General features: G+C 61.6%; 58 protein-coding genes and 1 riboswitch (2 of these 59 running past the window's edge). Of the genes, 23 read left to right on the forward strand and 35 right to left on the reverse strand.

All coding sequences use genetic code 11. The features are described 5' to 3' along the window. From lpdA to ACZ9W6_RS03765, 9 genes are all read right to left on the reverse strand, one after another. Positions 1-734, reverse strand: partial view of a dihydrolipoyl dehydrogenase gene (gene lpdA / locus ACZ9W6_RS03725; RefSeq protein WP_465189737.1) — the 5' portion only. It extends 1,048 nt beyond the left edge of the window; only the first 734 of its 1,782 coding nucleotides appear in the window; the start codon lies at positions 732-734; its stop codon lies beyond the left edge, outside the window. Then, entirely contained in the window at positions 731-1,225 is a 495-nt protein-coding gene (locus tag ACZ9W6_RS03730) for a GNAT family N-acetyltransferase (RefSeq protein ID WP_465189738.1), read from the reverse strand. The genes lpdA and ACZ9W6_RS03730 overlap by 4 nt, the downstream gene beginning before the upstream one ends. A gap of 4 nt (positions 1,226-1,229) precedes the next feature. Beyond that, entirely contained in the window at positions 1,230-2,876 is a 1,647-nt protein-coding gene (gene aceF, locus ACZ9W6_RS03735) for a dihydrolipoyllysine-residue acetyltransferase (RefSeq protein WP_465189739.1), read from the reverse strand. A gap of 95 nt (positions 2,877-2,971) precedes the next feature. Further along, complete coding sequence (gene aceE / locus ACZ9W6_RS03740; RefSeq protein WP_465189740.1) at positions 2,972-5,635, reverse strand: pyruvate dehydrogenase (acetyl-transferring), homodimeric type; 2,664 nt, start codon at positions 5,633-5,635, stop codon at positions 2,972-2,974. A 312-nt stretch (positions 5,636-5,947) separates the two neighbouring features. Further along, the gene (locus ACZ9W6_RS03745) at positions 5,948-7,384 is read right to left on the reverse strand and encodes a M48 family metallopeptidase (protein WP_465189741.1); all 1,437 of its coding nucleotides are present in this window, start codon (positions 7,382-7,384) and stop codon (positions 5,948-5,950) included. Between the two features lie 92 nt (positions 7,385-7,476). Further along, positions 7,477-9,186: a SulP family inorganic anion transporter gene (locus ACZ9W6_RS03750; RefSeq protein ID WP_465189742.1), complete on the reverse strand. Its 1,710-nt coding sequence runs from the start codon at positions 9,184-9,186 to the stop codon at positions 7,477-7,479. Further along, positions 9,183-9,623 (reverse strand): DUF6691 family protein, encoded by a 441-nt coding sequence (locus ACZ9W6_RS03755; RefSeq protein WP_465189743.1) that lies wholly within the window; start codon positions 9,621-9,623, stop codon positions 9,183-9,185. The genes ACZ9W6_RS03750 and ACZ9W6_RS03755 overlap by 4 nt, the downstream gene beginning before the upstream one ends. A 14-nt stretch (positions 9,624-9,637) precedes the next feature. Next, the gene (locus ACZ9W6_RS03760; RefSeq protein ID WP_465189744.1) at positions 9,638-10,069 is read right to left on the reverse strand and encodes a YeeE/YedE family protein; all 432 of its coding nucleotides are present in this window, start codon (positions 10,067-10,069) and stop codon (positions 9,638-9,640) included. 25 nt (positions 10,070-10,094) lie between these two features. Further along, positions 10,095-10,439, reverse strand: a complete 345-nt coding sequence (locus ACZ9W6_RS03765; protein ID WP_465189745.1) for an ArsR/SmtB family transcription factor — start codon at positions 10,437-10,439, stop codon at positions 10,095-10,097. 112 nt (positions 10,440-10,551) lie between these two features. Here ACZ9W6_RS03765 and ACZ9W6_RS03770 point away from each other — a divergent pair, with 112 nt between their 5' ends. Both ACZ9W6_RS03770 and ACZ9W6_RS03775 read left to right on the forward strand, forming a co-directional pair. After that, positions 10,552-11,415: an MBL fold metallo-hydrolase gene (locus ACZ9W6_RS03770; protein WP_465189746.1), complete on the forward strand. Its 864-nt coding sequence runs from the start codon at positions 10,552-10,554 to the stop codon at positions 11,413-11,415. Between the two features lie 43 nt (positions 11,416-11,458). Next, entirely contained in the window at positions 11,459-12,451 is a 993-nt protein-coding gene (locus ACZ9W6_RS03775; RefSeq protein WP_465189747.1) for a DUF2804 domain-containing protein, read from the forward strand. A 32-nt stretch (positions 12,452-12,483) separates the two neighbouring features. On the opposite strand, the gene ACZ9W6_RS03780 is transcribed toward ACZ9W6_RS03775, so the two are convergent. After that, positions 12,484-12,993 (reverse strand): winged helix DNA-binding protein, encoded by a 510-nt coding sequence (locus tag ACZ9W6_RS03780; protein WP_465189748.1) that lies wholly within the window; start codon positions 12,991-12,993, stop codon positions 12,484-12,486. A gap of 247 nt (positions 12,994-13,240) precedes the next feature. Here ACZ9W6_RS03780 and pxpB point away from each other — a divergent pair, with 247 nt between their 5' ends. The 13 genes from pxpB to ACZ9W6_RS03845 all read left to right on the forward strand — a co-directional run bounded on the left by pxpB (position 13,241) and on the right by ACZ9W6_RS03845 (position 21,816). Further along, the gene (pxpB, locus tag ACZ9W6_RS03785; RefSeq protein WP_465189749.1) at positions 13,241-13,915 is read left to right on the forward strand and encodes a 5-oxoprolinase subunit PxpB; all 675 of its coding nucleotides are present in this window, start codon (positions 13,241-13,243) and stop codon (positions 13,913-13,915) included. Beyond that, positions 13,908-14,837, forward strand: coding sequence for a 5-oxoprolinase subunit C family protein (locus tag ACZ9W6_RS03790; protein WP_465189750.1), 930 nt, complete (start codon positions 13,908-13,910; stop codon positions 14,835-14,837). Before pxpB ends, ACZ9W6_RS03790 begins: the two co-directional genes overlap by 8 nt. Continuing rightward, positions 14,827-15,567, forward strand: a complete 741-nt coding sequence (gene pxpA / locus ACZ9W6_RS03795; RefSeq protein WP_465189751.1) for a 5-oxoprolinase subunit PxpA — start codon at positions 14,827-14,829, stop codon at positions 15,565-15,567. Before ACZ9W6_RS03790 ends, pxpA begins: the two co-directional genes overlap by 11 nt. Before the next feature lie 201 nt (positions 15,568-15,768). After that, on the forward strand, positions 15,769-16,500 hold the full coding sequence (locus ACZ9W6_RS03800; protein ID WP_465189752.1) for a DUF969 domain-containing protein: 732 nt from the start codon (positions 15,769-15,771) through the stop codon (positions 16,498-16,500). Further along, positions 16,497-17,453 carry a DUF979 domain-containing protein gene (locus ACZ9W6_RS03805; protein WP_465189753.1) on the forward strand — a complete coding sequence of 319 codons (957 nt, stop codon included), beginning with the start codon at positions 16,497-16,499 and terminating at the stop codon, positions 17,451-17,453. Before ACZ9W6_RS03800 ends, ACZ9W6_RS03805 begins: the two co-directional genes overlap by 4 nt. Positions 17,454-17,462: 9 nt before the next feature. Beyond that, a complete protein-coding gene (pcp, locus tag ACZ9W6_RS03810; protein ID WP_465189754.1) occupies positions 17,463-18,116 on the forward strand; it encodes a pyroglutamyl-peptidase I in 654 nt (217 codons plus the stop codon). 44 nt (positions 18,117-18,160) lie between these two features. Beyond that, positions 18,161-18,556 (forward strand): acetyl-CoA carboxylase biotin carboxyl carrier protein, encoded by a 396-nt coding sequence (locus ACZ9W6_RS03815; protein WP_465189755.1) that lies wholly within the window; start codon positions 18,161-18,163, stop codon positions 18,554-18,556. Beyond that, complete coding sequence (locus ACZ9W6_RS03820) at positions 18,553-19,005, forward strand: GNAT family N-acetyltransferase (protein WP_465189756.1); 453 nt, start codon at positions 18,553-18,555, stop codon at positions 19,003-19,005. Before ACZ9W6_RS03815 ends, ACZ9W6_RS03820 begins: the two co-directional genes overlap by 4 nt. Positions 19,006-19,131: 126 nt before the next feature. Then, on the forward strand, positions 19,132-19,695 hold the full coding sequence (locus ACZ9W6_RS03825; protein ID WP_465189757.1) for a beta-class carbonic anhydrase: 564 nt from the start codon (positions 19,132-19,134) through the stop codon (positions 19,693-19,695). Continuing rightward, on the forward strand, positions 19,679-20,335 hold the full coding sequence (nadD, locus tag ACZ9W6_RS03830; protein ID WP_465189758.1) for a nicotinate-nucleotide adenylyltransferase: 657 nt from the start codon (positions 19,679-19,681) through the stop codon (positions 20,333-20,335). Before ACZ9W6_RS03825 ends, nadD begins: the two co-directional genes overlap by 17 nt. A 131-nt stretch (positions 20,336-20,466) precedes the next feature. Beyond that, positions 20,467-20,838, forward strand: coding sequence for a ribosome silencing factor (gene rsfS / locus ACZ9W6_RS03835; protein WP_465189759.1), 372 nt, complete (start codon positions 20,467-20,469; stop codon positions 20,836-20,838). A gap of 98 nt (positions 20,839-20,936) precedes the next feature. Continuing rightward, positions 20,937-21,407 (forward strand): 23S rRNA (pseudouridine(1915)-N(3))-methyltransferase RlmH, encoded by a 471-nt coding sequence (rlmH, locus tag ACZ9W6_RS03840; RefSeq protein ID WP_465189760.1) that lies wholly within the window; start codon positions 20,937-20,939, stop codon positions 21,405-21,407. Between the two features lie 112 nt (positions 21,408-21,519). After that, a complete protein-coding gene (locus ACZ9W6_RS03845) occupies positions 21,520-21,816 on the forward strand; it encodes an excalibur calcium-binding domain-containing protein (protein WP_465189761.1) in 297 nt (98 codons plus the stop codon). A 790-nt stretch (positions 21,817-22,606) separates the two neighbouring features. Here ACZ9W6_RS03845 and ACZ9W6_RS03850 read toward each other — a convergent pair. Continuing rightward, positions 22,607-22,933 (reverse strand): YkgJ family cysteine cluster protein, encoded by a 327-nt coding sequence (locus ACZ9W6_RS03850; RefSeq protein ID WP_465189762.1) that lies wholly within the window; start codon positions 22,931-22,933, stop codon positions 22,607-22,609. 91 nt (positions 22,934-23,024) lie between these two features. Continuing rightward, positions 23,025-23,477 carry a GNAT family N-acetyltransferase gene (locus tag ACZ9W6_RS03855; RefSeq protein WP_465189763.1) on the reverse strand — a complete coding sequence of 151 codons (453 nt, stop codon included), beginning with the start codon at positions 23,475-23,477 and terminating at the stop codon, positions 23,025-23,027. Positions 23,478-23,570: 93 nt separating this feature from the next. Here ACZ9W6_RS03855 and ACZ9W6_RS03860 point away from each other — a divergent pair, with 93 nt between their 5' ends. Next, positions 23,571-24,080 (forward strand): YcnI family copper-binding membrane protein, encoded by a 510-nt coding sequence (locus ACZ9W6_RS03860; RefSeq protein WP_465189764.1) that lies wholly within the window; start codon positions 23,571-23,573, stop codon positions 24,078-24,080. Between the two features lie 122 nt (positions 24,081-24,202). Then, positions 24,203-24,826, forward strand: coding sequence for a lytic transglycosylase domain-containing protein (locus ACZ9W6_RS03865; RefSeq protein ID WP_465189765.1), 624 nt, complete (start codon positions 24,203-24,205; stop codon positions 24,824-24,826). Between the two features lie 73 nt (positions 24,827-24,899). Here ACZ9W6_RS03865 and holA read toward each other — a convergent pair whose 3' ends face one another. The 6 genes from holA to ACZ9W6_RS03895 all read right to left on the reverse strand — a co-directional run bounded on the left by holA (position 24,900) and on the right by ACZ9W6_RS03895 (position 31,091). Then, entirely contained in the window at positions 24,900-25,916 is a 1,017-nt protein-coding gene (gene holA, locus ACZ9W6_RS03870; protein WP_465189766.1) for a DNA polymerase III subunit delta, read from the reverse strand. Further along, positions 25,916-26,419: an LPS-assembly lipoprotein LptE gene (locus tag ACZ9W6_RS03875; RefSeq protein WP_465189767.1), complete on the reverse strand. Its 504-nt coding sequence runs from the start codon at positions 26,417-26,419 to the stop codon at positions 25,916-25,918. The genes holA and ACZ9W6_RS03875 overlap by 1 nt, the downstream gene beginning before the upstream one ends. Before the next feature lie 46 nt (positions 26,420-26,465). Next, positions 26,466-29,084 (reverse strand): leucine--tRNA ligase, encoded by a 2,619-nt coding sequence (leuS, locus tag ACZ9W6_RS03880; protein WP_465189768.1) that lies wholly within the window; start codon positions 29,082-29,084, stop codon positions 26,466-26,468. Between the two features lie 113 nt (positions 29,085-29,197). Next, a complete protein-coding gene (locus tag ACZ9W6_RS03885; protein WP_465189769.1) occupies positions 29,198-30,004 on the reverse strand; it encodes a sulfite exporter TauE/SafE family protein in 807 nt (268 codons plus the stop codon). Further along, positions 30,004-30,462, reverse strand: coding sequence for an EVE domain-containing protein (locus tag ACZ9W6_RS03890; RefSeq protein ID WP_465189770.1), 459 nt, complete (start codon positions 30,460-30,462; stop codon positions 30,004-30,006). The genes ACZ9W6_RS03885 and ACZ9W6_RS03890 overlap by 1 nt, the downstream gene beginning before the upstream one ends. 155 nt (positions 30,463-30,617) lie before the next feature. Then, entirely contained in the window at positions 30,618-31,091 is a 474-nt protein-coding gene (locus ACZ9W6_RS03895) for an anti-virulence regulator CigR family protein (RefSeq protein WP_465189771.1), read from the reverse strand. 236 nt (positions 31,092-31,327) lie between these two features. Between ACZ9W6_RS03895 and ACZ9W6_RS03900 the strand changes: the two genes are divergently transcribed. Further along, entirely contained in the window at positions 31,328-31,468 is a 141-nt protein-coding gene (locus tag ACZ9W6_RS03900; protein ID WP_465189772.1) for a hypothetical protein, read from the forward strand. An 11-nt stretch (positions 31,469-31,479) separates the two neighbouring features. On the opposite strand, the gene ACZ9W6_RS03905 is transcribed toward ACZ9W6_RS03900, so the two are convergent. From ACZ9W6_RS03905 to ACZ9W6_RS03925, 5 genes are all read right to left on the reverse strand, one after another. Next, positions 31,480-32,067, reverse strand: a complete 588-nt coding sequence (locus ACZ9W6_RS03905; RefSeq protein ID WP_465189773.1) for a 5-formyltetrahydrofolate cyclo-ligase — start codon at positions 32,065-32,067, stop codon at positions 31,480-31,482. Between the two features lie 200 nt (positions 32,068-32,267). Further along, entirely contained in the window at positions 32,268-32,591 is a 324-nt protein-coding gene (locus tag ACZ9W6_RS03910; protein WP_465189774.1) for a cell division protein ZapA, read from the reverse strand. Next, on the reverse strand, positions 32,584-32,790 hold the full coding sequence (locus ACZ9W6_RS03915) for a hypothetical protein (RefSeq protein WP_465189775.1): 207 nt from the start codon (positions 32,788-32,790) through the stop codon (positions 32,584-32,586). Before ACZ9W6_RS03915 ends, ACZ9W6_RS03910 begins: the two co-directional genes overlap by 8 nt. Positions 32,791-32,913: 123 nt before the next feature. Beyond that, complete coding sequence (gene cobU, locus ACZ9W6_RS03920) at positions 32,914-33,438, reverse strand: bifunctional adenosylcobinamide kinase/adenosylcobinamide-phosphate guanylyltransferase (RefSeq protein ID WP_465189776.1); 525 nt, start codon at positions 33,436-33,438, stop codon at positions 32,914-32,916. 93 nt (positions 33,439-33,531) lie between these two features. Further along, positions 33,532-35,358: a TonB-dependent receptor domain-containing protein gene (locus ACZ9W6_RS03925; RefSeq protein ID WP_465189777.1), complete on the reverse strand. Its 1,827-nt coding sequence runs from the start codon at positions 35,356-35,358 to the stop codon at positions 33,532-33,534. 123 nt (positions 35,359-35,481) lie between these two features. After that, positions 35,482-35,684: riboswitch (cobalamin riboswitch) on the reverse strand. Between the two features lie 124 nt (positions 35,685-35,808). Between ACZ9W6_RS03925 and cobT the strand changes: the two genes are divergently transcribed. From cobT to ACZ9W6_RS03940, 3 genes are read left to right on the forward strand one after another with little or no spacing between them, the layout of a single operon-like run. Further along, positions 35,809-36,846 carry a nicotinate-nucleotide--dimethylbenzimidazole phosphoribosyltransferase gene (gene cobT / locus ACZ9W6_RS03930; RefSeq protein ID WP_465189778.1) on the forward strand — a complete coding sequence of 346 codons (1,038 nt, stop codon included), beginning with the start codon at positions 35,809-35,811 and terminating at the stop codon, positions 36,844-36,846. After that, complete coding sequence (locus tag ACZ9W6_RS03935) at positions 36,843-37,442, forward strand: histidine phosphatase family protein (protein ID WP_465189779.1); 600 nt, start codon at positions 36,843-36,845, stop codon at positions 37,440-37,442. Before cobT ends, ACZ9W6_RS03935 begins: the two co-directional genes overlap by 4 nt. 60 nt (positions 37,443-37,502) lie before the next feature. Beyond that, positions 37,503-38,246, forward strand: a complete 744-nt coding sequence (locus ACZ9W6_RS03940; protein WP_465189780.1) for an adenosylcobinamide-GDP ribazoletransferase — start codon at positions 37,503-37,505, stop codon at positions 38,244-38,246. Between the two features lie 7 nt (positions 38,247-38,253). Here ACZ9W6_RS03940 and ACZ9W6_RS03945 read toward each other — a convergent pair whose 3' ends face one another. The 6 genes from ACZ9W6_RS03945 to ACZ9W6_RS03970 form a co-directional block, all read right to left on the reverse strand. Next, on the reverse strand, positions 38,254-39,846 hold the full coding sequence (locus ACZ9W6_RS03945) for a diguanylate cyclase domain-containing protein (RefSeq protein WP_465189781.1): 1,593 nt from the start codon (positions 39,844-39,846) through the stop codon (positions 38,254-38,256). Positions 39,847-39,849: 3 nt separating this feature from the next. Beyond that, on the reverse strand, positions 39,850-40,272 hold the full coding sequence (locus tag ACZ9W6_RS03950; protein ID WP_465189782.1) for a hypothetical protein: 423 nt from the start codon (positions 40,270-40,272) through the stop codon (positions 39,850-39,852). Then, positions 40,272-41,534, reverse strand: a complete 1,263-nt coding sequence (locus ACZ9W6_RS03955; RefSeq protein ID WP_465189783.1) for a hypothetical protein — start codon at positions 41,532-41,534, stop codon at positions 40,272-40,274. Before ACZ9W6_RS03955 ends, ACZ9W6_RS03950 begins: the two co-directional genes overlap by 1 nt. A 122-nt stretch (positions 41,535-41,656) precedes the next feature. Further along, positions 41,657-42,622: an agmatinase gene (speB, locus tag ACZ9W6_RS03960; protein ID WP_465189784.1), complete on the reverse strand. Its 966-nt coding sequence runs from the start codon at positions 42,620-42,622 to the stop codon at positions 41,657-41,659. Positions 42,623-42,913: 291 nt separating this feature from the next. Next, entirely contained in the window at positions 42,914-43,492 is a 579-nt protein-coding gene (locus ACZ9W6_RS03965; protein WP_465189785.1) for a LysE/ArgO family amino acid transporter, read from the reverse strand. A 50-nt stretch (positions 43,493-43,542) separates the two neighbouring features. Continuing rightward, complete coding sequence (locus ACZ9W6_RS03970; RefSeq protein ID WP_465189786.1) at positions 43,543-43,884, reverse strand: hypothetical protein; 342 nt, start codon at positions 43,882-43,884, stop codon at positions 43,543-43,545. A 103-nt stretch (positions 43,885-43,987) separates the two neighbouring features. On the opposite strand from ACZ9W6_RS03970, the gene ACZ9W6_RS03975 reads away from it, so the two are divergent. Beyond that, positions 43,988-45,163 carry a helix-turn-helix transcriptional regulator gene (locus ACZ9W6_RS03975; RefSeq protein ID WP_465189787.1) on the forward strand — a complete coding sequence of 392 codons (1,176 nt, stop codon included), beginning with the start codon at positions 43,988-43,990 and terminating at the stop codon, positions 45,161-45,163. Between the two features lie 2 nt (positions 45,164-45,165). On the opposite strand, the gene ACZ9W6_RS03980 is transcribed toward ACZ9W6_RS03975, so the two are convergent. The 4 genes from ACZ9W6_RS03980 to ACZ9W6_RS03995 all read right to left on the reverse strand — a co-directional run bounded on the left by ACZ9W6_RS03980 (position 45,166) and on the right by ACZ9W6_RS03995 (position 50,997). Continuing rightward, complete coding sequence (locus tag ACZ9W6_RS03980) at positions 45,166-46,500, reverse strand: MFS transporter (protein ID WP_465189788.1); 1,335 nt, start codon at positions 46,498-46,500, stop codon at positions 45,166-45,168. 154 nt (positions 46,501-46,654) lie between these two features. After that, on the reverse strand, positions 46,655-47,788 hold the full coding sequence (locus ACZ9W6_RS03985) for a hypothetical protein (protein ID WP_465189789.1): 1,134 nt from the start codon (positions 47,786-47,788) through the stop codon (positions 46,655-46,657). Between the two features lie 165 nt (positions 47,789-47,953). Further along, positions 47,954-49,930 (reverse strand): PhoX family protein, encoded by a 1,977-nt coding sequence (locus ACZ9W6_RS03990; protein ID WP_465189790.1) that lies wholly within the window; start codon positions 49,928-49,930, stop codon positions 47,954-47,956. Positions 49,931-50,109: 179 nt separating this feature from the next. Continuing rightward, positions 50,110-50,997: a LysR substrate-binding domain-containing protein gene (locus ACZ9W6_RS03995; RefSeq protein WP_465189791.1), complete on the reverse strand. Its 888-nt coding sequence runs from the start codon at positions 50,995-50,997 to the stop codon at positions 50,110-50,112. Between the two features lie 95 nt (positions 50,998-51,092). On the opposite strand from ACZ9W6_RS03995, the gene ACZ9W6_RS04000 reads away from it, so the two are divergent. After that, on the forward strand, positions 51,093-51,779 hold the full coding sequence (locus ACZ9W6_RS04000; protein WP_465189792.1) for an FMN-dependent NADH-azoreductase: 687 nt from the start codon (positions 51,093-51,095) through the stop codon (positions 51,777-51,779). Between the two features lie 80 nt (positions 51,780-51,859). On the opposite strand, the gene ACZ9W6_RS04005 is transcribed toward ACZ9W6_RS04000, so the two are convergent. Further along, complete coding sequence (locus ACZ9W6_RS04005; RefSeq protein ID WP_465189793.1) at positions 51,860-53,527, reverse strand: pentapeptide repeat-containing protein; 1,668 nt, start codon at positions 53,525-53,527, stop codon at positions 51,860-51,862. A gap of 196 nt (positions 53,528-53,723) precedes the next feature. Further along, positions 53,724-54,342, reverse strand: partial view of an SPOR domain-containing protein gene (locus ACZ9W6_RS04010; protein ID WP_465189794.1) — the 3' portion only. Its footprint extends 287 nt past the window's final position; the window shows 619 of its 906 coding nt (coding positions 288-906); the start codon falls outside the window, past its right edge; its stop codon occupies positions 53,724-53,726.

Here is a 54,342-nt window from a genome sequence, read left to right on the forward strand (position 1 = left end):
CCTTCGGTCAGCTGTACCGAGATGTGGTGCGGGTCAACGAAGGTACCGTTACCGCGCACGATCTCGACCTTGCGTGCCTTGGCCATGCCGGCCAGACCACCGGTCAGCTTGGCGATGACTTTTTCCTTGTAACCGCGCAGCACGTCGATATCGACTTCCGGCTTGCCGAACTTGATGCCGTTGGCCGCCAGATGGGCGACTTCATCGATGACCGCCGCATTGTGCAGCAGAGCCTTGGACGGGATGCAGCCCACGTTCAGGCACACGCCACCCAGGGTGGAGTAACGCTCGACGATCACCACTTTCAGGCCGAGGTCAGCCGCGCGGAAAGCGGCCGAGTAACCAGCCGGGCCACCGCCCAGTACCATCACATCGCATTCGATGTCGGCACCACCCGCGTGAGTCGCGGCCTGTGGCGCGGCAACCGGTGCGGCTGCTGCTGCAACAGGCGCGGCTGCCGCTGCCGGAGCAGGGTTGGCCGCAGCGGCTGCGCCGGCGGCCTCGATCACCACGATCACGTCGCCTTCGGAGATCTTGCCGCCAACGGCGGTACGCAATTCTTTCACCACACCGGCGTGTTCAGCCGGTACTTCCATGGTGGCCTTGTCGGTTTCCAGCGTAATCAGGCTGTCGTCTTTGGCAACGGTGTCGCCCACTTTCACGAACACCTCGATCACGTCCACATTGTTGTGGCCACCGATGTCCGGGACTTTCAGTTCAATCAGATTGCTCATTTCAGGTTTCCTTGAGCTGAATTCTGCAACTGCCACGCCATGCGAGGCAAAACTCGTTCGGGAGCGTCAGGCATCGGCACCGGCACGATCTCCAGCACACTGGCACCCAGACGCCGGTAAAAGGCTTCCGCTGCCGGCTCGGCATACAGGCTCAACAGGCGGCAATCGCTGTCACGGGCGGCAGCCAGTGCCGCTTCCAGCAATTGCTGCCCCAGCCCCAGACGCTGGCTGCCGGGCAGAATGAACAGGTAGTCCAGTTCTGCCACCCCATCATCTGCCAGACTCATGCCGGCAAAGCCGTGACTGCGACCTGCTGCATCCACTGCTTTTCGCACCCAGTGCTGGCGGACATAGTCCGCCGACACCGTCAGTTCTTCGCTCCAGAGTGCCATCCAATCATCGCGGTAACCCACGCCCTGCTTGGCCACCAGACAGATGGCCGTCAGCAGGGGGGCGTCCGCCAGCGTGGCAGGCAGCAGCTGGAACGTCATGCGATTACAGGATCAGGCGACGTACATCGGACAACAGCTTGCCCAGATATACGGTGAAGCGCGCAGCGGCCGCGCCGTCGATCACGCGGTGATCGAAGGACAGCGACAGCGGGCACATCAGGCGCGGCGCGAACTCTTTGCCGTTCCATACCGGCTTGATCTGCGACTTGCACACGCCGAGGATGGCCACTTCCGGCGCATTCACGATAGGCGTGAAGCTGGTGCCGCCAATGCCGCCCAGAGACGAAATGGTGAAAGTCGCGCCCTGCATATCGGTAGGCTTGAGCTTGCCGTCACGCGCCAAGGCGGACAGTTCGGTCAGTTCCTTGGCGATCTGCTTGATGCCTTTCTGGTCGACGTTCTTGATCACCGGTACCACCAGGCCGTTCGGCGTGTCGGCAGCAAAGCCGATGTGGTAGTACTGCTTGAGCACCAGATTGTCGCCATCGAGCGAGCTGTTGAAAGTCGGGAAGGCTTTCAGCGCTTCGGCGGCGGCCTTGATGATGAAGGCCAGCGGGCTGATCTTCAGGCCGGACTTTTCCCACTCTTTGCCGATGGTCTTGCGGAAGTCTTCCAGCTCGGTGATGTCGCACTCGTCGTTGAACGTCACGTGCGGGATCATCACCCAGTTGCGCGACAGGTTCGCGCCGGACAGCTTCTGGATGCGGGTCAGCGGCTTGGTCTCGATCGGGCCGAACTTGGCGAAATCGACTTTCGGCCATGGCAAGAGATCCAGACCGCCACCGTTGCCGGCCGGTGCAGCAGCCGGGGCCAGTGCCGCCGGATTCTGCATGATGGCCTTCACGAAGCCCTTCACGTCGTCTTCGACGATACGGCCTTTGCGGCCGGAACCCTTGACCTTGCCCAGATCCACACCCAGTTCGCGCGCCAGACGGCGTACCGACGGGCCGGCGTGGGCTTTGGAGAAGGAGATTTCGTCGATGGCGGCAGCCACGGCAGCGGCGACCGGAGTTGGTGCCGGCGCGGCAACCGGTGCAGGAGCAGCAGCTGGTGCAGCAGCGACCGGAGCCGGTGCGGCAGCAGGCGCTGGCGCGGCAGCCACGTTGGCCGCAGCACCTTCCACGATAACGATCAAGTCGCCTTCGCTAGCCTTGTCGCCAACTTTCATGCTGACTTCAACCACGCGACCGGCAGCAGTCGCCGGCACTTCCATGGTCGCCTTGTCGGTTTCCAGCGTCACCAGGCTGTCGTCAATGGCGATCACGTCACCGACCTTGACCGACACCTCGATCACGTCAGCGCCCTTGTGGCCGCCGATGTCCGGAATACGGATTTCGCTGCGGCCAACGCTGGCCACAGCAGCCGGCGCGGCAACAGGAGCAGCAGCCACAGGCGCGGCAGCTACCGGAGCAGCCACGGCTGCAGCCGGTGCCGGCGCAGCGGCAGTTGCACCGACTTCGATGATGGCGATCACGTCGCCTTCGGAAATCTTGCCGCCCAGTACCGCGCGGACTTCTTTCACCACACCGGCCACTTCGGCCGGTACTTCCATGGTGGCCTTGTCGGTTTCCAGGGTGATCAGGCTGTCGTCAACGGCGACGGTCTGACCCGGCTGGATGAATACTTCGATGATGTCTACATTGTTGTGCCCACCGATATCGGGCACTTTCAGTTCGATCAGATTGCTCATGTCTCGCTATCCCCGGCGGGTGCCCGCAGGCCCCGCACGCAACAGTTCGTCAGCAAGGCTGCGGCCAACGTCGGACAACGTTGGCCGCAGTCGGCTTATACCTTCCAGCTTGGCAGCTTGTTCACGTTGATGCCGTACTTGGCGATCGCCTCGGCAACCTTGGCCGCATCGATCTTGCCTTCACGGGCCAGCGCGGACAGCGCGGCAACCGCAACGTAGTGACGGTTCACTTCGAAGAACTCGCGCAGCTTGGCGCGGCTGTCGGAACGGCCGAAACCGTCGGTACCCAGCACTACATAGCGGCCAGGCACGTATTCACGGATCTGGTCGGCGTAGTTGCGGATGTAGTCGGTGGCGGCAATCACCGGACCGGTGCGGCCGGACAGTTGCTGCTCGACATAGCTCTGGCGCTGTTCGCCAACCGGGTTCAGCAGGTTGTGACGCTCGGCTTCCATACCGTCGCGGCGCAGCTGGTTGAACGAGGTCACGCTCCAGACGTCGGAGGCGATGCCGAAGTCGTTGCGCAGCAGGTCAGCAGCAGCAATCACTTCGCGCAGGATGGTGCCGGAGCCCATCAGCTGTACCTTCACCGCCGCGTCGCCGCCGTCTTTCAGCAGGTACATACCCTTCAGGATGCCGTCTTCGGCACCTTGCGGCATGGCCGGGTGGTTGTAGTTCTCGTTCATCAGGGTGATGTAGTAGAACACGTCTTCCTGCTCGGCATACATGCGGCGCAGACCGTCCTGCATGATCACCGCCAGCTCGTAGGCGAAGGTCGGGTCGTAGCTGATGCAGTTCGGAATCAGGCCGGCCTGGATGTGGCTGTGGCCGTCTTCGTGCTGCAGGCCTTCACCGTTCAGGGTGGTACGGCCGGCAGTGCCGCCCAGCATGAAGCCGCGGGCGCGCATGTCGCCAGCTGCCCACGCGAGGTCGCCGATACGCTGGAAACCGAACATCGAGTAGTAGATGTAGAACGGAATCATCGGGATGCCGTGGTTGGCGTAGCTGGTCGCTGCCGCAATCCACGAAGACATCGCGCCCGGCTCGTTGATGCCTTCCTGCAGCATCTGGCCATCACGGGATTCCTTGTAGAACATCAGCTGGTCGTGATCCTGCGGTACGTAGTTCTGACCCTGGCTGGACCAGATACCGTACTGGCGGAACATGCCTTCCATACCGAAGGTACGGGACTCGTCCGGCACGATAGGTACGATCTGCTTGCCGATGTTCTTGTCTTTCAGCAGGATGCCCAGCTGACGCACGAAGGCCATGGTGGTCGAGAACTCGCGCTCGCCGGAATCGGCAAACTGGCTGTCGAACACGTGCAGGCCAGGTACGGCCAGCGGAGTTTTCACCGGCTTGCGGGCTGGCAGGTAGCCGCCCAGTTGGCCGCGACGCTCGCGCATATACTGCATTTCCGGGCTGTCTTCAGCCGGCTTGTAGTACGGCACGCTTTCCAGATCGGCATCGGAGATAGGGATGCCGAAGCGGTCACGGAATTTCTTCAGGTTTTCCAGCGCCATTTTCTTGGCCTGGTGGGCAACGTTCTGCGCTTCGCCACTGGAGCCCATGCCGTAACCCTTGATGGTCTTGGCCAGGATCACGGTCGGACGGCCGTTGGCGTTGTGAGTTGCCTCGTGGTAAGCCGCGTACACCTTGTGCGGGTCGTGGCCGCCACGGTTCAGGTTCCAGATTTCGTCGTCGGACATATTGGCAACCATCTCGCGCAGCTCCGGATACTTGCCGAAGAAGTGTTCGCGAACGTAAGCGCCGTCCTTGGACTTGAAGGTCTGGTAGTCGCCGTCAACACACTCGTCCATGCGCTTTTTCAGCAGGCCCTTGGTGTCCATTGCCAAGAGCGGGTCCCAACGGGAACCCCAGATCACTTTCAGTACGTTCCAGCCGGAACCGCGGAAGTCGCCTTCCAGTTCCTGGATGATCTTGCCGTTACCACGTACCGGGCCGTCCAGACGCTGCAGGTTGCAGTTGATCACGAACACCAGGTTATCGAGGCCTTCGCGCGCGGCCAGGGCGATCGCGCCCAGGGATTCCGGCTCGTCCATCTCGCCGTCGCCGCAGAAGCACCACACCTTGCGACCCGGCGTCTTGGCCAGGCCACGGCTTTCCAGGTACTTGAGGAAACGAGCCTGATAGATCGCCATCAACGGGCCCAGGCCCATCGATACGGTCGGGAACTGCCAGAAGTCTTCCATCAGCCACGGGTGCGGGTAGGAAGACAGGCCATTGCCGTCAACTTCCTGACGGAAGCTGTCCATCTGGGCTTCGGAGATACGGCCTTCGAGGAAGGCACGCGAGTACACGCCCGGGGCAATGTGGCCCTGGAAGTAAACCAGATCGCCTTCTTGATCGTCGTTATGAGCGCGCCAGAAATGGTTGAAGCCCACGTCGTACAGGGTAGCGGAAGACTGGAACGATGCGATGTGACCGCCCAGTTCGAGATCTTTCTTGCCGGCGCGCAGCACCATGGCCATCGCGTTCCAGCGGGTGATCGAGCGGATGCGGTGCTCCAGCTCGTGATTGCCGGGCGACTTGGCTTCTTTGCCAACCGGGATGGTGTTCTGATAAGCGGTAGTCGCTTCGAACGGCAGGTGGGCACCGCGACGGCGGGTGCGCTCTACCATTTTCTCCAGCAGGTAATGGGCACGCTCGGCACCATCAGAGTCCAGTACCGACTCCAGCGCCTCGGTCCATTCCTGTGTCTCAATCGGATCGATATCGTCAGGGTAGATTGCTGCCATCTCACATCCTCACTATTTATGGTTCTGTCACCCCACGGGTGACGACTGCTTACATGACAAAGCCGCCGGCTAGCGGCGGTTATGAACTGCGACGATTATAAGCGAACATTTCCGCAAATAAAATTTGCGAAAGTGAAAAGTTTCTTACACGGCACAGAGTGTAAAGCGTGATCTTTTCAGGTAGTAACCGGCAATTAGGGTTATCACTCAAAATGGCCGTTCAGGCCGACATATTGCGCCGCAACATGTTGTTTTTTTGCGATTTAGCCGACATCAGGCTGACAAGCCGGCAGCAGGAAAGTGCCCGCCGGCCTAGCGTTTGGCCTGTTTGAGCACAGTATCGATTTCGCGCAAGCGAGCTTCGATACTCGAACGTGTATAGAAATCGTCACCACGCGCACGACTGGCGAGCTGGTATTGCAGGCGAGCCGCCTCGTATTGCTGCTCGAAATAAAAGGCATGTCCCAGCGCCGCGTGATAGCGCAGACCATCCTTATCACCATAGCTGCGTGCGGCCAGACGCCAAAGCTGCGGATCTTCCTTGTTGCGGCGCAGGGCCTGTTCGATCAGCCCGGCCGCCTCTGCCGACTGCCCGCCCTGCAATAAGGCATCGACCTGCGACAGCCACAGGGAGCGGCTGGACGGGTATTGCTGCAGGCCTAGCCGGTATTCACGCAAAGCCTCGTTGAGACGACTCTCGGCGCGATAGATATCACCCGACAGCTGATAAAGCGCCGGATGAGTACCAGCCTTCTGCGCTTCCTGCAAAGCCTTGCGTGCCTCGGCCGGCTGGTTCAGCGCCAGCAGGCTGCGGGCGAGGCCATACTGGCTGGCCGCCACATCAAGATAACGGCCACTGGACAGCGCCGCACGATAGAACTGCTCGGCCGCCGGCGCACCCAGCGTCTCCAGCCGCAGCTTTTCACGCATATAAAGGAAGTCGCGGCTGTCAGCCACCATGCGCAGCGGATAGCTTTGCGCCAGCTGCTGCGCCTCGGCGATACGTTCGGTATTCAGCGGGTGGGTGCGCAGAAAGCCCCAGGCATTGTTGTCATTGAAGCGGTTCACACCTTGCAGGCGCTGGAAAAACTGCGCCGAGGCACGCGGATCAAAACCGGCAGCGGCCAGATACTGCATGCCCAGACGGTCTGCCTCGCGTTCAAAATCCCGCGAATACGACAGCTGCTGGCTGGCGGCGAGGCCAACCCCGGCATTCACCACGCCGGCGGTCAGGTCGCCATTGTCGCTGCGCGAAGCGAGAATGCCGGCCAGCACCGCGGCCAACACCAGCAGCTGGCGATTGCCCTGCCCTTCCTGCATACGGGCAAGGTGGCGCTGGGTAACGTGGGCAATCTCGTGGCCAAGCACGGCGGCCAACTCGCTCTCGCTCTGGGCCGTCAGCAACAGGCCGCTGTGCACGCCGATCACGCCGCCGGGCAAGGCAAAGGCATTCACCGATTTGTCGCGCACGGCAAAGAAGTAGAAATCAAGATCGCGTACCTGGGCGGCGCTGACCAGCCGCGCACCAATGCTGGCGAGGTAGGCATTCACCTCGGCATCATCAATCACGCTGCCTTCGTCACGCAGCGAGCGCAGGATGTCGCGGCCGATGCGTTTTTCTTCAGCCTGCGGCAAGGCCGATTCGGCCACGGTGCCGAGGCTGGGCAGATTGACATGGGCCTGCAACGGCATGGCGCAAGCGAGGCCGAGGCAGAGCGAGATCACGGTACGGGAGGCGTGCAGTTTCATGCCCTGATAATAATGCCTTTAGTTGCCGGCCGGCCAAGGCTTAAGAGTTGCTAACAAAAGCCGGCCGCCCCCAAGGTTGGCCGCAAGCGGCCTCAGATCTGGAAATCATGCACATCGCACAGCTGGCTGATGGCCAGATGGGTAGACAGATATAGCCGCCCGTCAAAGCGGCGGGCAAGGCCGGCGCGTTTGCAGACATCCAGCACCGGGCCTTTGACTTCGGCCAGATGCAGTGTCAGGCCGCGCTCGCGCAGGGTGTCGTCCAGCCGCCCCAGCATGTCGAGCGCCGTCATGTCGAGGCGGTTGACCGCACTCATCACCAGCAGCAAATGCGCCCTGCCTTGGGCGGCTGCGGCCAGCGCCAGCACCGAGTCGTGCACATGACGGGCGTTGCCGAAAAACAGGCTTTCATCGACACGCAGCAACAGCACGCCGGGCAGCGGTTCGGTGTGATAACGGGTGACATTGCGGTAGTGCTCGGTGCCCGGCACGCGCCCGAGCACGGCGATATGCGGCCGGCTGCTCTTCATCAGCCACACCGACAGCGAAATCACCACGCCGGCGACAATACCCGAGTCCACGCCCAGCGCCAGCACCACCACAAAGGTAACGGCAAAGGCTGCGGCATCGGCGCGTTCGGTCTGCCACGCCGCGCGCAAGGCGGCAAAGTTCACCATTGGCCCGACCGAGGCGATGATGGTGGCCGCCAGCACGGTCAGCGGCAGCGCCGCCAGCACACCGGCCGCCTGCCACAGCAGCAGTGTCATCAGCGCGGCGGTAATCAGCGAGGCGAGCTGAGTGTGAGCGCCGGCATCGGCATTGACGATAGAACGCGTCAGCCCGCCGGTAACCGGAAAGCCGCCGGCCACGCCGGCACCGATATTGCACAGGCCCAGCGCCACCAGCTCGCGGTCAGGGTCTACCTGCTCGCGCCGCGGTGCGGCCAACATCTGCGCCACCGACAGGCTCTGTACATAGTTGATCAGCGCGATGAAGAAGGCAGGCATCACCAGCGGGGCCAGCCCGCTGGACGGCAGGGGCCAGATTGCCAGCGCCGGCAAGCCGCCCGGAATCCGGCCGACCACCGGCAGCGCCTGTTGCCAGCCGGCCAGACTCACCAGCAACAGCGAGCCGATGACCACCAGCATAGGTGCGGTGCGCGCCACGGTACGCACCAGCGCCTCGCCCAGCCCCAGCGCCTGCAAGGCACGCGCCAGATAACGGCGCGCCAGCAACAGCAACAGCAAGGCCGTCACACCCAGCTGCAGGGCAAAAAGGTTGGCCGCAGCCAGATGTGACCACATGCCGTGCAGGATATCGGGCAGGCTGGCACCGCCGGCGCGAAAACCCGCCAGTGGTGCCAGCTGCGACACCACGATCAGCAAGGCCGAGGCCGCGGTAAAACCGGCCAGCACCGGCTGCGACAGCGCGTCCGCCAGAAAGCCCAGTCTCAGCAGACCGAACAGCAGCAACATGCCGCCAGACAGCAAGGCCAGCCAGATGGCGGCCAACAGGTAATCGGGGCTGCCGCTAGCCGCCAGCTTGCCCAGCGTCGCCGCCACCAGCAGCGAAGTCACCGCCATCGGCCCGACCGACTGCGCATGGCTGCGCCCGACCATGGCGTACAGCAGCAAAGGAAAAAGGCTGGCGTACAAGCCGGCTTCCGGCGGCAAGCCGGCAACCAGCGCATACGCCAGCCCTTGCGGTACCAGCAGCAGTGTCACCACCACCCCGGCCGAGAGATCCCCGGCCAGATAGTCGCGGCGATACGTCTGCAACCAGGCCGGCAGCAGCCTGATCATGAAACGAGCTTGTCGAGTGGGCGATAGATGATCATGCCGGCCAGCATCGCCGCCACAAAGATCACCGCATCAATCTGCAAGGCACCCAGCAAGACCAGCGCCGGGCCCGGGCAAATGCCGGCCAGGCCCCAGCCCGCGCCGAACAGCACGCTGCCGATGATCAGCCGCGGCGTCAGCGCCGTCTTGCCCGGCAGGTGGATGGGCGCACCGGACCACGAGTGGACATGGGCGGCGCTGCGCTTTTCGGCCAGCCGGAACACCGGCAGGCCGACGCCGATGGCACCGGCCATCACCAGCGCCAGCGCCGGATCCCAGTTACCGGCCAGATCAAGGAAACCCAGCACTTTCTGCGGGTTACCCATACCGGACAGCAACAGGCCGACACCGAACAGCAGGCCGATCAGAAAGGCCTGAACAGGGGCAGGAATGGCGTTCATGATTTTCTCCCTGTTCAGGCCAGCAAGTGGCGCAAGGCATACACGGTGACAAAACCGGCAGCCATGAAGGACAAGGTTGCTGCCAGCGAGCGCGGCGACAGCCGCGACAAGCCACAGACACCGTGCCCGCTGGTACAGCCGGAGGCAAAGCGGGTGCCGATGCCGACCAGCAGACCCGCCACGATCAAGAGCGGCCCCGAGGCCTGAAACACCATCGCCGGCAGACTGCCCTTGAGCAGCCACCACGCCAGCGGTGCCAGCAGCAGGCCAGCGATAAAGCCCAAACGTATCCCCTTGTCGGCGGCACCATCGAGCAGACCGCCGATGATGCCGCTAATGCCGGCAATACGTCCCAGTCCCAGCACCATCCAGGCTGCGGCCAACCCTATCAGTACCCCGCCGGCCAGTGCAGCCAGTAATGCCTGCGGCTCCCAGATTATCGTCATGCATATTCCTTATGGCCGGCAACCCTCAGGCTGCGGCGCTATCTGCCAGTTCCTCTTCCAGTGCCCGCGCCTTGTGCTCGGGACAATACAGGCTGTGCAGGGTCGCCAGGATGGCCAAGGCTTCCTGACTGGCTACGCTGTAATAGATCCACTTGCCTTCACGGCGGGTTTGCACCAGTTCTTCATTACGCAAAACCCCCAGCTGCTGGGACAAGGTAGGCTGACGAATGCCGGTCAGGCGTTCCAGTTCGGAGACGGCTTTTTCGCCATCTACCATCTGGCACAGCAACAACAGACGGTCTTCATTAGCCAGGCTCTTCAGCAGGCTGGATGCTTTGGCTGCATTGTTATGTAAGACGGTCAAATCCATGTTAATTCCTCCAGTATGACTTTCTTATCATGCAGTCTTGCCATATTATATTAACTAATATAATGTAAGGCAATAGATTAACTGCACTATAGTGCTTTGTTATGAGGATTCAATGATGATCCCCTTTATTCATGCTTCTTTCGATCCTGCTACCTGGACGGTCTCTTATATTGTTTATGACCGGCCCGGCGGTACGGCTGCCATCATCGATCCGGTACTGGATTACGACCCGAAGTCGGGGCGCACCAGCACCATTTCAGCCGACAAGCTGATCCGTTTCGTACAGGAGCAGAAATTGACAGTGGCGTGGATTATAGAAACGCACGCGCATGCTGACCATATCTCTGCAGCAGCTTTTTTAAGGCAACAAATCGGCGGAAAAGTTGCCATCGGTCGCAAGATCAATAAAGTTCAGCAAGTTTTTAAAGGCATCTTCAACCTGGAACAAACGTTTGCCACCGATGGTCGCCAGTTCGACTACCTGTTTGACGACCAGGAAAGCTTCCGTATCGGCGAGCTGACCGCGACCGCCATCGACGTTCCCGGCCACACCCCGGCCGACATGGCCTATCACATCGGCGACGCCGTTTTCGTCGGCGACACCCTGTTCATGCCCGATGTCGGCACGGCCCGTTGCGACTTCCCCGGTGGCGATGCCGCCACCCTGTATCGCTCGGTACGCAAACTGCTAAGCCTGCCGGACGATACCCGTCTGTTCATGTGTCACGACTACCCGCCAGCCGGCCGCGAACCAGCGTGGCAGAGCAGTGTGGCCGAGCAGCGCCAGCACAATATCCACATCCACGACGGCATCAGCGAACAGGACTTTGTCGCCCTGCGCGAGGCACGTGATGCCACGCTGGCGATGCCGGTACTGATCCTGCCGTCGATTCAGCTGAACATTCGTGCCGGCCAGTTTCCCGAAGCGGAAAACAATGGCACCGCCTATTTGAAGATTCCGCTTAACCTGCTGTAAGCTGCATTGATCGTGAAGACAACTGCAGACAAAAAGCCTGAAGATGAAGTCACCCTCGCTACCTTCTGCCCCCGCCCAAGTACTGAATGCCCGGGGGCAGCCAGCTTTTGGCACCTATCGCGGCCAACTTAGAGACCTTGATTGGCGCAGGGTCAAAGCACCTTTTGTCCAGCAATGTGCAAAACAGTTCCATCACAAGCGTTGGCAGTATGCCGGCATAGCTGGCGAGCATTTTTTCATCGGTGTGGCAATTATCGATACCGGCTGGTGCGGCAGTGCTTTTGCCTACTTTTTTGACCGCCGCCTGGGCACCGAAACTGCGGCATTCAGCAAGATCGGCCTGCCCTGCCTGTCTACCCGTATCGCCGACCGCTGCTTCGGTGATGCCACCTTTCGCAGCGCGGGCGACTGCATCGCCTTTCGCCGCGCCGAAAACCGGCTGGAACTCACCGTCAACACGCCACAGCTGAGCCTCGCCTGCCATCTGTCCCTGCCGGCCGAAGACAGCGTGCTGTGCGCGATTGCGCCGGCCAACTGGCTGGCACACAGCACCCACAAAAGCAGCGCCTTGCGCGTCAGCGGTTATGCCGATGCCGGTGATGAACGCGTGTCGCTGGATGGCGCGCACGCCAGCCTTGATGCCTCGAATGGCCTGCTGGCGCGGGAAACCAGCTGGCGCTGGGCGAGCGCCCACAGTCCGCAGATCGGCTTCAATCTGCAGCAGGGCTATATGGGGGATGCGGAAAACGCGATCTGGATTGCCGGCGAGCCCTTGCGCGTGGGTGCGGCCAACATCAGCTTTGATGCGACCAAGCCGATGGCACCGTGGCAGATCAGCACCATCGATGGCCTCGTCGAACTGCAATTCCACCCCGAAGGCATCCGCCGCGACGACAAGGATTTATGGTTGGCCGCCAGCCGCTACCAGCAGCCGGTCGGCGTGTTTGACGGCTTCATCATCGACCCGCGCAGCCGTATCCGCCATGAAGTCACCGCACTGGCCGGTGTGACCGAAGATCACTATTCGCGCTGGTAAGCCCCGGCCGCCGGCGCAGGCGGCCAGATCACTCAGAGAGAAGCGCCCGAACGCGAGGCCTGGTCGTACATGCCGGCCAGCATGCGCATCAGCTTGGCGGTGTGGCCGATTTCCTCATTACTGATGCCACTCTCCTGCAGCATGCTGATCAGGCACTGCTCGCGCACTTCGCGATAGCGCTCGCACAGTGCCTCGCCTTCGGCCGTGGTGCCGAACAGCACTTCCTTGCCCTCTTTGCGGCTCTGCACATAGCCCAGGCGCACCAGCTTTTTCAGCGCATACGACACCACATGGGTGTCTTCGATATTCAGCACGAAGCAGATATCGGCGAGCTTTTTCTCGCGGCCGCGATGATTGACATGGTGTACCAGCGACACCTCCATCGCCGTCAGGCCTTTTTCGCCGGCCGCCGCCATGCAGCGCATCATCCAGCGATTGAAAGCGTGATTGGCCACCATCAGGCCGAATTCGAACTCGGACAACTCGGCGCTGTGCTCGGAAACCAGATGGGAAGACGAAACGATATTCAACTTGTTGTTCATGCCCGCTAAAACCGTCGCTATCGAATGGCCAGCCAGTATAGCAGCATAAATACCACAAGCCTGCGCCACACATCCCGCCACAAAAAACACTGTCAGAACAGACACCTGGCCGCCTGCTCGCCAGACACACAGCAAAAATGCTTCGCCGCAACAATCACAATATAAATACAAATTGTCGATATTTTGTTGACGTAACATCGTCGTCATTTTTAGTCTAGCTCGCAGACTAGCCCGATTATTTGCCACGATGGAGCCCGCCTTGTCCGCTGTCCCGGTTCGCTGTTATCTCTGCGGCGAGAATGCTGCCGTACTGCACGCCCCGCCTCCGGCCGAGCTGGCCACCCAGCGCCGTATCTGGTGGCTGGCCGCCAGCCTGCGCGAGCAAGGCCTCTGGCGCGACATCGTGCCCGGCATGAACAATCTCACCGTGTATTTCGACCCGCTGACGCAAGATGGCGAGGCCGTGCTTGCGCGCCTGCATGATGGCTGGCAAGCCGCCGGCAGCGCCGAGCTCACGCCGCGACTGGTCGAGATTCCCGTGCATTACGGCGGTGAACACGGGCCGGATCTGGCCGAAGTCGCCCGCCACTGCCGGCTCGGCGAACAGGACGTGATCGCGCAACACACCGCGGCCAACTATGTGGTGTTTTTTCTCGGCTTCCAGCCCGGCTTTGCCTATATGGGCGGTCTGCCAGCGTCACTCGCTACGCCACGCCGTGCCGAACCGCGGTTGGCGGTGCCGGCCGGCAGCGTCGGCATCGGCGGCAGCCAGACCGGCATCTATCCGGCCGTCAGCCCCGGCGGCTGGCAGCTGATCGGCCACACCAGCCTGACGCTGTTCGACGCCAAACGCGAGCAGCCATCGTTGCTGTTGCCCGGCGACAGCGTGCGTTTTTGCGTCGCGGAGGGCAGCCATGCTTGAAATCATCAAGGCCGGCGTGCAAAGCACGGTGCAGGACGGCGGCCGCCACGGTTTGCGTCATCTGGGCATCGCCCAGAGCGGCGCGCTCGACCTGCCGGCCATGCAGCGTGCCAATCTGCTGCTGGGCAATGAACTTGACGCGGCGGTGATCGAAATCGTCGCCGGCCCGGTCGAGATCCGCTTTGGTCGCGATGGCCATCTGGCGCTGAGCGGTGCCGACTTCTCTGCCACGCTGGATGGCGAGCCGCTGTGGAGCGGCTGGCGTTATCCCTGTCGTCGCGGCCAACGTTTGCGCCTGACTGGCGCCCGTCACGGCATGCGCGCCTATCTGGCCGTCGATGGCGGCATCGCGGTAGAGGCGGTACTTGGCGCGCGCGCCACCGATCTGAAAGCCGGCTTTGGCGGCCATCAGGGTCGCGCACTGCAGGCCGGCGACAGCCTGCCGCAAGGCGAGGCGCTCAAGGTTGGCCGCAAGCTCGGCGTCAGCCAGCCGGACTGGCATGGCGTCATCCGCGCCTTGCCGGGGCCGGAGTACAGCGAATTTTCGGCCGAAGCCCGCGCCGCCTTCTGGCAGACGCCATGGACGGTGAGCAGCCAGAGCAACCGCATCGGCTACCGCCTGCAAGGCCAGCCCCTGCTGCGCGAGCACGGCAGCGATTTGCTGTCGCACGCGGTACAGCCCGGCATCGTGCAGGTACCGCCCGGCGGCCAACCCATCGTGCTGCTGGCCGACGCGCAGACCACCGGCGGCTATCCGCGCATCGCAAGCGTGATTGCCGCCGACCTGTGGCGGTTGGCACAGGCCCGCCCCGGCAGCCAGCTGAGCTTTGTCGAATGTGACCACGCCAGCGCCCGCCTTGCCCTGCAACAGCAGACGCGCGAACTGCAACAACTGCAATGGACCCTCGCCCATGATGATTGATCTGAATGCCGACCTCGGCGAAGGCTGCGGCGACGATGCCGCGATTCTGGACTGTGTGAGCTCGGCCAATATTGCCTGTGGCTGGCATGCCGGCGATGCGCAGATGATGCTCACGGCGGTACGCGCCGCCATCGCGCGCGGCGTCGCCATCGGCGCGCATCCGAGCTTTCCCGACCGCGCCAATTTCGGCCGCACGGCGATGCAGCGTCATCCCGAGGATGTCTACGGCGACATGCTGTACCAGCTCGGCGCGCTGGCGGCCATCGTCAAGGCCGAAGGCGGCCGGCTGCGCCACGTCAAACCGCACGGCGCGCTGTACAACCAGGCGGCGCGCGACGCACAACTCGCCGACGCGATTGCGCGTGCGGTGTACGACTTCGACCCCGGCTTGCGGCTGATGGGCCTGTTCGGCAGCCAGCTATGCCACAGCGCCCGTGCACTGGGGCTGGCCGTCATCGAAGAAGTGTTTGCCGACCGCGCCTATCTGGCCGACGGCAGCCTCGCGCCGCGTGGCAGCCCTGGCGCGGTGATCGAAGACGCCGGCCAGGCACTGGCACAAACGCTGCAGATGATCAGCCAGCAGTGCGTCAGCGCCGTCGATGGCAGCCTCGTCACCCTCAGGGCCGACAGCGTCTGCCTGCATGGCGACGGCAAGCACGCGCTGGATTTTGCGCGGCTGCTGCGCCAGCAACTCGAACAACAAGGCATCGCCATCCGTCCGGCCGCCTGAGCAGCCACCCCATCTTGCCGTCGGCTCATAACAAAAACCCGGCCTGACGGCTGACTCATCCGCCTGCCGGCGCTGCCGGCGGCGCTACCGCGTTTTACCGGGCACACAACACACAAGGCCGCGCCCACGGCCATTAACGGACAGCTGACTGCCCTGTGATCGCAGGGTTGGCCGCCTGCTGTCCAGATCAAGGAGAGGAAATTGGAAGCTGTCAGCTATTGGCCCCTGCTCGGGGTCGGTGTCGTGGTCGCCGGCTTTGCCCTGCGCTTCAACGCCCTGCTTGTCGTCACCATTGCCGGCATCGTCACCGGCCTGGCCGCCCAGATGAATCTGGAAGCCCTGCTGGCCTCGATCGGCAACGGCTTTCTGAAGAGTCGCAATCTGCCGCTGATCCTGATCCTGCCGCTGCCCATCATCGGCCTGCTGGAACGCCACGGCCTGAAAGAACATGCGCAAAACTGGATCGCCCGCATCAAGTCCGCCACCAGTGGCCGTCTGCTGATTACCTATCTGTTCGTGCGCGAAAGCACCGCCGCCCTGGGGCTGACCAGTCTTGGCGGCCACCCGCAGATGGTACGACCGCTGCTGGCGCCGATGGCCGAAGGTGCAGCACAAAACCGCTACGGCAGCCTGCCTGATCGCGTGCGCCACAAGCTGCGCGCGATGTCGGCCGCCACCGACAACGTCGGCCTGTTCTTTGGCGAAGACATCTTTGTCGCCTTTGGCGCCATCATCCTGATGCACACCTTCCTGCGCGAAAACGGGGTCGAAGTCGAGCCGCTGCATATTGCGCTGTGGGGCATCCCGACCGCGCTGTTCGCCTTCCTGATCCACGCCACCCGCCTGTACCGGCTGGATCGCTGGCTGGACAAAGAGCTGGGCCAGGCCGCTGCGGCCAACCCTGAAACCCGTCTGCAGGAGGCACGTCCATGATTCTCAAGCCTGATTATCTGTATCTGATTGCCGGCCTGATCCTGCTGATCGTGGCCCTGATGACCGGCAGCGACCGCAGCAACCCGCGCCGTTTTGCCAGCGCGCTGTTCTGGGGTACTTACGGCGCGATCTTCCTGATCGGCCACCTGCTGCCGCCGGCGCTGGTCGGCGTGCTGGTGATCCTGATGGCAGTGCTGGCCGGTTTCGGCGGCGTGCTGTCGGGCCGCTATCAGGCCCTGGCCGAAGAGGTGCGCCAGCAAAAGGCGCGACTGCTGGGGAACAAGCTGTTTCTGCCGGCACTAGCGATTCCGCTGCTGACCGTGCTGTTTGCGCTGACGCTGAAAGATGTCCAGTTCGGCGGCACGCCCTTGTTCGACCCGAAAAACGTCACCCTGCTGAGCCTCGGCCTTGCCTGCCTGTTTGCCTTCCCGCTAGGCCTGCGCCTGACCGGTGACACGCCGGTGCAGGGCCTGCGCGAGTCGCGCCGTCTGCTGGAGGCGATGGGCTGGGCGGTATTGCTGCCGCAGATGCTGGCGACGCTGGGTCTGGTGTTTACCGAGGCCGGCGTCGGCAAGGCGATTGCCGCGCTGACCTCCGAATATCTGGCCGTCGACAACCGCTTTATCGCGGTAGCCGCCTACGCCCTCGGCATGGCACTGTTCACCATGATCATGGGTAATGCCTTTGCCGCCTTCCCGGTGATTACCGCCGGCATCGGCCTGCCGATTCTGCTGGGCCAGCATCATGGCGATGCGGCGGTGATGGCGGCGATCGGCATGTTCTGCGGCTACTGCGGCACGCTGATGACGCCGATGGCGGCCAACTTCAATATCGTGCCGGCCGCCCTGCTGGAGTTGCCGGACAAGAACGCCGTGATCAAGGCACAGTGGCAGACCGCGCTGCCGCTGTTGCTGGTCAATATCGGCCTGTTGTACTTCCTGATGTTCCGTTAAGGAGATGCCATGAAAACCGTGTTGCTGACCGGCTTCGAGCCATTTGGTGGCGAAAGCCTTAACCCGTCCTGGGAGGCGGTGCGCCAGCTGGATGGCGAAAGCCTGGCCGCAGAGCTGCAAATCGTCGCCGCACAACTGCCCTGCGTGTTCGGCGCGGCCCTGGCCGCGCTGAATGCGGCGATCGCGCAACACCAGCCAGCCATGGTGTTGTGTGTCGGCCAGGCCGGTGGTCGCAGCGAGTTGAGCTTCGAGCGCGTGGCGATCAATATCGATGATGCGCGCATCCCCGATAATGCCGGCCAGCAACCGGTGGACGTGCCGGTGATTGCCGGCGCGCCGGCCGCCTATTTCACCAGCCTGCCGGTGAAAGCCATCATTGCCGCGCTGCGCGAGGCCGGCCTGCCCGCCGCACTGTCACACACAGCCGGCACCTATGTGTGCAATCATGTATTCTTCGGTCTCATGCACGAGGCCGCCCGCCGCGGCGATATCCGCCAGGCCGGCTTTGTGCATATCCCCTTTCTGCCCGCCCAGGCCGCCCGCCACCCTGCTGGCACGCCAAGCCTTGCGCTGGAGCAGGTGATGGCCGGCCTCAAACTGGCCATCCTCACCGCCAGCCGGACAGAAACTGACCTTCGCGTCAGCGCGGGGACGACCCATTGAGCACTGACCGCCGGCCTCACGCCGGCAGTCGCCGGAGACAAGCAATGGAATTTGCCAAACTGCAACAACTGATCCGCCTGGTGGGCCACAGCCGTGTGGCCGAAGTGGAAATCCACAGTGGCGGCAGCCATGTGCGCATCCTGCAACCTGCCAACCAGCGCGCCGCTGCGCAACAGCCGGCTGCGGCCAACCCTGCTGGCGCTGCCAGCGCCCCGATCGCTGCCGAGCATGTACAAAACTCGCCCGGCGTCGGCTTTTTCAAGTGCAGTACCGATATCGGCCGCCAGATCGCGCGCGGCGAACAGCTGGGCACCATTCGCGCGATGGGGCTGGAAAACGCCGTCCTGGCCGAACAGGACGGCTTTATCGGCGACATCCTCGCCGATGACGGCGATGCAGTCGAATACGGCCAGCCGTTATTCGTGATTGCCCGCGAATGATGCTGCAGCTGCGGCCGCCTCAGACTGCCGACATTCCGGCGCTGGCCGCACTCTGCGCCGCGCTGGGCTATCAGGTCGAGGCAAGTGATCTGGCCCGACGGCTGACGCGGCTGCAGGCGGATACGGCCAACCATTATCTGTGTGTGGCCGAACACGAGGGCCGCGTCTGCGGCTGGATACACGGCTATGTGCTGACCTTGCTCGAAAGCGAGCCGCGCGTCGAAATCGGCGGTCTGGTGGTGGACAGCCAGCTGCGCGGCCTCGGCATCGGCCGCGCCCTGCTGGAAGCCTGCGAACACTGGACGCAACAACAAGGCATCGCCGCGGTCGGCCTGCGCAGCAATATCCTGCGCGAGGATGCCCACCGCTTTTACCGCCATCTCGGTTATCAGCAAACCAAGAGCCAGCATGCCTTCCGCAAGCCTATCCCCTTGTCCGACAAGGGCTGAATCCCCGCCCGCCACGTGATAGCATGGCGACCAAAATAAGCACCCGGTGCCAAAGGCACCCGGACGGCTACCCGCCGTCACGACCATAACAGCACTACCCGTGCAATGAATCAGATGGAGATCCCCATGGGACTACTGAACAACCTGCTCGAGCACAATCGCGCCTTCGTCGATGCCCGTGAGTACGAGCAATTCGAAACCGACAAATTCCCCGGCAAAAATCTGGCGGTACTGGCCTGCATGGACGCCCGCCTGGTCGAGCTGCTGCCCAAGGCCATGGGCCTGAAGAACGGTGACGCCAAGCTGATCAAGAACGCCGGCGCGCTGATTACCCATCAGTGGGGCTCGGTAATGCGCAGCCTGCTGGTGGCGGTATACGAGCTGCGCGCGCAGGAAATCTGCGTGGTGGCCCACCACGATTGCGGCATGCGCGCCATCGACCCGACGCGCATTCTCGCCAATGCCCAGGAACGCGGCGTCTCGGCCGACACCATCGCCACCCTGCGCGGTGCCGGTATCGACCTCGACAGCTGGCTCAAGGGTTTTGACAATGTGCAGGACAGCGTGCGCCACACCGTCAGCACCATCCGCAATCACCCGCTGATGCCGAAAGACGTGCCGGTACACGGCCTCGTCATCAACCCGTCCACCGGCAAGCTCGACCTCGTCATCAGTGGTTACGAAGCCTGACACACCCCGCCGCGTCGGCATGTTCGGTGGCACTTTCGACCCCGTACATGCCGCCCACCTGCGCATGGCGCAGGCGTTTTTCGACGAATGCCAGCTGGACGAGCTGCGGCTCATTCCGGCCGGCATTCCCTACCACCGCACGCAAGGCCCGCAGGCCAGCAACGCCCAGCGCCGTGACATGCTGCAGCTGGCGCTTGCCGACCGGCCTGGCTGGCGAGTGGACGAGCGCGAGCTCCAGCGCGAGCGCCCCGCTTACACCATCGAGACACTGGCAGAAATCCGCGCCGAGATCGGCCCGACTGCCGAGCTGTGGTTTCTGATCGGCGGCGATTCGCTGCAAAACCTGCACACCTGGCACCGCTGGCAAGATCTTTTCAGCCTCGCCAACCTCGCCGTGGCCATCCGCCCCGGCTTTGTCGCGGACCCGCTGGATCCGGCGCTGGCTGCCCGCTGGCAAGCCGCGCAAGTGGCTGATTTTTCAAAACGTACGGCTTGCGGTACAATCCGCCCCCTGGCTTTGCCGCCCATTCCCCTCTCTGCCACCGACATCCGCCAGCAACTGGCGACGGGGCAGGACTGCAGCGCGGTGCTGACACCCGCCGTACTGGCCTACATCCGCCAGCATGGCCTATACCGGTAGTCGGCAGGTTCCCTGTGGCAGCAAACCCTCTGTCTTGGCCGCATGTTGCGGCCAACGTTCTTTTGCGGAACCTCTGGCCACGCCGGGCGCTGACGCGTCGCCACCGTTCCCGAACCGATTCAAGGAATAGCATGGAAATCAAGGATATCGTCGCGTTGTCGATCAACGCGCTGGAAGACGTCAAAGGCAAGAACATCGTGTCGCTGGACACCACCAAGCTGACGTCGCTGTTTGCCCACCTCATCGTCTGCACCGGCGACTCCAACCGTCAGGTGAAGGCACTGGCCAACAATGTCGCGGTCGAGCTGAAAGCTGCCGGCGTCGACATCGTCGGCACCGAAGGCCACGAGAGCGGCGAATGGGTACTGGTCGATGCCGGTGACGTGGTGGTACACGTGATGCTGCCAGCCGTACGCGACTACTACGACATCGAGGCACTGTGGGGCGGCCAGAAGCCATCCTTCACCCCGGTCGGCGGCCGTCCGTGGGACGCCACTGCCTGATCAGGCTGCCAGCCGGCTGACACGGTTCGGCCGGCAAGCTATCAGATTGGCCGCACGCTGCAAGGCGCTGCGGCCAACTTCATTTTTGGGAAGCCGCCATGAAAATCACCCTGCTTGCCGTCGGCAGCAAGATGCCGCGCTGGGTAGACGACGCCTTTGCCGACTACAGCAAACGCTTCGGCCGTGACATCCAGTTCGAACTGAAAGAAATCAAGCCCGAGAAACGCGGCGGCGGCGTCACCGCCGAAAAAGGCATCGCCGCCGAACACGAGCGCATCAGCGCCGCCATCCCGCCGCGCAGCAAGCTGGTGATCCTCGACGAGCGCGGCAAGAACTGGACCTCGGTGCAGCTGGCCGGTGCGATGAAAGACTGGATGGCCAGCGGCGACGATATCTGCATCGTCATCGGCGGCGCCGACGGCCTGTCGCAGGAACTCAAGCAGCGCGCCGACATCATGCTGCAACTCTCCGCCATGACCCTGCCGCACGGCATGGTGCGGGTGCTCCTGGCCGAGCAGCTGTACCGCGCGTATTCAATTCTGAATAACCACCCGTATCATCGGGAGTGAGGGCTTTTGCGGCCAAGACTGGCCGCAATGTCTTTTCGACCGGCTCAGACCTTGCCCCACTCCCAACAAAATCAAATATCATTGCCAATTGCTTTTATTGGCACTGGCAAAAATGAAAAAACTGATTTTTATCGCTTTGATAGCATTTGGGGCATGGAACTGGTACTCACAAAAACAGACGAATGAAGTCGTTGATTTCACAAGTCAGGACACCAGCAGGCCACAACTCGCTACAGACTTCGAATTCAAAACCAGCACTACAGCCAGTAACTTTCGTTGCGATGGCCGCACCCACTGCTCGCAGATGAATTCATGCGCGGAAGCCACCTACTTCTTGCAGCACTGCCCAAACGTCAAGATGGATGGCAACGGCGATGGTGTCCCGTGCGAGAAGCAATGGTGTAACTAGCATGACATCCGGCCAACTATCCAATGGGCTGAATGAGATAAATCCAACGTTTACCGTGATCAATCCAAAGACTGCCCGCATACCACGATGCTTTGCGGCCAACCTTGTTTTGGGTCTGGTATCCGCTAACGCGGATTATGATTTCAATGCCGGTTCCGCCCGGCAGACGGGACAGGGGCGGGTCGCCGCCCCTGACTACCCACCTCGCCCCAAGCGACGTGAAACCCCGTCAAGCCGCCAACCGGCAAGGCGCGGCCAGACTCGTCGGGCGCTAACGTCGCCCGACTCAAACAGGCGGCCGCTTAAAACCTTGCCGGCCGCCTGCTTGCCGGCGCGCCGCTGAAGGGGCATGGCCGCGATCGTCCACGCTGGGTATTCATCGAAGTTTCCAAGCCTGCGGCCAAGGTTGGCCGCAATCAGCAGGGATTGGTAGGCTGGGCTGAGCCTGCGAAGCCCAGCGTTTACCGCGCAAAATAGTAGGGAGAGTTGGCCGCAAGCCTGGCCCTGCGCGACGCCACCCTTGCCCGTCAGCGCGAGCCGGGCAAGCTGCTGTGCCACGGGTTTTAAGCCGCCGCTTGTCCGAGTTGCGAGCCGTTAGCGAGCCATGAGTTTGGCGGCGCCCGTGGTGCAGCAGATTGCACGAGGTTTCGAGCAGCGCTGGGCGAGCCGGGATGCAAGGGGGCGGCGGCAAGCCCCCTGCCCGTCATGCCGGGCGGAACCGGCATGCAAACCAGCATCCGCGCAGCGGATACAGGGCCAGAAACAAGGTTGGCCGCAAGGCTATCACCACCTACACCATCTCCAGCGCCGGCAAGCCACATAGCTCGCGGGCACGGCGGCATTGTGCGTCGCCTTCTTCTACCGCGCGGCAGGTCGAGCTGCGTAGCGGATAGATGTCGCAGCTGACCTCATGGCCGACTTCTCCCTTCAGGGCAATACAGCGTGGCTGGCTGGCCCAGGTACCTTTCATGCAGCGGTGAAAGGCGTCGCGCTGTTCGGTGAGATGAGCGGGGACGGTGCCGCCGCCGTCGTCGGCTTCGGCCCAATAAAAGGAAACGCGGAAACTGGCGCAGCAGGCACCACAGGATTGGCAGGCAGACTGGACGGTAGCAGACATGATGACAGGCGCTGTCACAAAAAATGCAGGGTTGAAGACGCGCTATTTTTTGCAAATGCCGGCCTGTCGTCAAGCAGGATGAAATGCCGTATTACTTTGATTTAAAAGTATATTTCATCTCGATGCGTGCCTGCCCCGGCCCGAAATAGTCGGGGTGCAAAACGCTGTCGACAAAGCCCAGTCGCTGGTACAGGCGGCGTGCGCCGCCATTATCGGGCGCCACCGTCAACAGACAGCTGGCAAAGCAGGCTTGCTGCATCTGTGCCAGCAGCTGGCGGCTCAGCTGCTCACCCAACCCTTGGCCGCGTGCCTGTGCCGATACCCCCAGCGACAGCACCCAGCCCTCACCGGCTTCACTGGCTGGCGCGCCCAGCACGTAGGCGAGCAGTTCTTGCTGTTCGCTCTCGGCCAGCCAGACCAGCTGCGGCCACAGCGCGATGGCCTGGCGAAAGAAAAAGTCCGGATAAGCCGGTGCGCCAAAGACGGCGATGTCCAGCGCGGCAAGATTTTCGATGTCGTCGGCTCGGGCCTGACGGATAGGCATGGCGGGCTCCTTGGGCAAAATGCGACATTTTGCCGCATTCCTGCCAGCTGTCATGCCGCATACACTGTGCTTAACAATTTCACGGAGAAAATCATGTCAGCCAAGTTCATCGCCCTGCTGGGCAGCCTGTTGTTAAGCAGCTTCGCTTCCGCCCATGTGACGCTGGAAACGCGCGAGGCACAGGCCGGCAGCAGCTACAAGGCCGTGTTGCGGGTGCCGCACGGCTGCGATGGCAGCGCGACAACCGGCATTCGCGTGCAGTTGCCCGAGGGCTTTCGCGGGGCCAAGGCAATGCCCAAGGCGGGCTGGACACTGAGCACGCTGAAAAAAGCGGTCACGCCGTATGACAGCCACGGCAAGCAGATCAGCAGCGACGTAGTGGAAATCAGCTGGCAGGGTGGCAAGCTGCCGGATGATCAGTACGAGGAGTTCGTGTTCCGTGGCAACCTGCCGGCACAGGGCGAAATGGCGTGGTTCAAGGTGCTGCAAAGCTGCGAACAAGGCCGGACCGACTGGGTGGAAATCCCTGCCAATGGCAGCAAACCGACCAAACCGGCAACCGGGGTAAAGCTGCTGCCGGCTGCAGCGGTACATCAGCACTGATTGCGGCCAACGTTGGCCGCATACCACAAACTTTAAATTTTTTGTGGCAAGCCATTAAACAACATCTACAATATCAGCAGGTCACCACTCGGTGGCCTGCCGTTTTTTTGTGGATGTCCATCATGCCGTTTGCCTTGCTGTTGGCTGCTGTTGCCAGCCTGTTTGTCGCATTTCCTGCCCATGCCGAGGATTTTGACCGGGCGGCATTCCTGCGCGATGCCGTCGCGCCGGGGCTGGGCGCGACCATCAGCCTCGACAGCATGCCGCAGCCGCAGCTCATCCCGGCCGAGCTTCCGCCACGCCAGCCGACAGCCACGCCACAGCTACGCAGCAACAGCCTGCCACCGAAAAAACTGCGACCGCTGATCCAGCAAGTCGCACGCGAACAGCAGCTGGACCCGCAGCTTTTGCATGCAGTGATTGCGGTGGAATCGGGCTACGACAGCGAGGCGCGCTCGCCCAAGGGCGCGCAGGGGCTGATGCAGCTGATGCCGGACACTGCCGCCCGTTTCGGCGTGCGCGATGCCTTTGACCCGCTGCAGAATATTCGCGGCGGCGCACGTTATCTGCGCTGGCTGCAGGGCCAGTTCAAGCAGGATCTGCATCTGGTGATTGCCGCCTACAATGCCGGCGAAGGCGCGGTCAGCCGCTATCGCAACACCATTCCGCCCTATCCCGAAACGCGCGATTACGTGAACAAGGTACTGGCCAGGTATCGTGCCGGCCAGCTGCCGCAGCCGCTGTAAGCGGCATCTGTTCTGCATCGGAAAACAGCAAGGCCGCCCGCAGGCGGCCTTGTCTCTGCTAAAGCGCTGGCGCTTAACGGCCAGCTGCCAGCTCGCTGGTCAGCCGGCGCAGGCTGTGCCAAGGGTCGCCCGGCTCGACGCCCTTGATCTGGCGGTCGATGCGCGCGCATTCGGCCAGCGCTGCATTCAGTCGCCGTGCGCCGATGCGCTTGACGGCCGGTGCGGCCAACCTTTGCTTGTCGCCCCACAAGCGCAGCTCGTTGGCCATATCGCGCACCTGGCGGCCTTCCTGCAGGCCACGACCCAGCTTGATCAGCATGCGCACATCTTCGGTGAACGACCACAACACCAGCACCGGTGCTTCGCCTTCGGCTTCCAGCCCGTCCAGCATGCGCATGGCGCGCGCGGTATCGCCCGACATCCAGCCCTCGGACAGGTGGAACACGTCAAAGCGCGCAACATTGGCCACCGCCTCGCGAATCTGCGCCAGCGTCAGCTCGCCGGCCGGATACAGCAGCGCCAGCTTGTCGACCTCTTGCCGCGCCGCCATCAGATTGCCCTCAACACGGTCGGCAAAAAACTCGGCCGCCTGTGCATCCAGCGTCTGGCCCTGCCGTTTCAGCCGGCGGGCGATCCAGCCCGGCAGATCATGGCGCGATACCGGCCGCGCCTCGACCACCGTCGCGGATTTCTCCAGCGCGGCAAACCATTTGGCCTTCTGCTGGGTCTTGTCCAGCCGTGGCAAGGTAATCAGGGTAATGGTGTCTTGCGGCGGCTGGGCAGCCAGGCTTTGCAGCGCCTCGCTGCCTTCGGTGCCAGGCTTGCCGCCCGGAATGCGGATTTCCAGCAGCTTCAGGCTGGCAAACAGCGACACGCTGCTCATCGCATCGCGCAGCTGCGACCAGTCAAAATGGCCACCTTCAACGGTCAGCACTTCACGTTCGAGATAGCCGGCGTTGCGGGCAGCAGCACGAATCGCATCGGCCGCCTCCAGCGCCAGCAAGGCTTCCTCACCGTGGATCACATAAACCGGGGCGAGCTTGCCCTGCGCCAGTTGCACCTGCAGGGCCTCGCTCTGTGCTACCGGCATCAGGGCTTGCCTGCCGGCAGATGCGCCATGCGCGTCAGCAGCTGTTCGGCCGCATCACGCACCATGTCCTTGCGCAGCAGCTCTTCCTCGCGCGCCTTGCCCAGCACTTCGCTGTCGCTATAGCCCAGCTCGCGCCGTACCACCACGTTCAGCGGGAAGACCTGCGCATCCGACTTGCGCAGCACGCTGGCCTCGACACGGTAGGTCAGCAGATACTCGTTGACCTTGCCGCCGCTATTGATGGTCAGCACGTCCTTGCCGTAGCCGCTGCTTTGCACGCTCAGCAGCACATCGGCCTTGCCGGCCTGCGCCGCAACGGTGATGCGCGAGTCGCGGCGCAAAGCCTGCTCCAGCGCCGCTTGCAGCTCGCCACCGCCACTGACGGCAACCGAAGCAAACGGCAGCGGTGGCAGATCGGCACCGACACCACGCAGATGAAAGCCGCAGGCCGACAGGCCCAGGGCCGTGGCAGCAATGACAGTGTTACGCAGCAGGGATTTCATGCTTTCTCCGGCCGGTGGCGCTGACGCGGCACCGGCCCATTCAGGATCAGACGACGATATTGACCAGACGGCCCGGCACCACGATCACCTTCTTGGCCGGCTTGCCTTCCATGAACTTGACCACGTTTTCGTGTGCCAGCGCCAGCGCCTCGATGGCATCCTTGGCCGCGTCGGCCGCCACGGTGATGCTGCCGCGCAGCTTGCCGTTGACCTGGATCATCAGCTCGATCTCGCTCTTCACCAGCGCAGCCTCGTCAACTTGTGGCCACGGCGCGTTGAGCAGCTCGACCGCGCCCGGCTTGAGCTGGCCCCAGATCGCATCGGTGATGTGCGGCACGATAGGCGACAGCAGCACGGTAACGGCTTCCAGCACTTCCTGCGCCACGGCGCGGCCAACGTCACCGCTGGTATCGGCCTTGTCGTAGGTGTTCAGCAGTTCCATCACCGCAGCGATGGCGGTGTTGAATTGCTGGCGACGGCCGTAGTCGTCGGACACTTTCTGGATGGTGCTGTGCAGCTTGAAGCGCAGCTCTTTCTGGCTGGCGTTCAGCTCGCCCGCGCTGTACGCAGACACCACACCGGCCGCCACGTGCTCGCGCGCGGTTTTCCACAGACGCTTGAGGAAGCGGTGCGCGCCTTCCACACCGGCATCCGACCATTCCAGCGACTGCTCTGGTGGAGCAGCAAACATCATGAACAGGCGCGCGGTGTCGGCACCGTATTTCACGATGAATTCTTGCGGATCGACACCGTTGTTCTTGGACTTGGACATCTTTTCGATGCCGCCGATCGCTACCGCCTGGCCATCGACGCGATGGGTCGCAGCAATGATCTTGCCCTTGCCGTCACGTTCCAGAATCACGTCTTGCGGCGCGATCCAGTCTTTCGAGCCATTCGGCAAGTCGCGGTAGAAGGTCTCGCAGATCACCATGCCTTGGGTCAGCAGGCTCTTGAACGGCTCGTCCGACGATACCAGGCCTTCGTCACGCATCAGCTTGTGGAAGAAACGCGCGTACAAGAGGTGCAGAATCGCGTGTTCGATACCGCCGACGTACTGGTCGACCTGCAACCAGTAGTTGGCCGCATCCTTGTCCAGCATCGCGGTGTCGCATTTCGGGCTGGCGTAACGCGCGTAGTACCAGCTGGACTCGACGAAGGTGTCCATGGTGTCGGTTTCGCGCTTGGCCGCGCCGCCGCATTTAGGGCAGGAGGTCTCGTAGAATTCCGGCATCTTGGCCAGCGGCGAACCCGCGCCATCCGGAATCACGTTTTCCGGCAGCACCACAGGCAGCTGGTCTTCCGGCACCGGCACATCACCGCAGCACGGGCAGTGAATGATAGGAATCGGGCAGCCCCAGTAACGCTGGCGGCTGATACCCCAGTCGCGCAGGCGGTACTGGGTTTTCTTGGCACCGGCAGACTGCGCTTCGAGGTCGGCGACGATGGCATCAAACGCGCCGGCAAAATCCTTGCCGTCGTACTTGCCGCTGTTAACGGTGCTCAGGCCTTCCTTGGCACCGTACCAGTCTTGCCACTGGCTCGCGTCGAAGTTGTCTTCGCCGGCGGCCGGAGTGTAAACCTGCTGGATCGGCAGGCTGTATTTGTTGGCGAATTCGAAATCGCGCTCGTCGTGCGCAGGCACGGCCATCACCGCGCCTTCGCCATAGCCCCACAGCACATAGTTGGCGATCCATACCGGCAGCTTCTTGCCGGTCAGCGGATGGATGACGAACAGGCCGGTATCGACGCCCTTCTTCTCCATCTTGGCCACATCAGCCTCGGCCACGGAACCGGCCTTGCACTCGGCGATGAAGGCCTGCAGTTCAGGCTTGGCCGCAGCAGCCTGGGTCGCCAGCGGGTGTTCGGCGGCGACGGCGACGTAGGTCGCGCCCATCAGCGTGTCCGGACGGGTGGTGTACACCTTCATCACGCCGTCGTGGCCGATGCTGTCTACATCGTAGGCAAAGGACACGTCAGAGCCGAAGCTCTTGCCGATCCAGTTGCGCTGCATGGTCTTCACCTGTTCCGGCCAGCCATCCAGCTTGTCCAGATCATTCAGCAGCTCGTCGGCGTACTTGGTAATCGCGAAGTAGTACATCGGGATTTCGCGCTTCTCGACCAGCGCGCCCGAGCGCCAGCCACGTCCGTCAACGACTTGCTCGTTGGCCAATACGGTCTGGTCTACCGGATCCCAGTTCACCACACCGTTTTTCTTGTAGATCACGCCTTTTTCGAACAGGCGGGTGAACAGCCACTGCTCCCAACGGTAGTAGTCGGGCTTGCAGGTGGCCAGTTCACGCTCCCAGTCCAGCGCAAAACCCAGGCTGTCGAGCTGGGTCTTCATGTAATCGATATTGGCATAAGTCCACGCCGCCGGTGCGCCACCGTTTTTCATCGCCGCGTTTTCGGCCGGCAGACCAAAGGCATCCCAGCCCATAGGCTGCAGCACATTAAAGCCCTGATGACGCTTGAAGCGCGCCAGCACGTCGGTGATCGAGTAGTTACGCACGTGGCCCATGTGCAGCTTGCCCGACGGATACGGGAACATCGACAGGGCGTAGTACTTGGGACGGGTGGTGTCTTCTACCGCGCGGAAGGCAGCGGTTTTCTGCCATTTTTCTTGCGCGGCAGCTTCGATATCGCGCGGGCTGTATTGTTCTTGCATGGGATCTCTTGTCGCAAAAGCGTGAAAATTCAATCGGCTCATTATAAGGGGAGGCGGCGCTGGCGGTAAGTGGCGCACGGGAAAGGTTGGCCGCTTGCGGCCAACCATGTGCATTACTTGAGCAGGCCGTACAGCATCTCGCTGGCCATCACCAACATCAGCACGGCAAAGGCCTTTTTCAGTTTCGGCACCGGCAAGGCATGGGCGGCACGCGCGCCCAGCGGTGCCAGCAGCACCGTCATCAGCATCAGCGCCAGCATCGCCGGCAGATAAACAAAGCCGACACTACCCCACGGCAGATTGGCCACACCCTGGCCGGCCGACAGATAACCCAGCGCACCGGAGACGGCAATCGGCCAGCCCAGTGCGGCACTGGTGGCAATCGCGGTGTGTACCGGCACATTGCACCAGCTCATGAAGGGCACGCTCATCGAGCCACCGCCGATACCGACCCAGCTGGAGATCATACCGATTACGCCCCCGGCTGCACCCTGTCCGACGCGACCGGGCAGGCCGCGACTGGCCTTGGGCACGGCACCGGACAGCATCTGCAGACCTATTACATAGGCGTAGACCACGAAAAACCACTGCAGCGCATGGCTCGGAATCAAGCCCGCCAGCAGACTGCCGGCAAAGGTGCCCAGCATCATGACCGGCGCCATGCCGCGCACGATCTGCCAGTTGACCGCGCCTTTCTTGTGATGCGCCAGCACGCTGGAAAAACTGGTGAAGACCATCACCGCCAGCGAGGTCCCAACCGCCAGATGCTGGACATGATCACCACCGAGGGCCGCCGCCTGCAGCACGCCGACCACCACTGGCACGATGACCAGCCCGCCACCGACACCCAGCAAGCCCGCCAGAAAACCGGCCACGGCCCCACAGGCCAGCAAGACAGCAAATAAAGAAAGCGACAGCATTACAGTACCTCTGCTTGCAGATAGGCCCATTCTTCGGGCGTGACCGGGGTAATCGACAGGCGGTTGCCGCGTTTGAGCACCGTCATGTCGGCCAGTGCCGCGTGTTCGCGCAGCTCGGCGGGCGACACCAGCCGTGTCTTACGCACAAAACGCACATCGACACAGACCCAGCGCGGCGCAGCCGGATCAGACTTGGGGTCATGCCACGGGCTGGCCGCATCAAACTGGCTGGAATCGGGATGGGCGTGACTGACGACTTCGGCAATGCCGGCGATGCCCGGCTCAGGACAGGACGAATGCCAGAACAACAGCAGATCGCCGGCTTGCATCTGGTCGCGCATGAAATTGCGTGCCTGATAATTGCGCACGCCGGTCCATTCGAAAGCTTTGTCAGGGTTGGCCGCAAGGTGGTCGATACCGACCTCGTCCGGCTCGGACTTCATCAACCAGTAGGACATGGGGTGGTCTGGCAGGAAAATGGCGGGAAACCATTATGGCAACGAGATGTTGCAAGGCACAAGGCCGGCGAAACCACTCGGGCCGGCACTCAAAGCACACAGCCCGAACGGTTTGATAAGCAATCGGGCTGTGTGGCTTGCCAAGCTGCCAGCGCTTAGCGGGACAGGAAGATATCGCTGAGGATGTCGTGTACGACGCGGGTGCCAACCTCGACCAGGATCAGATCCAGCCCCACCCTGCGCCATTCGTAACCCGGATAGCGTGGCAGTCGCTCACGCAACTCGTAAGGCACCACCACCACCTGCTTGGCAAGACCTGGCGGCAGCGGCTTGCCGCGCGCCAACTTCTTGCGGATACCCGGCGGCAAGGATTGTGTCTGTAGATCCAGATGCAGCTCGCTTACCAGCTGACGAGCCTGATAGGCCGAAATATCGGCATGGCCCTTGTACTTGCTGCGTTTGTGCTCGTGCTTGTACTCGTGCTTGTCGTGACGTTCACCACGCTCGTCGCCATGCTTGTTGCCCTGCGCATGCGGTGGCGGCCCCTTCCAGTCAGGTGGCGAAGCCATGGCAGGTGATGCCAGCGCAAGGCCAGTCAACAGGGCGAGGGTCAGAGGAATGTGTCGCATATGCAGACTCCGGAACATGATTTGTCCAAGCCTAGCCCGCGATGCCGTTAACGTCAGTTAGCGATTGTCAATAAATGTGGCTGGCAGCTGACCGCGCGAGCACATGCCAATGAATATCAATAAATAATCATTAACAAAGAGAAGCAACTGTATTCCATACGGGTGCTATAGTTTCAGAGACACAAATGTGTCATGCAGAGCAAACCAAAACCCCGAACAAGAAAGTGAGCCCTACCATGAAAAAAGTCATCCTGAGCGTTTTCCTCGCCGCCATTGCTGCCAGCGCTGTTGCGGCTACTGTCCCGGCCGAGAAAAAAGTGCCACCGCATCTGCAGTGCACACCACACGAGGTGATAGAAAACGGTTGCACCAACTAAGCTGTCGCTTGTCAGCTGCTAAAGCGATGCAGACCGGACTCGGTCAGCAGATAGTCGAGGCGGATGTCCCAGGCCTCTCTGGGGACTTCTGCCACTCGCTGGCAATCGAAAGCAACGCCGACCAGTAATGGTCGGCGCCATTTTTTGTACAGTCGTACATAGTCGAGTGTGGTGTCGTAAAAACCACCGCCCTGCCCCAGACGATAGCCATCAGCATCCACCCCCAGCAAGGGCACCAGCAGCACATCAAGCTGACGTGCCTGCCAATGGCTGCCGGCAAATTCGGGAATGCGATAACGATTCAGATACCAGCTGCCCTGTGCCGACAAGATCGAAAACAGCATCTTGCGGCCACGCTGCGGCAAGACCGGCAGCGCAATCCGGCAGCGGTGCGACAAGGCCCGCTCGATCAGCGGCAAGACATCCAGCTCGGAACCGGTGGCAATGTAGGCGCCGATACGCCGTCCGGGGCGCAGCAATACCCGCGCATGGCGGCTGACGGCGCGTTCGGCTCGCCGGCGCTCGGCAAGGCTCAGGGATTTGCGTGCATGACGAATCTGCCGCCGCAGGGCGGACTTGGCATCAACGGTAGCTGGCATCGGAGAGAGGGGGAACCCCCGCCGGCGTCGCTCTGGCCGAATTCGCTTGTACCCTGTTTCCAGGGAGGGTCACCTTGCTGCCATTTCGGGCGCGTCCGGCAAAGGGACGCGGCACACCTACGACTGCGCTGGCAACCTGAAGCGAACGCATTGGTACAAAGGAATTATGGGCCGTCGCGAACACCGCAGGGGAAGAACGGTTATTCTGACTGAAGCGGGCTGTTTGGCTGACGGGCTAGTGCCGAGTCAATCGCCTCGCTCATGTCGCTTATTTTACGACGGATTGTCGCCATCTCCAAGCCATCATCACCGACTTTTACTTTCAGCAGGTCGTGGGCAATGTTCAGCGCAGCCATGATGGCGATCTTGTCGGCATCGACAATGCGGCCACCGGACTGAATCGCCTGGATTTTTTCGCCCAGCAGACGGATGGCCTGCTGCAGGGTATCGCGCTCTTCGATCGGCGTACCGATGGTGAACTGGCGACCCAGCAAGGTTACGTCCAGTTGTACGATCTCACTCATGCTGTTCTTCCTGTGGCAGGCGGTTCATCAGGGCAGCCACCCGGTGACGGGTTTCTTCCAGCGCATAACGCATCTCGGCGTTTTCCTTCATGGTATGCGCGAGCACTTCGCCCAGACGGTCGTTCTGGGTTTCCAGTTCGTGCAGGCGGGCAATCAGGGCCACCACGCGATGTTCCAGATGTTCGAGTTCTTGTTCCATGTCGGCTTCGTGAAGAAATAAAGTCAGTCGGCTGGCGGCATCAGGCCGTCACAGCCGCCGATTCTACGTTGCTTTGCCCCGCCATGTCAGCCGTCATAAACTGCCGACCGGCACAGCACGGCTTTAACCCTTGAGTGCCAGCGGCAATCCGCAAGCCACCAGGCTGACCTTTTCGCAGGCTTCTGCCACCGACTGGTTCAGCCGGCCAAGCTCGTCGACAAAGTCACGCGTCTCCTGCCCCAGCGGCACCACACCCCAGCCCACTTCGTTGCTGACCAGGATCACCTCGCCACGGCAAGCGGCCAGCGCGGCCAACAGCGCCTCGCGCTGCTGCAGCCAGCGGGCCATGTCAAAACGGCCATCGCCATCGAAAAAGCGCATCAGCCACATGCCCAGACAGTCGATCAGCAGCAGGCCATCGGGCTGGTCGTGGCTGGCGATCAGCGCCGGCAACTCTTGCCCGGCCTCGACAAGCCCCCAGCTGGCCGGACGGCGCTGGCTGTGGTGGGCGATGCGTGCCAGAAAAGCGGCATCCGTGCGCCGCTCGGCTGTCGCGATATACGTCACCGGGCCGGCATGCGCGAGCGCCAGATTTTCAGCGTGGCGGCTCTTGCCGCTACGCGCACCACCACTGATCAGATGTCGCATGGCTGACTCCTGTAAAAAAGCCTCCCCCGACACGGGGAAGGCCTGTTGCCGCTTGCGGCCAACCTTGGGTAAGGGTTGGCCGCAACGTCCGGCTTATTGCGCGTAACGCACACCGACAAACCAGCCGCGACGTGGCTGGCTGTAGTCTTTGGTGGTTTCATAACGCTTGTCGGTGACATTGCTGAGCTTGCCCTGCAGCGTCCAGTTGCGCGCCAGTTCGTGCTCAACCGCCAGATTCAGCACGCCATAGCCACCCAGGAAGTCGGTATTGGCATTGCTGGTCGGACGTTGGCCGCTGGCCACCAGTTGCGCGGTGTAACGGGTACGGTCCTGCTGCAGGGTGGCATTGATGCCGCCGTGCAGTTTGGCACGATACACCAGCAGCTTACCGCTGTTTTCGTCACGCGCGCGCTGGTTGGTGAGGTTGGCGCTCAGACCGAAGTTACCCCACTGCTGGCCGGCTTCGATGGTCTGGCCGATGATGCGTGCCTTTTCCAGATTATCCACGGTAGACCAGTCGGCAGTGCCGGCGATCAGGTTGCGGATATGGTTGTCAAAAGCGGTCACGCGCAGATGGCTACCGCCCTGACGCCAGTGCACGGCCAGTTCGCGGTTGCTGGCTTCTTCCGGCTTCAGGTTCGGGTTGCCCTGATAGCCGAAGGCCAGTGGCCAGTACAGATCATTAAAGGTCGGCGCCTTGAAAGCCGTGCCGTAGGCCGCACGCAGCAACAGCGACGGCGTCAGCTGGTAGCCGTAGCCGATCTGGCCGGTGGTCTTGCCGCCAAACTGCGAGTTGTCGTCATGACGCAGGCTACCCTGCAGACGATGGGCACCGAATTCGCCCTGATAGCCGGCGTACACCGCATCCACGGTGCGACGGTTCTGGCTGTAGGCCGTCGTGCTGTACACGCGCTGCAGCAGGTGGTTGGCACCCAGCGTCAGCTGGCCGGCGGAGGCCAGATCCAGCTGGTTGTTCCACTGCCATTCTTGCTGGCGAGTCTCGAACTGGCTGCTGGCCACGGCAAAGTTGCCATTGGTGAAATTGCGCGATTTGTCGCTGCTGTTGATATAGCGCAGCGAGCTGGTCCAGCGCTCGGAAACGCGGTTTTTCAGCTCGACAGACTGGCCAGCCAAGCGAGAACGCGACTCGTCGGCCGCCTTGGCAGACTGGTCGTACTCGTTGCGGGCTTCGGACTGGTACAGATTGAAGCCCAGGCTGTGACCGGCGGCCAGCTGATGCTCGGCACTGACGGTATAGGTGGTGTTTTCAAAACCGTCGCGGTCGGCGTTGTACTTCGGATTGTCGGCATTACGCGCCGAGATACCGTCGGTCTTGTTGTGGTCTACACCCAGATTGAAGCGGGTCTGACCCACTTCACCGGCAAAGCCCAGACCAAACACGCGCTTGCCTTCGGCACCCACGCCTGCATTGAAGCGCAGCGCTGGCGCGCCCTTGCCGCGCTTGGTGAAGATCTGCACCACGCCACCGATGGCATCGGCACCGTACAGGCTGGAGGCCGGGCCGCGCAGGATTTCCACGCGCTCGATGCTGTCCAGCGAGATGTTTTCCAGCGAAGTGGTACCGGCCGTCGCCGACAGCACGCGCATGCCGTCAATCAGCACCAGCGTCTGCTTGGCGGTGGCGCCACGCAGCATCAGGCTGGAGGACTTGCCTTCGCCGCCATTGCTGTAAAACTCGACACCCGCCTGCTCGGCCAGGAGTTGCGCCACGGTCAGGCTGCCGCTCTGGCTGATTTCTTCCTGGCCCAGTACGGTCACATCGGACAGCACCTTGCTGACCGGGGTCGCGGTACGGGTGGCAGTAACGACAACTGCGTCGAGCTGGGTCGGGGTCTGGGCCAGGGCGGCCGGGGCACATGCCAGCGCTACCAGCGCGGCCAGGGGTTTGTTCTTGAACATGTTCACACTCCGGATTTATGGAAACGGGAGTGCGGAGAAATACAGGACTGCAGGATGATGGGTCGCGGCTGCGGCCAACGTGCTGTCTGATCGCCTCCCCGCGATACTCCAGGCGGGCGCATTCCACAGCACCCGATGCAGGCCGGTCTCCGGGCTGGGTCTTGCGGTGGCACACCTTCCCGTCTGGCGACAGTGGTTTTCGTGCGACCTGGGCCTTGCGGCCAGACCTTACCGTTGCGGGGGCAGCGCCGGATTTACACCGGCTTCCCAGTTTCACCCGGCCTATGATGGAACATCAGCCGGGCACCTGCAGGGCGACGATTATACCTGCAGCACGACTTGCGCGCTGCACAATGCGCAAGCCTGCCGGTTTGCACTGGCTGCCAAGCTGGCGTAAGGTCTGGCCATCGTGCCTCCCGCCAGGCCAACCGCATTCAAGGAATCAGCACCATGTCGCGCATCCCCGCTCCCGATCTTTCCGCCGGCCGCGCCGCCGAGGCCCGCCAGTCGCAACTGACCAAGCCGGCAGGCAGCCTCGGCAAGCTCGAGCAGCTGGCCTGCCAGCTGGCCGCACTGCAAGGCCGTGACATTCCGCGGCCGCTGTCGCCGGCCATCTGTGTGTTTGCTGCCGATCACGGCGTCTGTGCCGAAGGCGTGTCGGCCTTTCCGTCCTCGGTGACGGCGGCGATGGTCGCCAACTTCGTCAATGGCGGCGCCGCCATCAGTGTGCTGGCACGGCAGAATCAGGCGCGGCTCGAGGTGGTGGATGTCGGCGTCGTGGGCGACTTGTCGGCGCTGGAAGACGTGGTACAGGCCAAGATCGCCGAAGGCAGCGGCAATATCCGCCGACAAGCCGCGATGACGACCGCCCAGTGCGAGGCCGCGCTTGAGGTTGGCCGCAACGCCGCGCGCCGCGCGATTGCCGACGGGGCCAATCTGCTGATTGCCGGCGATATGGGCATCGGCAATACCACGCCGTCTGCCGCGTTGATCTGCCGCCTTGGCGGCCATGCGCCCGACCAGATCGTGGGCCGCGGCACCGGTATCGATGATGCCCACCTCGCCATCAAACGTCAGGTGGTCAGCGATGCGCTGGCCCGGGTGAAGAATCAATCACTGGATGGTGCCGAGCTGCTGGCCGAGCTGGGCGGCCTCGAAATCGCCGCCATGGCCGGCTTTTACCTCGAAGGTGCCGAACAGGGCGTGCCGCTGCTGCTGGATGGTTTCATCAGCACCGCTGCCGCACTGGCCGCCTGCCATATCGACCCGGCGCTCAAGCCCTGGCTGCTGGCCAGCCATTGCTCGCAGGAAACCGGCCACGCCCAGGCGCTGGCTGACCTGCAACTAACGGCGCTGATCGACCTCGGCCTGCGTCTGGGCGAAGGCTCGGGCGCGGCGATTGCCCTGCCGCTGTTGCAGCAGGCGATTGCGCTGCATGCCGGCATGGCCACCTTTGCCGAGGCCGGTGTCGCCGGCAAGAGCGCATGAATCCTTACACCCTGACCCTGCTGCGCCACGGCCAGATCGACCATCAAGGCCGGCTGGTTGGCCGCAGCGATCTGCCGCTGACCGCCCAAGGCCTCATCGACATGCAGCAAAGCTGGCAAAAGCTGACGGCGCTGGCACCGGTAACCAGCATGGCCAGCTCGCCGCTGCTGCGTTGCCGCGAGTTCGCGGTCAAGCAGGCGCTGCAATGCCGGGTGCCGCTGCATGTGTCGCCGGCGCTGGCCGAATGTGATTTCGGCAGCTGGGAAGGGCGGGCACTGGCCGAGATCAATGCCGAAACACCAGACTGGTCGCTGCTGATGATGCGCGGCCTACTGACGCCCGAGGGCGGCGAATCGTTCGAGTTGTTCCGCACCCGCGTGCTGGCCGGCTTTGCCGACTGGCTGCGCGAGGCACGCGGCAGCCATCGTGTGCTGGTCAGCCACGGCGGCGTGATCAGTGTGCTGCTGGCCGAGCTGCTGGGCATCGAATTCAGTGCGGCACGGCTGATGGCAGTGCAGCGCGGCGGCTTTGCCCAGCTGTCGATACTCGATGGCCACCCGGCCTATCTGACGCGGCTGGAATCACCGGGCCACTAGCCCGCTACCCACATTCTGCCCACGGCTTTCTCTCACCCTATCCACAGACTTATCCACAGCATGCGCGCGCTGATTCTTGCCATCCAGTTCCTCACCCGTTTACCCACCCCGCAGCTGGCCAGCTTTGATCCGGCCTGGCTGGCCGATGCCGCCCGCTGGTTTGCGCCGGTCGGCGTGCTGGTCGGGGCGATAGTCTGGCTTGCGGTGGCGGCCGGCAGTCTCGTCGACCCATGGTTGGCCGCATTGGCCGGCCTGCTGGCCTGGCTGTGGGTAACCGGCGGCCTGCATATTGATGGTCTGGCGGATCTGGCCGATGCGCAGGGTGCCGCGCATCGCTCGCGCGAACGGTTTCTGGAAGTACTGAAAGACCCGCATCTGGGCAGTTTCGGTGTGCTGGCACTGGCCAGCCAGCTGCTGGTGAAGCTGGTACTGCTGATGCTGCTGGCCAAGACGACAGCCAACGCCGGTAAAGATATCCACAGCCTGCTGCCGCTCCTATTGATTCCGGCCTGGGCGAGGCTGTTTACCGTTGCGTGGTCTGCCACCCTGCCCAGCCTGGCGGCCGGCAGCGGCGAGCGTTTTGCCTGGCGCAGCCACTGGCCGAGCTTCTGGCTGGCAGCCGGCTTGCTGGCCATTGCCAGCTATCTGCTGGCACCGGTTCTGCTGCTGGCCCCGCTGAGCGGGCTGTTGTGGTGGGCGTATCTGAAACGGAAACTCGGCGGCATGACCGGCGATTGTCTGGGTGCCGGCATCGAGGTATGCGAAAGCCTGATGCTGCTGTTGTGGCTATTGGCGCTGCAATAAGCGCGGATCAGTCCTCGCGTGGTGCGCGCAACACCTCGACCGACACCACGCGGTACAAGGTCTCGTCAGCCTCGTAGAAGCAATAGCCATTACGACCATGACGCTTCACCTCGTACATGGCGCGGTCGGCAGCATTGCGCAACTCGTCGGCGCGGCGGCCATGTTGCGGAAACAGCGCGATGCCGATACTGCAGCCGACATAGTCCTGCTTGCCCGGGCCTATGCTTATCCACTGGCCGACTTCACGAATGATGCGGCTGGCCAGCTCGGCAAGCTGGCCGCGATCTCCCAGCTCGACCACCAGCAGGAATTCATCGCCGCCCAGCCGCGCCAGCATATCGCCCGGCGCACGGAACAGGCCCAGCCGGCGCGCAATCTCCACCAGCACCTGATCGCCGGCCTCATGCCCCCAGTTATCATTGATGTGCTTGAAGCGGTCGAGGTCCATCATCAGCACCGCCAGACTGCCCTTGCGCATCACCTGCTGTTGCAGGCGCTGCGGCAGCAACATTTCGGCGGCGCGACGATTGTAGATACCGGTCAGATGGTCGTAGTCCGCCTGGCGCTGCATCACCAGCTCGCCCTGCTTGCGGTCGGTAATATCGTAGATCAGCCCCTGGAACAGCGCCTCGCCCTGCTCCTCCCCCGAGTAGGACAGCACCACATGCCGCCACTGACCTTCGTTGGGCTCGGCCAGCTGCAAGTCCTGCATCTGCGGCTGACCCTGCATCACCGCACGCTGCAGCATGCCGTGCAGGCGTTCCGGCTGGGCAAACAGGATGTCCATCCAGTTGTCCTGCACATGCAGATGAAAAGACAACTCACCAAAGGCCGGATTATGCGTCTTGATGCGGCCATCCTTATTGATCAGGAAGATGCCGACGCTGGCCCGCTCGAACATGCCACGCAGGCGGTGTTCAAGCTCGGTAATGTGTTCGCGCAAAGCGCGTTCGCCATTTACCACCAGCTCGACCGTATTCAGCAGGCCGTTGATATCGCGCGTCAGCCGGTACAGCTCGTTGCGCGGTGCTGCGTTGGCCACCGGCAAACGCTCAGGCGAGCCGGGCAGGATCTCGTGCAACTGGCGTGACAAGCGCGTCAGCGGCCGGCTGAACACCATGAATACCGCGGTATACACCACGATGCCGGTCATGATGGACAGCGCAAACAGCCACAAGGCCGCAATACCGGCACCACGACGGGCACTGGCTTGCAAGGCAGGATAGTTCGGGGCGGCGCGCAGTTCGCCGACTTGCTGTTCACGGTTGAACGGGGCAAACAGCGGTTGGGCAACCGGAATGCCATCAAGCTTGCCCTGCGCCACCATCAGGCCATGGTCGCCTTGCAATTGCGCACCGGCCACCAGCTCGCTGGCAGTGAGGCTGCTGACCACATCATTGGCAATCTGGTTATTGCCGGTAAAGGCGGCGATTTCGGCACTCTTGCGTACTGCCTGCACCAACTCCTGCACGATGCGTTCGCCGCTACGGATTTCCTCATCGTAACGCTGCACATAGCTGATCCACGCCACGAGACCGGACAGCAGCAGGGTAGCTGCCGCTACCACCAGCGCGAGGGTCAATTGCACACTGCGATTCATCCGCTACTCCAGTACCAGCAGGACACGCACCGACTTGTCCTTGGGCAGGGCTGCCCGCGAAATGAAGCCGATCGCATTATTACGCCGCCGGACAAAATCAATTACTTCTTGCTCGCTTTCCAGCTTCAGCAAGGGTTTGCTGCGCCCGGCAAACTGCAGCTGCGCCCAATAGGCATCAATCATCGCCAGGTTCTGGCTGGTCAGATGCAGGTAAAAATCGCGGCGCAACTCGGTATCCACCACATCAACCGGCTGCACAAACACGCCAGAGGTCAGCATCAAAGGCTTGCCCAGATAAAGGTTGGCCGCCTGTTTTTTTTCCAGTTCGGGAATATTGCTGCCAGCCCCGGCGATCAGCACGAAATGCGCCTGTGCCGTACCGATCAGCCCCAGCAAGGCCAGCATCATCAACAGGAATCGGGGCATCAAAACACCCCCTGCACAGCGATCGAGACAATACTCTTGCGGATAGCCCCGCTTTCTACCGCATTACCACCGCCGAGCAAGCCGTTGCCATTGGGCCTGCTTTTCAGCTTGTCCCACTGCAATTTCAACGCCATGCCCGGTTTTACATCCCAACGCAGGCCCAGGGTGGTGCTGTGCTGATCGACACGGATGGCGTTGACCGCCTGCTCGATGCCGCGGGCGGTCTGGCTGATGCCAGCCTGCAGCAATGGCGGGTAGCCGGTCGGCTCGCTCAACTGCAGCAAAGGCTTGGTGGCATAGGCGCGGCCATAACCGACATAAGGCTGCCACGCTCCCAGGCGCACGCCCGTTGCCAGGTAATAGCTGTGAACCTCCGGGAACCACAGCGACTGGTTTTGCAGCGCCGCCACCTCGCCGCGCAGCCACCAGCCGCCCGGGTCATACACAGCCCCCAGCGCCTTATAGACCAGACGTTTGTCTTTCAACTGCAATTGATTGTGGATTTCGCCGGCTTGCGGCCAGAAAGGTTTGACACTGTCCAGCGCCTGATCCAGCAAGCCCGATGTCACCGGCTCGCTGGCAAACAGGAAAGTGGTATAGCCGGCGCGCAGAGTCAGCGCCTCGCGCAGCCACTGCAGCGTGCCGCCCCATTGCGAGCGGGTGCGCAGCCGGTAATCCTGCCCCTCGGTCGAGATAGGCAGCACGGTGCGGCTGGGCCCGACATTCAGCTTGGCCTGCCACTCACCGGCCGCATGCCAGTTGTAGGCGATGTCGGCACCGTCAAAATGGTCAACCGACAGATAGCCGTAGAATTCGTGCGGTGGCCGTACCCAGGGGTAGGCATACGAGACGCGCCGGTAATCGGACAACATGAAGGTATCCATCGCCAGCCGGCCGGCGCGCAAGGTCAGGTGCTCGGATGGCTGATAACGCACAAACAGCCGCTCGATGGCATCGCCCTTGCTGTATTCGGCCTGATCGCGCAACACCAGCTGACTGCTGGCCGACCACTGGCTGTTGAACGGCGCATCCAGCTGCAAGCCGACCACGCTGTCAGCCTTGTAAGTTGGCCGCGAGCCATAATCCGAGTTGAATTGCGACAGTGCCGGGTAAAAATGCAGCGGGCCGTCCTGATCGGTCAGCGCCAGGCTGTAAAAGCCGCTCAGCTGCCAATCCTCGAATGACGAGGTTTCCTCGCCATGCGCCTGAGCCAGCAGCGGCATGGCTGCCAAGGCAGACAACAATAAATGCTTGGCCAACATATGCCCTCCGCAGTCCGAACCTGTTGCAAGCAGTATACGTTGAATGCATACGGCGATTCGAAAGCCCCATAAAAATATCCCCTTTGCCGCTTAAGCAAAGGGGATAGTCTTTACGGCATCAATTACTTGCCGGCGACCTTCTTGTTGCGCATCAGGCACAACATGTCACAGGCGATGTGCGCCGCAGCAATGGCGGTGATTTCGCTCTGGTCGTAGCTTGGTGCCACCTCTACCACGTCCATGCCGACGATGTTCAGATCGCCCAGATTGCGGATGATCTTCAGCGCCTGCGCGGTAGTCAGGCCGCCCGGTACCGGGGTGCCGGTGCCTGGTGCAAAAGCCGGATCCAGACAGTCGATATCGAAGGTCACATACACCGGCGCATCGCCGATGGTCTTCTTGATTTCGGCGATGGTCGCGTCCACGCCGTGCTCGTGCACCCACGGTGCGCCCAGCACGTTCAGACCCATGAAATCGTCGTTCCAGGTGCGAATACCGACCTGTACCGACTTGGCCGGGTCGATCAGGCCTTCGTTTACCGCCTTGTAGAACATGGTGCCGTGATTCAGGCTGTCCGGATTGTCATCCGGCCAGGTGTCACAGTGCGCGTCAAAATGCAGCAGCGCCAGCGGCTTGCCGTACTTTTCGGCGTGTGCGATCAACAGCGGGTAGGTAACGAAGTGGTCGCCACCAAAAGTCAGCATCTTGGCGCCGGAAGCCAGAATGGTGCGGGCGTGTTCGATGATGGACGGCTTGATGGTCAGCGGGTTGTGCGCGTCAAACCAGCAATCGCCGTAATCCACCACGGCCAGATCATCAAACGGGTCAAAACCCCATGGATAAGGCTTCAGCTCGGCCAGCTGCACACTGGCGGCACGGATCGCCTGCGGGCCCATGCGCGCGCCGCTGCGGTAGGTCACGGACAGGTCCAGCGGAATGCCGGAAACCACCACGTCCACGCCTTCCAGATTGCGCGTGTAGTTGCGGCGCATGAAGGACAGCACGCCAGCGTAAGTATTTTCGATGGAAGAACCGTACAGGCTCTCGCGGCGGATCGCGCCGTCACCCTTGATTTGATCGTCAGACATGTTCGCTCCTGCAAAAAGAGCACGCCGCAGCGACGAAGCCGCGACGATTACCGTCCATCTTGAGCCCAGCCGACGGTTTAAGGCTGGTGCACCCCGTGGTGCCAGCGCGCAGTGTGCCCATCTGCACGCATCAGGGCAAGTTTAGCCGGCAAATGAAGGGCTTGCCGCGACGATACCCGGAAAAAAGACCCTGCATGGCTGCAGGGTCAAACGGATACTACGAGAAAAGAAAAACACTACAACTCCAACTTCACAGCCCTGCGATGACCACCGCCGCAGAACACGTGATCTTCAGGCCATCAGCACAGCACCCAGGCTGATAGCCAGGTAGCTCATCACGCAGCCGATTGCCACATCTAACCAGCGCCAGCTGGTCGGGCTCTTGAACAAGGGGGCCAGCAAACGTGCGCCATAACCTACCCCGCCAAACCACAAGACCGATGCACTCAGTGCACCCAGCAAAACCCACAGCCGCCCATCTACCGGCTGCATAGCCGACAGGCTGCCCATCAGCACAACCGTATCCAGCCACACCAAGGGGTTGAGCACGGTTACCAGCAAAATCTGCTGCCTCACCCGGCGCTGGCAACGCTCTGCCGCGCCATCTTCAAAGCGGGTCTTGCAAAACCATGCCGAGCGAAATGCCATGAAAGCCAGCCACAACATCAAACCCGCGCCTATCGCCGTCAATGCCTTGGCCAGGCTGGGCATTTTTTGCAACTCGGTCCCTACCCAGAAAACACCCAGCGTAATCAGTACCGCATCAAAAACAATGCAGATTGCAACAACGCGGCCAACATAGAACTTCGCCAGACCCTGCCTGAGCAGCAAGGTATTCTGCGGACCGATGCCGATGATGCTGCTGGCCATCAACAAAAATGCCGAAAGGAATATTCCGGTTTGCATCGTCAGACCAGGCCTTAACTGTCTTCGGTATGACCAAAGGTTTTGACATCCAGAATGAAACCATCCGCCTTGGCTGCTTCCCAGCGTTTCAGATATTTCTGATACGTTTCTGCCGAAGCTTTCTTGTTGGTGTGCTGCTGGTATTGCAAGACAAAAACCTTCTCGCTCAATGGCTTGAGAGACTTACTGTGCGCAATGCGGTTGGCCGCAGCAGGATCTGCCCACGCCAGTTGTGTCATCAGCAGCAGCGCTGCCCCCGCCCATCCAAAATGTCTTGCTTTCATCACGCTCTCCTTGCCGGCTTCGGGGAAATCCCCACAGTTGTCACCTGCCGTACTGTAGAAGTGCGATGTCATTTGCACATCATCAAAATTGATGAAGATTGTGATAGCAGTTATGAGTTATTGATGTAGATAATATCTATAAATTTTTCTGCTATCGGGCTGGAGGCCTGAGTCGATGCTGGAAGACGATGCCCGTGATTCACTCATCATCAATTTGTACGACAGTATTCTTGACCCCGGCCAGACCCCGGCGACATTGGCGCGGCTGGATCAATGGCTGGGCAGTGACGGCCTGCACCTGATTGGCTGGCATCAGACCCTGGATATGCCCACCCTCAGCCAGGCCACAGGCCGCCTCGCCGCCCACGTCAATACCTATACCCGCGAACTGCGTGCGATTGACCCGCGCATGGATGCAGCAATGCGCCAGCCGGTTGGCACGGTATTTCATTGCCACGAACACTTTGATAACCGCTTTGTCGCCCGTGACACCTTTTATCAGGATTACCAGATAAAGATGATCGGGATGCGTTACATCATGGGAGGGCGGGTGTACTCGCATGCCGATGAAGATGTGTTCGTGGTATTCAATCACGAGGTCGGCAAATCCCCGTTTCAGCGAGCACAACAGCAGGCCGTCAAGCAATTGCTGCCGCATTTGTCAGCCTGGTTTCGCCAGTGGCGTCACACCGAAGCACTGCGCTGCGCCGCATGGGCCGGCGAACAAGGCCTTGAGGCGATGGAACAAGGCGTTGCCCTGCTGTCGCATAACCGCAAGCTGCTGTACATGAACCCGACCGCCGAGCGCTACTTCCCTGCCCAACCTGGCAGCGGCAAACGGCATAACAAACTCGCCGCACATGCAGGCATGAACGAGGCGATCTTGCGGGTACAACGCAGCCGACAGGCGGAATGCCTGCAGATTGCCGCACCAGACAGCGGGCAAGAGTCAGTCGTTGTACATATCCTGCCGTTTCCGCGCGAGGGCATCGGTGCAGGCATGATCAAGCCGGGTTTTACCAGCCAGAAAGAAGCGAGTGCGATACGTGCCGGCGAACGGCCACCCGGCCTCGTGCTGCATGCCCAGGGAGACATTCTGCTGTTGATCAGGCCGAGAAAACGGCAGTTGCTGGCCTCTGCGGCCAACCTTACCCAGCTGTTCGGCCTGACCGTGGCCGAGAGCCGGCTGGCCCATGCACTGGCCAAGGGCAATAGTGCCGAGCAATACGCCCAGCTCAACAGCCTGAGCCCGGCCACCGTGCGCAGCCAGATCAGGGCCATTCTGCAAAAAACCGGGGAAGACAATCTGCAAAACCTGCTACGTTTGCTGGTTGCCCTCCCGGCTATCTGAAATCAGACGACAGCGCCGGCCGGCAATACTGGCTGTCCGGCGGAACGACTCGCCGACAGCCGCCCTGCAGCCAGCCAGGACACACCCAGTGCCAACAGCAGATAAATGGCCGGCACCCAGGCATTGGCAGTCAGCGCCATCAATTTGATGACAATGGCCGCACTGAAGCCGCCAAACAGGGTCACCCCGAGGCTGTAGCAAATGCCGGTGCCCAAGGCCCGACAGGACGGGGGAAAGCTCTCCATCATCAAGGCCAGCCCCGCCACGGTCAGCGCCACCGTTGTCAGCATATAAATCGACACCAGCGGCAACAACAGCCAGCGGATCTGGCCGGACAAGATACAGGCAAACAGCACAGGCACCAGCAACGCAGCCGCGGCCAGTGCATAGCGTATCATCTGCTGTCGCGACGCCAGCTTGTCGGCAAGCCGCCCGAATACTGGCGACGCACAAAGAATCACCAGACTCGCCAGCAAGGCGGCACTCTGCCCGATCACCTTGGGCCAGCCCTGCTGCTCGGCCAGATAAACCGGCAAGAAGTTAAGCATCAGATACACACTGGCCGTCGAACCGGTAATCAGCAAGGCACCCCAGAATAACTCCTGGCGGTACGACCAGATCTGCACATTATCAGTGGCCTCCCCGGCTTTCGACTCGGTCATGATCAAGGTGCGTCGCATCATCCAGATGGTTGGCACAATCAGCAAACCCAGTGCAAAAGCCAGCCGCCAGCCCCAGTCGGCAAAAACGTGTGGCGGCATTGCCTGCCCCAACGACAGCACCACAAGCGCCGCCAGCGCACTGCCGCCCCCCTGACTGGCAAACTGCCAGCTCAGCCGCCCACAGGCCTTGTTCGCCTCACCGCCTTCGAGCAAGGCCACCGAGGAGGCACTGATTTCGCCGCCCATCGAAAAACCCTGCAGCAGACGCCCAAGCACCAGAATCACACCAGCCCAGGCGCCGATCTGGGCATAAGTCGGTGCCAGCACAAACACCAGCGTCCCCAGCCCCATCAGCACAATACTCAACTGCAGTGCCGCAAGACGCCCATACTTGTCGGCATACCGCCCAAGCAAGACCGCACCGACAGGGCGCATGACAAACCCCGCACCAAACACCATGAAGGCAGCAAACAGGGAGCTCAAAGGGTCGTCAGCCGGGAAAAACTGCCGAGCAAGCGTGCTGGCCAGAAAACCGTACAAAACAAAATCATATATTTCGAGCGCATTACCGAGGGTAATCGCGCCGATCTGGCGTGGGCTTAATGCCGATTTGCCAGTACTTGAATGCCGCTCAACCATATCGAAACCCGTATAACTGTTTGATTCGGTGCGCATACTACAAGCCTGCCAATGCTATAGAAATGAAAATCCCGTCAGCACACGCCAACGGGATTTTTTTTGTTGCAGTGCAACTACATTTATCTGCCACTGATAAGCCATAATTATTAAAAGGTTGGCCGCAGATTGCGGCCAACCTTGCACTGCCGGATCAAGGCAGCGAGTAGGGTTTCAGGCCGGGGTGACGCTTCACCACCGCCCACGGGATTACGCTCCAGTCGGGGTTGTCACACACCCGCGCCACGCGCGGGAAGTAGGCCCCGAACACGATGCCCTTCGGCGTCAGGCGCCAGCCACTGTCGTGCCAGACAGCCGGATCATGGTAATCACAGCCCTCATCACCGCTATCTTCGGCAAATTCGGCCGGATACAGTTGCTGCAGGGTGCGCAGCAACCACGGGTTAAACACCGCCGAGCTGTATTGCGGGTCAAGCAGCTCGCCCTTGTCATTGCGCAATGGGCCGGCCGGTTTTTTCCCTAGCCACAGGATGTCCTCCAGCACCAGTTCGCGGCCACTGGCAACGTCCAGATTCAGCGAGCTGTCTTCAAAATCGGGGTGGGCACCGCCGCAAAAATAGGCTGTCTGGATGCGGGTGCTGAATAACTGCGTGCCCAGCAAACCGGGCGTCACACTCACCTCGTAATCCGCCCCGGCACTACGCGCGCCACCGGCGATGCAGTCAAAGTAGGCCGCCACCGACTGCCACTGCGCCATTGCCAGTTGCTGGTTCAGCCGCTCGCGCACGGCATCCGGATAACCGGCTTCCAGCCGGAAGAAGGTCACCTTGCTGACCGGCTCCTGCCACCACTGCAAGCCATGCCCCTGCACCGTTTCACGCTTGCCGGCTTTCAGCTGCATCGCGGCCAGACGCACATAGTTGTAGGGGTCGGACTGTCGCATGGCGCTGCGTGCCGCATCCTCGCTGCGCGGCCATTCGGCCGGCTGGTAAGGCTGCAGGCTGACACTCACCGCCTGCTTTGCCTTGGGCCCGCGCCATTCGCCGCGCCAGCCCTTGCCATCGGCCTTCAGGCGAAAATCGCTGCGCGTGGTGTCGTAGGGCAGGTTCTCGCCCAGCACCAGACTGCCATCGGCGGCCAACTGCCCGTCCAGCGCAATGTCCTGCAGATGCTTGCGATAGAAATAGCGGCCGCTGACTTCACGGTCCTTGCCGATCTCCAGCGTCATCACCACCTCGCTGCCACCGACCTTGCCTTGCAGCAGCAGGTTCTGGGCAAACAAGGGGCTGGCCAGCAGGCATAAGCATAAGCCCAAGACTTTATTCATCACGCCACTCTCCTGATTCGCTGCATGGATTTTATTGCAGCGAGTATATCGGCGTCGCGATGGCCGGCAACCATATGGCGTAAAGCCTGGCCACAAGGCCGCAATATGCAACAAGGCCCCGCCGCAGGCGGGGCCTTGTCATTTACCACGACAGTAATCGCTGACTCAGCTGCCGATTACGCCGCCATCCAGCTTGCGCACCACCACGGTGGCGGCACGCGGACGGCCGGCATTCGGGCCATCCGGCCAGGCCGAGATCGCGGTCGGCTTGGCCGGGTCATTGCGCTCGCTGTCCGGCTCGCCCGGATGCTGGATGTTGACGAACATGGTCTTGTTGTCCGGCGTGAAGGCGAGGCCGGTAATCTCGCAACCGTTCGGGCCGGTCAGGAAGCGGCGGAACTCGCCAGACTCGGGCAGCACGGCCACCATCTGGTTGTTACCCATGCCCTTGTACTCCTTCATGTTGACGGTGGAGGTCGACACATCGGTCTGCACCCACAGCACGCCTTGATGGTCAAATACCAGGCCGTCCGGGCTGCCGAAGGCATCACCCTTGATATTGCCGACATGCTCCTGCTTGGCGGCATCCGGGCGGCCTGCCAGCACGAAGATGTCCCACTTGAAGCTCAGGCTCGCAGCATCGTTGCCGTTTTCCAGCCAGTGCATGATGTGGCCGAAGCGGTTGTCGTTGCGCGGGTTGGCTGCATCAACACCCGGCTTGCCATCCTTGCCGCGATCGCTGTTATTGGTCAGCGTGCAGTACACGCTGCCCGGACGCTGCGGGTCAACGGCGATCCATTCCGGCCTGTCCATCTTGGTGGCACCCACCTTGTCGGCGGCCATACGCGCCATGATCACCACCGCGCCCTGATCGGCAAAACCGTTGTCAGCAGTCAGGCCGTTCTGGCCATGTACCAGTGGCAGCCACTGGCCATTGCCGTCGGCGTCAAAGCGCGCCACGTACAGCGTACCTTCGGCCAGCAGGCCCATATTGGCCTTGCGGTTTTTCGCGTCGTACTTGCTCTTGGACACAAACTTGTAGATGTACTCGAAGCGCTGGTCGTCGCCCATATACACCACGGCATGGCCGCTCGGGGCGATGGTCACGGTGGCGCCTTCGTGCTTGAAGCGGCCCAGTGCCGTGTGCTTCACCGGCTTGGATGTGGCATCGAACGGGTCGATCTCCACCACCCAGCCAAAGCGGTTGGCTTCGTTCGGGTTGATCTGCAAATCAAAGCGGAAGTCTTCCTTCGCCCAGTTGTAACCCGCGCCGGTAGCATTGATGCCGTAGCGTTTTTCGTTGGCCGACAGCGTGCCGGAATTGTTCTCGAAGTAACCGTCCCAGTTTTCTTCGCAGGTCAGATAAGTGCCCCACGGCGTCTGGCCGTTAGCGCAGTTATTGAAGGTGCCCAGAATCTCCACGCCCTTCGGGTCGGCTTCGGTCTGCATCAGCGCATGGCCATGTGCCGGGCCGCTGATCGCCATCGGGGTATTGGCATGAATGCGACGTGCGTACTTCGACGGACGCACCACTTTCCAGCCCTTGCCGGCACCTTGTGCCTCGACTTCAATCACCGACACACCGTGGGCGTGCTGCGATTTCAGCACCTTGTCGGCATTCCAGTTCTTCATGCCATCCGTGTGCAGCAGGCCGTCGTCGGTGTATTCGTGGTTCATCGCCAGAATGCCGCTCTTGCTGCCGGTTGCGCCCAGCGGCAGCGGGAAGTAAGCCATGCCGTCGTGGTGCATGCCGGCCTGCAGCGCCTGCTCGGCCGCAGTGTTCGACGCATCCTGCCTGAAAGCCGGCATCTGACCCTTGATACCCACCGGATCGCCCCAGGCGTACAGCACCTCGGCGACATAGCCCTGCGGCACCACCACCTTGTCTTCAAAGCCGAACGGCACCGGGCTAAAGCCCAGCTTGCCACGCACCATCTTGCCTGCCGGTGCCGCCTTGCCGGCCGCTTCGGCCAGGGTGGCGAACGAGCCGGACAACAGACCGGCCGCGCCCAGTGCGCCAGTACCCTTCAGCAGGCCGCGACGCGAAAAGCGCGCGTCCAGCACGTCGGACAGCGCCGGGTTGTTACAGGTGTTGGACACATCGTTAACACCATACTGTTTGAACTTGTAGCTATCTGACATGCTGACCTCGAAGATTCATCGGAACGAATCCCGACACCTTAGGTGACAAAGATGACAATCAGCTCACAAAAACATGACGATATTGTTTCGATTCATATAGAGCATGAAACAGCATCTTTGCGGCCAACCTCTGCTGGCGCTGACAACCTGCCTGACGAAGCATGATTTGGCTGAACGCCTCAGCCAGCCGGCTGCGCCGCCGCCAGCAGCCAGTCACGCACCGTGGCCACCGCCGCGCTCAGACCTGTCTCGGGGCTGACCACGTAATAGGCAAAACCGGCCAGAGTGTGATCGTGACAGCGCAGCAAGGTGCCGGCGGCCAGCTCGCACTCCAGCAGTGCCTCGCTCAGCAAGGCCACGCCCAAGCCGGCCATGGCCGCCTCGATCGCATTGATCTCGTCGGTAAAACGGGTGGCTGTGGCGTAATCAGGCGGCGGCAAGGCCGTGCCGGCAAACCACGCCGGCCAGTCCAGCGCCGCAAAGCCGGCCTCGCTGCAGTCATAGCGGATCAGGTGCCACTGCCGGCTATCGTTGGCCGCCACACCGGGGCGCGCCACCACCGTCAGCCGGTCGTGAATCAGCAAATCACTCGCCAGCCCCGGATACTGGCCGCGGCCATAGCGGATAGCCAGATCCACCCCGCCCGGCGCCACCCTCTCCGGCTGATAAGACGCGTGTACCTTCAGGCCGATATCGGGATAACGCGCATTGAAAGCCGCCATGCGCGGAATCAGCCACTGCGTGACAAAAGCCGGCGTCGCGCTGACCGTCACCACCGGCCGCGCCTGCGCCAGTTGTTCCAGCGCGCAAAGCCCTGCCTCCAGCCGGCTCATCGCCTCGCGCACCGCCGTGTGCAACACCGTGCCGGCCGGCGTCAGCGCGATTTCGCGCACGCGCCGCTCGAACAGCACCACGCCCAGCTCGTCTTCCAGCGAGCGGATCTGATGGGTAATCGCCGTCGGGCTGAGGCTCAGCTCCTGTGCGGCCAACTTGAAGCTCAGATGACGCGCGGCAGCATCAAAACCGCGCAAGGTATTAAGCGGGGGCAGTCGTCTTTTTTGGCTCACGGCTGAATTTGTTTCAGTTATCAGATCAGAAATCATCATTTGTCGCCGCTATGGTGCCGCAGCACACTGCAGACACTCACCACCGGAGACCGAAGATGACCACGATACTTCATATGGATAGCAGCGCGCGAGCCGGCCGTTCCGGCCACGATGCCCACGGCTCGCACACCCGCCGCCTCAGCCACGCCTTTGTCAGCCAATGGCAAGCCCGCGACCCCGCCGTGCAAGTGCGCTACCGCGACGTCGGCGCAGCGCCGCCACAGCCGATCAGCGGCGACTGGGTGGCCGCCGCCTTCACCCGCCCCGAGCAGCGCAGCGCCGCCATGCACGCGGTACTGGCCGAGAGCGACAGTCTGGTGGACGAACTGCTGGTGGCCGACATCATCGTCGTCGGCCTGCCGATGTACAACTTCGGCCCACCCGCCCAGTTCAAGGCCTATATCGACAACATCGTGCGCGTTGGCCGCACCTTCGGCTTTGACCGCAGCAAGCCGCAACCCTACTGGCCGCTGCTGGCCGAACAGAACAAAACCCTGGTGCTGCTGTCGGCACGCGGCGGTTACGACTACCAGCCCGGCGGGCAATACCACAGCCTCAACCACGTCGAACCGATGGTCGAAGCCGCCTTCGGCTACCTCGGCGTCACCGACCAGCACCGCATCGCCGTCGAATACGACGAATTCGGCGACGAAAGGCTGGCGCTGTCACTGGCCCAGGCCGAAGCCGACATCGCCACGCTGACCGCCAGCCTGATCGCCAGCCGGCTGCCACTCAAAGTCTGAGTGCAAGGCCGCGCCGGCAGATAAGCAAAAGGTTGGCCGCAAGCTCGAAAGCCTGCGGCCAACCTTGGTGTGTATTGCTGTTATTTGAGGCGGAACAGATTGCGCAGGGCGAGGCCCATCAGGAAGAGCGCGGCCAGCGAAAGTGCTTTGTGCAGAGCCAGCACCAGAACCGGCACGTCCTTGAAAAGGCTCTCACCGCCATCTTTAAAATTATCGAGCTTGTCAAAACCGGAAAAAGGCAAAGCCTGGGCAAGACTGAATTCGTACCATTTTGTCGAACCCTCACAAGCAGGTTCAAACAACCAGCATGAAGGTAATTCATTGCTGTAATACCCATAAACCTGTGCGAACGCCAACAACAAAACAAGGAAAGCGACAAATGGCCGCCACAGGCTGAAGCCATAATCACTCGTGAACTGATAAGTCTCAAATAACAAACGACGCAAGCACTGCTTACATCTGTATTGCTTGGACTCCTCTGCCAGCTCTAATTTGTAGAAGAGTAGTTCTGTTTTTAAATCCTGCTGTTTGTTGAAAAATTGCTTCAGCGTCCGATAAGAATCAACTCGGCCTCTACCATACCTCGCAGCAGGAAATGATTTCTCGTCAAATTTTATGCTTTGGTGTATTTCACAACCATGAAATACCGGAGGCAATCCAAATTCGACACGACGGGCTGGTTCTTGCTTTTCCTCCCAAGACAACTTGCCATCATCACCCATTGCCACACCTTTTTCATTCCTTTTTACCTGCCGGGTAACAACACCAAAATTGGCTTTGCTTTTGAATTTCCGATTAGTGAAATCAACGCCTGATTTAAAGTATGAACCGGCGAATGAAATTACCGAGAAACAATCAGGGCTAACACTTTTCCATTGCGCCTGATCTTTGATCGCTGTTATTTGTTTTTGCTCTACAGGATGGTCATAAAAACTGCGAGGCACCAAATCCCAACTACTAGCGGAGAAGTCGACATCATCCTCCCAAGTGCAAGCGAGAAAATTGGCATCATCACCGAATTGCGCACCTTGGAAATTAGCCTTGCCTAACCAGTGCGCATTCTCGAAGCACGCACGACGCCCCCAGTGTGCCCACTGATATTCAACATTTCCATGCCAGCAAGCATCTATGAAATTTGTATCGACTCCCCACAGAACCAGCTTGAAACTGGCTCCTGTGCCCCACTGCGCTAACTGAAACGTTGATTGATCACCAAAAGTTGCACACCTGAACTCAGCTTCATCACCCCATTCTGCACGCAAAAATTTTGCTTGCGCTTCCCATCTTGCGGATCTGAAACAAGCACGATTTCCCCAACTTGCGTCAGTAAAATCAGGTCCCGGTAACCAATGTGTTTCACTGAAATCACAATCGTCACCCCATTCCGTATTTACAAACTTGGCCACAAGTCCGAATTTGGTCTTATAGAAATTAGCACCAGCGCCAAATTTAAAACCACTAAAGTCAATGCCGACACGCTCACTGAAGTCATGGCTCGAAAAGTCAATATGGTTTTCGTAAACGGCTTGCCGATCAGGCGGGGAGATTCGCACCACCGGAAACGCCCCCCGCCACGCATTCCACGCTTCCTTCCCCAGCTTCGCCAAGGCCAAGCATCCCGCCTTGCTGATATTGTCGGGCGTGCCATGCTCATGCTCGTCGCCGGCAAACAGCTGCTGCACTTCCGGCGGCAGGGTGGTGAGGCGGTCGGCAACGGAGAGCTGTTCGGGTTTTACGCTATCGTTCATGGTCGGGCAGATTCAGGGTTATCAACAGGACGGGGCAAAGGCCGGATTTATCCACAGCTTGCGTCTTCGCAATGACAATGGGGCAAAGGCCTGGCCATGCTAATGAAGTACGCCGGCAAAGGCCAGCCGCCGGTTTGCGGTCAACCCTGAAAGACAAAAGCCAACGGCCCCGCAGGGCCGTTGGCTTTTTTGCTGATCAGCAGGCTTTGACTGGCCTGCCCGGCAACAGCCGTTTTTGCAGGGCGCGCAGCTTGTCGGCGCGCTCGGCATCCAGCTCGGTAAAGCGCAGGCTGGTGATCTTGCTGCTTTCGCCGCGCACATCGACCTTGGCCTTGTCGTAGCCGGCGGCTTGCAGGCGTTTGACGAGGTCGCGGGCGGCGGCTTCGCGGCCAAACAGGCCCAGCGACAGCTGGCCTTTGAACGGGCCGTCGTTTTTCACGATATAGCTGTCAAAGCCCTTGCCTTTGAGCTCGGCTACCAGGGTCAGGGTTTCGGCCTGGGTGGCCAGCGGCGGGTAGTAGACCCAGGCTTTGCCGCTGCCGCGCTGCTCTTCGGTCACGCTGGCAATCGGCTGCTTGAGCAGCTTCAACAGCGGCAGGCCGCCTTGCACACGCTCGAGCTGGGCCGGGTCGAGATTGCCCCACTGCAGACACTGACCGGCGTCGGCCGTCTTGCTGGCGGGTTTGTCTGCGGGCACGACGGCCGGCTTGTCGGCGGGCTTGGCCATGGTCTTGTCAGCCGGGGTGGCTGCGGCCAACTTGTCCTTGCCTTGGGTGGCGCTGACGACCACGGCAGCCACGGCCTTGTCGGCGGCC

It is taken from the genome of Vogesella lacus, assembly GCF_979366295.1.

Bases quoted from the DNA above. Each gene is read 5' to 3' on its own strand.
- ACZ9W6_RS03730 (WP_465189738.1), bottom strand. From the start codon at position 1,225: ATGACGTTCCAGCTGCTGCCTGCCACGCTGGCGGACGCCCCCCTGCTG.
- aceF (WP_465189739.1), bottom strand. From the start codon at position 2,876: ATGAGCAATCTGATCGAACTGAAAGTGCCCGATATCGGTGGGCACAAC.
- aceE (WP_465189740.1), bottom strand. From the start codon at position 5,635: ATGGCAGCAATCTACCCTGACGATATCGATCCGATTGAGACACAGGAA.
- ACZ9W6_RS03745 (WP_465189741.1), bottom strand. From the start codon at position 7,384: ATGAAACTGCACGCCTCCCGTACCGTGATCTCGCTCTGCCTCGGCCTC.
- ACZ9W6_RS03750 (WP_465189742.1), bottom strand. From the start codon at position 9,186: ATGATCAGGCTGCTGCCGGCCTGGTTGCAGACGTATCGCCGCGACTAT.
- ACZ9W6_RS03755 (WP_465189743.1), bottom strand. From the start codon at position 9,623: ATGAACGCCATTCCTGCCCCTGTTCAGGCCTTTCTGATCGGCCTGCTG.
- ACZ9W6_RS03760 (WP_465189744.1), bottom strand. From the start codon at position 10,069: ATGACGATAATCTGGGAGCCGCAGGCATTACTGGCTGCACTGGCCGGC.
- ACZ9W6_RS03765 (WP_465189745.1), bottom strand. From the start codon at position 10,439: ATGGATTTGACCGTCTTACATAACAATGCAGCCAAAGCATCCAGCCTG.
- ACZ9W6_RS03770 (WP_465189746.1), top strand. From the start codon at position 10,552: ATGATGATCCCCTTTATTCATGCTTCTTTCGATCCTGCTACCTGGACG.
- ACZ9W6_RS03775 (WP_465189747.1), top strand. From the start codon at position 11,459: ATGAAGTCACCCTCGCTACCTTCTGCCCCCGCCCAAGTACTGAATGCC.
- ACZ9W6_RS03780 (WP_465189748.1), bottom strand. From the start codon at position 12,993: ATGAACAACAAGTTGAATATCGTTTCGTCTTCCCATCTGGTTTCCGAG.
- pxpB (WP_465189749.1), top strand. From the start codon at position 13,241: ATGGAGCCCGCCTTGTCCGCTGTCCCGGTTCGCTGTTATCTCTGCGGC.
- ACZ9W6_RS03790 (WP_465189750.1), top strand. From the start codon at position 13,908: ATGCTTGAAATCATCAAGGCCGGCGTGCAAAGCACGGTGCAGGACGGC.
- pxpA (WP_465189751.1), top strand. From the start codon at position 14,827: ATGATGATTGATCTGAATGCCGACCTCGGCGAAGGCTGCGGCGACGAT.
- ACZ9W6_RS03805 (WP_465189753.1), top strand. From the start codon at position 16,497: ATGATTCTCAAGCCTGATTATCTGTATCTGATTGCCGGCCTGATCCTG.
- pcp (WP_465189754.1), top strand. From the start codon at position 17,463: ATGAAAACCGTGTTGCTGACCGGCTTCGAGCCATTTGGTGGCGAAAGC.
- ACZ9W6_RS03815 (WP_465189755.1), top strand. From the start codon at position 18,161: ATGGAATTTGCCAAACTGCAACAACTGATCCGCCTGGTGGGCCACAGC.
- ACZ9W6_RS03820 (WP_465189756.1), top strand. From the start codon at position 18,553: ATGATGCTGCAGCTGCGGCCGCCTCAGACTGCCGACATTCCGGCGCTG.
- ACZ9W6_RS03825 (WP_465189757.1), top strand. From the start codon at position 19,132: ATGGGACTACTGAACAACCTGCTCGAGCACAATCGCGCCTTCGTCGAT.
- rsfS (WP_465189759.1), top strand. From the start codon at position 20,467: ATGGAAATCAAGGATATCGTCGCGTTGTCGATCAACGCGCTGGAAGAC.
- rlmH (WP_465189760.1), top strand. From the start codon at position 20,937: ATGAAAATCACCCTGCTTGCCGTCGGCAGCAAGATGCCGCGCTGGGTA.
- ACZ9W6_RS03845 (WP_465189761.1), top strand. From the start codon at position 21,520: ATGAAAAAACTGATTTTTATCGCTTTGATAGCATTTGGGGCATGGAAC.
- ACZ9W6_RS03850 (WP_465189762.1), bottom strand. From the start codon at position 22,933: ATGTCTGCTACCGTCCAGTCTGCCTGCCAATCCTGTGGTGCCTGCTGC.
- ACZ9W6_RS03855 (WP_465189763.1), bottom strand. From the start codon at position 23,477: ATGCCTATCCGTCAGGCCCGAGCCGACGACATCGAAAATCTTGCCGCG.
- ACZ9W6_RS03860 (WP_465189764.1), top strand. From the start codon at position 23,571: ATGTCAGCCAAGTTCATCGCCCTGCTGGGCAGCCTGTTGTTAAGCAGC.
- ACZ9W6_RS03865 (WP_465189765.1), top strand. From the start codon at position 24,203: ATGCCGTTTGCCTTGCTGTTGGCTGCTGTTGCCAGCCTGTTTGTCGCA.
- holA (WP_465189766.1), bottom strand. From the start codon at position 25,916: ATGCCGGTAGCACAGAGCGAGGCCCTGCAGGTGCAACTGGCGCAGGGC.
- ACZ9W6_RS03875 (WP_465189767.1), bottom strand. From the start codon at position 26,419: ATGAAATCCCTGCTGCGTAACACTGTCATTGCTGCCACGGCCCTGGGC.
- leuS (WP_465189768.1), bottom strand. From the start codon at position 29,084: ATGCAAGAACAATACAGCCCGCGCGATATCGAAGCTGCCGCGCAAGAA.
- ACZ9W6_RS03885 (WP_465189769.1), bottom strand. From the start codon at position 30,004: ATGCTGTCGCTTTCTTTATTTGCTGTCTTGCTGGCCTGTGGGGCCGTG.
- ACZ9W6_RS03890 (WP_465189770.1), bottom strand. From the start codon at position 30,462: ATGTCCTACTGGTTGATGAAGTCCGAGCCGGACGAGGTCGGTATCGAC.
- ACZ9W6_RS03895 (WP_465189771.1), bottom strand. From the start codon at position 31,091: ATGCGACACATTCCTCTGACCCTCGCCCTGTTGACTGGCCTTGCGCTG.
- ACZ9W6_RS03900 (WP_465189772.1), top strand. From the start codon at position 31,328: ATGAAAAAAGTCATCCTGAGCGTTTTCCTCGCCGCCATTGCTGCCAGC.
- ACZ9W6_RS03905 (WP_465189773.1), bottom strand. From the start codon at position 32,067: ATGCCAGCTACCGTTGATGCCAAGTCCGCCCTGCGGCGGCAGATTCGT.
- ACZ9W6_RS03910 (WP_465189774.1), bottom strand. From the start codon at position 32,591: ATGAGTGAGATCGTACAACTGGACGTAACCTTGCTGGGTCGCCAGTTC.
- ACZ9W6_RS03915 (WP_465189775.1), bottom strand. From the start codon at position 32,790: ATGGAACAAGAACTCGAACATCTGGAACATCGCGTGGTGGCCCTGATT.
- cobU (WP_465189776.1), bottom strand. From the start codon at position 33,438: ATGCGACATCTGATCAGTGGTGGTGCGCGTAGCGGCAAGAGCCGCCAC.
- ACZ9W6_RS03925 (WP_465189777.1), bottom strand. From the start codon at position 35,358: ATGTTCAAGAACAAACCCCTGGCCGCGCTGGTAGCGCTGGCATGTGCC.
- cobT (WP_465189778.1), top strand. From the start codon at position 35,809: ATGTCGCGCATCCCCGCTCCCGATCTTTCCGCCGGCCGCGCCGCCGAG.
- ACZ9W6_RS03935 (WP_465189779.1), top strand. From the start codon at position 36,843: ATGAATCCTTACACCCTGACCCTGCTGCGCCACGGCCAGATCGACCAT.
- ACZ9W6_RS03940 (WP_465189780.1), top strand. From the start codon at position 37,503: ATGCGCGCGCTGATTCTTGCCATCCAGTTCCTCACCCGTTTACCCACC.
- ACZ9W6_RS03945 (WP_465189781.1), bottom strand. From the start codon at position 39,846: ATGAATCGCAGTGTGCAATTGACCCTCGCGCTGGTGGTAGCGGCAGCT.
- ACZ9W6_RS03950 (WP_465189782.1), bottom strand. From the start codon at position 40,272: ATGCCCCGATTCCTGTTGATGATGCTGGCCTTGCTGGGGCTGATCGGT.
- ACZ9W6_RS03955 (WP_465189783.1), bottom strand. From the start codon at position 41,534: ATGTTGGCCAAGCATTTATTGTTGTCTGCCTTGGCAGCCATGCCGCTG.
- speB (WP_465189784.1), bottom strand. From the start codon at position 42,622: ATGTCTGACGATCAAATCAAGGGTGACGGCGCGATCCGCCGCGAGAGC.
- ACZ9W6_RS03965 (WP_465189785.1), bottom strand. From the start codon at position 43,492: ATGGCCAGCAGCATCATCGGCATCGGTCCGCAGAATACCTTGCTGCTC.
- ACZ9W6_RS03970 (WP_465189786.1), bottom strand. From the start codon at position 43,884: ATGACATCGCACTTCTACAGTACGGCAGGTGACAACTGTGGGGATTTC.
- ACZ9W6_RS03975 (WP_465189787.1), top strand. From the start codon at position 43,988: ATGCTGGAAGACGATGCCCGTGATTCACTCATCATCAATTTGTACGAC.
- ACZ9W6_RS03980 (WP_465189788.1), bottom strand. From the start codon at position 46,500: ATGCGCACCGAATCAAACAGTTATACGGGTTTCGATATGGTTGAGCGG.
- ACZ9W6_RS03985 (WP_465189789.1), bottom strand. From the start codon at position 47,788: ATGAATAAAGTCTTGGGCTTATGCTTATGCCTGCTGGCCAGCCCCTTG.
- ACZ9W6_RS03990 (WP_465189790.1), bottom strand. From the start codon at position 49,930: ATGTCAGATAGCTACAAGTTCAAACAGTATGGTGTTAACGATGTGTCC.
- ACZ9W6_RS04000 (WP_465189792.1), top strand. From the start codon at position 51,093: ATGACCACGATACTTCATATGGATAGCAGCGCGCGAGCCGGCCGTTCC.
- ACZ9W6_RS04005 (WP_465189793.1), bottom strand. From the start codon at position 53,527: ATGAACGATAGCGTAAAACCCGAACAGCTCTCCGTTGCCGACCGCCTC.